This window comes from Anaeromyxobacter soli (assembly GCF_022808855.1).
In the GTDB taxonomy this organism is placed as follows: domain Bacteria; phylum Myxococcota; class Myxococcia; order Myxococcales; family Anaeromyxobacteraceae; genus Anaeromyxobacter; species Anaeromyxobacter soli.
Genome location: NZ_JAKZLF010000014.1, coordinates 57,672 through 105,462 on the forward strand (window position 1 = coordinate 57,672; position 47,791 = coordinate 105,462).

Annotated in this window: 43 protein-coding genes (1 of these 43 running past the window's edge); 35 read left to right on the forward strand and 8 right to left on the reverse strand. The window is 72.8% G+C overall.

All coding sequences use genetic code 11. From position 1 onward, the window contains the following. Positions 1 to 232: the 3' portion of a 16S rRNA (guanine(527)-N(7))-methyltransferase RsmG gene (gene rsmG / locus MLV88_RS11910; RefSeq protein ID WP_243337566.1), read on the forward strand. 416 nt of this gene lie to the left of the window's left edge; the window shows 232 of its 648 coding nt (coding positions 417-648); its start codon lies off the left edge, out of view; its stop codon occupies positions 230 to 232. 206 nt (positions 233 to 438) lie between these two features. Here rsmG and MLV88_RS11915 read toward each other — a convergent pair whose 3' ends face one another. Then, on the reverse strand, positions 439 to 735 hold the full coding sequence (locus MLV88_RS11915; RefSeq protein WP_242334149.1) for a GYD domain-containing protein: 297 nt from the start codon (positions 733 to 735) through the stop codon (positions 439 to 441). Between the two features lie 313 nt (positions 736 to 1,048). Beyond that, positions 1,049 to 1,576, reverse strand: a complete 528-nt coding sequence (locus MLV88_RS11920) for a hypothetical protein (protein ID WP_243337569.1) — start codon at positions 1,574 to 1,576, stop codon at positions 1,049 to 1,051. 1,535 nt (positions 1,577 to 3,111) lie between these two features. Here MLV88_RS11920 and MLV88_RS11925 point away from each other — a divergent pair. The 3 genes from MLV88_RS11925 to MLV88_RS11935 all read left to right on the forward strand — a co-directional run bounded on the left by MLV88_RS11925 (position 3,112) and on the right by MLV88_RS11935 (position 5,390). Beyond that, a complete protein-coding gene (locus MLV88_RS11925) occupies positions 3,112 to 3,891 on the forward strand; it encodes a ParA family protein (protein WP_242334152.1) in 780 nt (259 codons plus the stop codon). Next, entirely contained in the window at positions 3,888 to 4,790 is a 903-nt protein-coding gene (locus tag MLV88_RS11930; protein WP_243337571.1) for a ParB/RepB/Spo0J family partition protein, read from the forward strand. The genes MLV88_RS11925 and MLV88_RS11930 overlap by 4 nt, the downstream gene beginning before the upstream one ends. Positions 4,791 to 4,964: 174 nt before the next feature. Further along, complete coding sequence (locus MLV88_RS11935) at positions 4,965 to 5,390, forward strand: bactofilin family protein (RefSeq protein WP_242334236.1); 426 nt, start codon at positions 4,965 to 4,967, stop codon at positions 5,388 to 5,390. A 113-nt stretch (positions 5,391 to 5,503) separates the two neighbouring features. Here the strand turns inward: MLV88_RS11935 and MLV88_RS11940 are convergent, their stop codons facing one another. After that, positions 5,504 to 5,884: an Hsp20/alpha crystallin family protein gene (locus tag MLV88_RS11940; RefSeq protein WP_243337572.1), complete on the reverse strand. Its 381-nt coding sequence runs from the start codon at positions 5,882 to 5,884 to the stop codon at positions 5,504 to 5,506. 205 nt (positions 5,885 to 6,089) lie between these two features. On the opposite strand from MLV88_RS11940, the gene atpH reads away from it, so the two are divergent. From atpH to ychF, 15 genes are all read left to right on the forward strand, one after another. Then, complete coding sequence (atpH, locus tag MLV88_RS11945; protein WP_242355168.1) at positions 6,090 to 6,629, forward strand: ATP synthase F1 subunit delta; 540 nt, start codon at positions 6,090 to 6,092, stop codon at positions 6,627 to 6,629. A gap of 40 nt (positions 6,630 to 6,669) precedes the next feature. Next, on the forward strand, positions 6,670 to 8,205 hold the full coding sequence (gene atpA, locus MLV88_RS11950; protein ID WP_242334164.1) for a F0F1 ATP synthase subunit alpha: 1,536 nt from the start codon (positions 6,670 to 6,672) through the stop codon (positions 8,203 to 8,205). 21 nt (positions 8,206 to 8,226) lie between these two features. Further along, the gene (gene atpG, locus MLV88_RS11955; protein ID WP_242334167.1) at positions 8,227 to 9,102 is read left to right on the forward strand and encodes an ATP synthase F1 subunit gamma; all 876 of its coding nucleotides are present in this window, start codon (positions 8,227 to 8,229) and stop codon (positions 9,100 to 9,102) included. A gap of 17 nt (positions 9,103 to 9,119) precedes the next feature. Next, positions 9,120 to 10,568 (forward strand): F0F1 ATP synthase subunit beta, encoded by a 1,449-nt coding sequence (gene atpD, locus MLV88_RS11960; RefSeq protein WP_242334169.1) that lies wholly within the window; start codon positions 9,120 to 9,122, stop codon positions 10,566 to 10,568. A gap of 3 nt (positions 10,569 to 10,571) precedes the next feature. Next, a complete protein-coding gene (locus tag MLV88_RS11965; RefSeq protein ID WP_243337574.1) occupies positions 10,572 to 10,970 on the forward strand; it encodes a F0F1 ATP synthase subunit epsilon in 399 nt (132 codons plus the stop codon). Between the two features lie 295 nt (positions 10,971 to 11,265). Then, positions 11,266 to 13,974, forward strand: a complete 2,709-nt coding sequence (gene gyrA / locus MLV88_RS11970) for a DNA gyrase subunit A (RefSeq protein ID WP_255821338.1) — start codon at positions 11,266 to 11,268, stop codon at positions 13,972 to 13,974. Next, positions 13,971 to 14,810 carry a tetratricopeptide repeat protein gene (locus tag MLV88_RS11975; protein ID WP_242334175.1) on the forward strand — a complete coding sequence of 280 codons (840 nt, stop codon included), beginning with the start codon at positions 13,971 to 13,973 and terminating at the stop codon, positions 14,808 to 14,810. Before gyrA ends, MLV88_RS11975 begins: the two co-directional genes overlap by 4 nt. Positions 14,811 to 14,827: 17 nt before the next feature. Continuing rightward, positions 14,828 to 16,117, forward strand: coding sequence for a glutamate-1-semialdehyde 2,1-aminomutase (gene hemL, locus MLV88_RS11980; protein ID WP_242355170.1), 1,290 nt, complete (start codon positions 14,828 to 14,830; stop codon positions 16,115 to 16,117). Beyond that, a complete protein-coding gene (locus tag MLV88_RS11985; protein ID WP_242355172.1) occupies positions 16,118 to 17,248 on the forward strand; it encodes an aminotransferase class V-fold PLP-dependent enzyme in 1,131 nt (376 codons plus the stop codon). Positions 17,249 to 17,397: 149 nt separating this feature from the next. Then, positions 17,398 to 17,661 carry an AtpZ/AtpI family protein gene (locus MLV88_RS11990; protein ID WP_242355173.1) on the forward strand — a complete coding sequence of 88 codons (264 nt, stop codon included), beginning with the start codon at positions 17,398 to 17,400 and terminating at the stop codon, positions 17,659 to 17,661. Continuing rightward, on the forward strand, positions 17,658 to 18,026 hold the full coding sequence (locus tag MLV88_RS11995) for a hypothetical protein (RefSeq protein ID WP_242334187.1): 369 nt from the start codon (positions 17,658 to 17,660) through the stop codon (positions 18,024 to 18,026). The genes MLV88_RS11990 and MLV88_RS11995 overlap by 4 nt, the downstream gene beginning before the upstream one ends. Beyond that, positions 18,023 to 19,117 carry a F0F1 ATP synthase subunit A gene (gene atpB, locus MLV88_RS12000; protein ID WP_242334190.1) on the forward strand — a complete coding sequence of 365 codons (1,095 nt, stop codon included), beginning with the start codon at positions 18,023 to 18,025 and terminating at the stop codon, positions 19,115 to 19,117. Before MLV88_RS11995 ends, atpB begins: the two co-directional genes overlap by 4 nt. Before the next feature lie 73 nt (positions 19,118 to 19,190). Further along, complete coding sequence (gene atpE, locus MLV88_RS12005) at positions 19,191 to 19,421, forward strand: ATP synthase F0 subunit C (protein WP_242334192.1); 231 nt, start codon at positions 19,191 to 19,193, stop codon at positions 19,419 to 19,421. 53 nt (positions 19,422 to 19,474) lie between these two features. Continuing rightward, positions 19,475 to 20,008, forward strand: coding sequence for a F0F1 ATP synthase subunit B (gene atpF, locus MLV88_RS12010; RefSeq protein ID WP_242355175.1), 534 nt, complete (start codon positions 19,475 to 19,477; stop codon positions 20,006 to 20,008). 85 nt (positions 20,009 to 20,093) lie between these two features. Beyond that, positions 20,094 to 21,206: a redox-regulated ATPase YchF gene (ychF, locus tag MLV88_RS12015; RefSeq protein WP_242334198.1), complete on the forward strand. Its 1,113-nt coding sequence runs from the start codon at positions 20,094 to 20,096 to the stop codon at positions 21,204 to 21,206. Positions 21,207 to 21,415: 209 nt separating this feature from the next. On the opposite strand, the gene pdxA is transcribed toward ychF, so the two are convergent. The 5 genes from pdxA to MLV88_RS12040 all read right to left on the reverse strand — a co-directional run bounded on the left by pdxA (position 21,416) and on the right by MLV88_RS12040 (position 29,609). Next, a complete protein-coding gene (pdxA, locus tag MLV88_RS12020) occupies positions 21,416 to 22,540 on the reverse strand; it encodes a 4-hydroxythreonine-4-phosphate dehydrogenase PdxA (protein ID WP_243337576.1) in 1,125 nt (374 codons plus the stop codon). Then, positions 22,537 to 23,556 (reverse strand): peptidylprolyl isomerase, encoded by a 1,020-nt coding sequence (locus MLV88_RS12025; RefSeq protein WP_242355179.1) that lies wholly within the window; start codon positions 23,554 to 23,556, stop codon positions 22,537 to 22,539. The genes pdxA and MLV88_RS12025 overlap by 4 nt, the downstream gene beginning before the upstream one ends. Continuing rightward, complete coding sequence (locus tag MLV88_RS12030; RefSeq protein ID WP_242334207.1) at positions 23,553 to 24,506, reverse strand: peptidylprolyl isomerase; 954 nt, start codon at positions 24,504 to 24,506, stop codon at positions 23,553 to 23,555. The genes MLV88_RS12025 and MLV88_RS12030 overlap by 4 nt, the downstream gene beginning before the upstream one ends. Before the next feature lie 2 nt (positions 24,507 to 24,508). Continuing rightward, complete coding sequence (locus MLV88_RS12035) at positions 24,509 to 25,513, reverse strand: peptidylprolyl isomerase (protein WP_242334210.1); 1,005 nt, start codon at positions 25,511 to 25,513, stop codon at positions 24,509 to 24,511. Between the two features lie 268 nt (positions 25,514 to 25,781). Then, entirely contained in the window at positions 25,782 to 29,609 is a 3,828-nt protein-coding gene (locus MLV88_RS12040; RefSeq protein ID WP_243337578.1) for a transcription-repair coupling factor, read from the reverse strand. A gap of 436 nt (positions 29,610 to 30,045) precedes the next feature. Here MLV88_RS12040 and MLV88_RS12045 point away from each other — a divergent pair, with 436 nt between their 5' ends. The 16 genes from MLV88_RS12045 to MLV88_RS12120 all read left to right on the forward strand — a co-directional run. After that, a complete protein-coding gene (locus MLV88_RS12045; protein ID WP_243337579.1) occupies positions 30,046 to 30,645 on the forward strand; it encodes a tetratricopeptide repeat protein in 600 nt (199 codons plus the stop codon). Positions 30,646 to 30,655: 10 nt separating this feature from the next. Then, on the forward strand, positions 30,656 to 31,717 hold the full coding sequence (gene hrcA / locus MLV88_RS12050; RefSeq protein WP_242334218.1) for a heat-inducible transcriptional repressor HrcA: 1,062 nt from the start codon (positions 30,656 to 30,658) through the stop codon (positions 31,715 to 31,717). 158 nt (positions 31,718 to 31,875) lie between these two features. Beyond that, positions 31,876 to 32,547 carry a nucleotide exchange factor GrpE gene (locus tag MLV88_RS12055; protein ID WP_243337581.1) on the forward strand — a complete coding sequence of 224 codons (672 nt, stop codon included), beginning with the start codon at positions 31,876 to 31,878 and terminating at the stop codon, positions 32,545 to 32,547. 7 nt (positions 32,548 to 32,554) lie between these two features. Continuing rightward, positions 32,555 to 34,381, forward strand: a complete 1,827-nt coding sequence (dnaK, locus tag MLV88_RS12060) for a molecular chaperone DnaK (protein WP_242334224.1) — start codon at positions 32,555 to 32,557, stop codon at positions 34,379 to 34,381. Between the two features lie 158 nt (positions 34,382 to 34,539). Continuing rightward, on the forward strand, positions 34,540 to 35,670 hold the full coding sequence (gene dnaJ / locus MLV88_RS12065; protein ID WP_242334227.1) for a molecular chaperone DnaJ: 1,131 nt from the start codon (positions 34,540 to 34,542) through the stop codon (positions 35,668 to 35,670). Positions 35,671 to 35,878: 208 nt separating this feature from the next. After that, a complete protein-coding gene (locus tag MLV88_RS12070; protein ID WP_243337583.1) occupies positions 35,879 to 37,945 on the forward strand; it encodes a penicillin-binding protein activator in 2,067 nt (688 codons plus the stop codon). A gap of 117 nt (positions 37,946 to 38,062) precedes the next feature. After that, positions 38,063 to 39,031: a site-2 protease family protein gene (locus MLV88_RS12075; RefSeq protein ID WP_242356876.1), complete on the forward strand. Its 969-nt coding sequence runs from the start codon at positions 38,063 to 38,065 to the stop codon at positions 39,029 to 39,031. A gap of 145 nt (positions 39,032 to 39,176) precedes the next feature. Further along, positions 39,177 to 39,581 (forward strand): hypothetical protein, encoded by a 405-nt coding sequence (locus MLV88_RS12080; protein ID WP_243337585.1) that lies wholly within the window; start codon positions 39,177 to 39,179, stop codon positions 39,579 to 39,581. A 101-nt stretch (positions 39,582 to 39,682) separates the two neighbouring features. Then, on the forward strand, positions 39,683 to 41,623 hold the full coding sequence (locus MLV88_RS12085; RefSeq protein WP_243337587.1) for an ATP-dependent DNA helicase: 1,941 nt from the start codon (positions 39,683 to 39,685) through the stop codon (positions 41,621 to 41,623). Positions 41,624 to 41,760: 137 nt separating this feature from the next. After that, on the forward strand, positions 41,761 to 42,450 hold the full coding sequence (locus MLV88_RS12090) for a GTP-binding protein (RefSeq protein ID WP_242341523.1): 690 nt from the start codon (positions 41,761 to 41,763) through the stop codon (positions 42,448 to 42,450). Continuing rightward, on the forward strand, positions 42,447 to 43,841 hold the full coding sequence (locus MLV88_RS12095) for a sensor histidine kinase (RefSeq protein ID WP_243337589.1): 1,395 nt from the start codon (positions 42,447 to 42,449) through the stop codon (positions 43,839 to 43,841). Before MLV88_RS12090 ends, MLV88_RS12095 begins: the two co-directional genes overlap by 4 nt. After that, on the forward strand, positions 43,841 to 44,818 hold the full coding sequence (thiL, locus tag MLV88_RS12100; RefSeq protein WP_243337591.1) for a thiamine-phosphate kinase: 978 nt from the start codon (positions 43,841 to 43,843) through the stop codon (positions 44,816 to 44,818). The genes MLV88_RS12095 and thiL overlap by 1 nt, the downstream gene beginning before the upstream one ends. 59 nt (positions 44,819 to 44,877) lie before the next feature. Beyond that, positions 44,878 to 46,266, forward strand: a complete 1,389-nt coding sequence (locus tag MLV88_RS12105; RefSeq protein WP_242341542.1) for a methyl-accepting chemotaxis protein — start codon at positions 44,878 to 44,880, stop codon at positions 46,264 to 46,266. A 4-nt stretch (positions 46,267 to 46,270) separates the two neighbouring features. Further along, complete coding sequence (locus MLV88_RS12110) at positions 46,271 to 46,687, forward strand: chemotaxis protein CheW (RefSeq protein WP_242357049.1); 417 nt, start codon at positions 46,271 to 46,273, stop codon at positions 46,685 to 46,687. A gap of 43 nt (positions 46,688 to 46,730) precedes the next feature. Continuing rightward, positions 46,731 to 47,099, forward strand: a complete 369-nt coding sequence (locus tag MLV88_RS12115) for a response regulator (RefSeq protein ID WP_242341544.1) — start codon at positions 46,731 to 46,733, stop codon at positions 47,097 to 47,099. Positions 47,100 to 47,341: 242 nt separating this feature from the next. Beyond that, positions 47,342 to 47,791, forward strand: a 450-nt coding sequence (locus MLV88_RS12120; RefSeq protein ID WP_243337594.1) for an Hpt domain-containing protein, incomplete at its 3' end; no start/stop codon positions are given.

Here is a 47,791-nt window from a genome sequence, read left to right on the forward strand (position 1 = left end):
CGCCGAGGCGGTGGTCTCGCGCGCGCTCGCCGATCCCGAGCGCTGGGTGCCGCTCGGCGTCCGCTACCTCGCGCCGGGCGGGACGCTGTTCGCCATGCTCGGGCGCGACGCGGACGCGGCGGGGCTCGCCACCGTCGGCGAGGCGGCCGGCCTCACGCTCGTCGACGTCTCGCGCTTCGAGCTGCCGCTCTCGCGCTCCGCGCGCGCCATCGCGCGCTGGCGCGCGCAGTAGCGGCGCCGGCAAACACCCCGCGGGTCTCCTCCTCTTCGGCGGCGGCGCGGCGTGCCGCTCGGCCACCGCGCGCCGCTTCAGCCGCGGCGTCTCCTCCACGGCGGAGATCCCGGTGGTCGCAGGTGGCGCGCGCGGCGGGTCGCGCGCCGGGCCTGCGCGCAGGCGCGTGCGCCGCATCCGGCGGCGGGGTGCGCTCCCGCGTCGTCTCAGGGAAGCGAGCGGATGACCTTCCCGTACTCTTCCTCGGTGAAGAGGCGATGGGTCTCGGTGCGCACGTAGCCGCGCGAGCCGATGGCGAGGACCATGCGCGCGACCGCCGCGTCGTCCGGGGCCTCGAGGATGAACAGCGTGTCGTGGGCGCTGCCGAGGATCGCGTAGAACTCCCGCACCTCACCGCCCATGGCGCGGACCGTCTGTTTCGCCGCCTCGACGCGCGCCGGGCTGTCCTTGATCTGCTGGATGCCCTGCGCGGTGAAGCTGAACTGCATCAGATACGAGGCCATCGCACCCTCCGCTCTTCGCGGGCCCGAGCCCGCGAGCCGAAGCGTCCCGCGCGCGCGAGGTTCCGGCGCGTCGTCCGATGGGTCCCCTACGACGGGCGCTGCCTCCTCCGCGTCCGTGCGGACCCGCGATCAGCACGGCCGCAGGCGAGCAGCGCCGCGACGAGACACGCTCCGGCACGGAGCGGCGGGGTGAGGAGGAGCGCATGAGCGATCGCGCCGCCCCTCGCTCCAGGCGGTGGCGAGCGGGAGAAGGGGCGCGTCGCCGCCTGGCCGGTGGGAGGGGACCGGACGAGAGTCGCGGTCTTGCGATAGATTACGGATGGTAAAACATCACGATGAGTGATACGTCGCGACCCGCCGTCCGGGCTCCGCCTGGTCGCGACGGACGGGCACCGCTTCCCGCTCGCCGAGCGCGTCCCGACCAGGCTGGACCGCGAGCGTCCGCGCCCACGGCGAAGAAGATGGCGGGGTTCGTGGCGAGCTCGAACACGAAGCTGTTCGGCTTCACCACGAGGTAGACGGTCGCGCGCAGCCGGGCGCCGGTGGGGAGATTCCGGCGCGCTCGCTCTGCGGCCGCCTGGAGATCCGCCTGCTGCCATGCTGCGAAGCACCGCTGGAGCGCGGCCCGCCGGTCGAGCAGCGCATCGGACGTGACGAACGCGCGGAACTCGGCGTCGGTGAACGCTCGCTTCATCTCCGTCTCGCGCCGCTCGAGGCGGACGTAGGCGTCCGTCGCGTAGAGCCGCGCAAGGTCGGCGTCGGTCGGTGGCCGGCCCTCGGCGCGCCGGGCCAGGAGGTCGAGCACCGCGGACGCCTCGGTCGAGTCGACGCGGACGTCCACTCCGCTCGGGAGGAAGCGAGAGCGACGGCGTGAACAGTCGCGAGCATGGCTCTCCAGGAGTTCCGTTCACGAGTTGAACGCCGTCGGGCGTGAGTCACCACGGACCGCGATGTTCCACGTGGAACGCCGCCTCGCGGCGCCGCAGGCTCGCGCTCTCCTGACGGCTGGGTCCAAGCGGGTTCGCGCGCCGCCGCGCTTCGGCGGATCTCGGGCGGCGGCGCGGAAGCGCCCAGCGGCCGGCACTGACTCCTGGGCGGGCGGTCGGTAGCAACGTCCAGAAGACGTGAACGATGCACCAAGGGTCGTCGTCGACGCCGAGGCGCTCGGCGCGGTTCAGACGGGTGGCGGAAGCGCGAGGAGGGGCCCGACGCCCGGGGCACCTCAGGTCGGCCCCCACTCACGCGCCGCGAACGTCCTGCGTTCCACGTGGAACGCTGGTGGTGGGCGTGGTCGTGGCGGAGGGAATGCCGTCTACGCCGCAGGTCGCTCCCCCCATCCGACGCGCCGCGCGAGCGTTTGGCCGGGGTGCTGGCGCGCGTGGGGCTTGGAATGTTCCGAGGTCACGCACCATGGCGCGGCGGTCCGTTCGGAATGTGCGCAGGAGGACCGCGGGAGCGGCTCGGAGCGCCCTGGCGCAAGCGCGGGCTCATGGGCGGTCGTTCCCGGACGTGGACGATGCACGATGGGCGTCGTCGACACCTGTGCGGTCGGCGCAGCTCACGGGCGCCGAACCTCGCCCCACTCACGCGCAGCGAATCGGCGTCCTGCTGTTCCACGTGGAACGCTGGTGGAAGGCGTGGCGCTCGCGAGAGACGGGACTCGATCCACGCCGCGATTCGGTTCGACCGCGGCGCGCGAGGATGCCGGGAGTTCTGGCGCTGGGGGATCTGCGCTGAGGACCGGCCGCTCGACGGGCCTCGGGCCCTCGGCAGGGCACGCCCGAGCTTTCGCGTTCGCGGGTGGCATGCGCATCGTCCGCGCCCGAGGCGTCATGGAGGGCCGAGCGCGGCCTGACGGCGACGCATCACCATCCGCTCGCGGCTCGGCTGCCCGTAGCTCCTGCCTCCTCCCCCGCCGTCGCGGTGCAACCCCACCCTTCCGCCCACCTCCCCGTCCGAACCCTTCTTCGCGGGCCCGCCGAGGCCCCTCCGCGCCCGCAGACGGGGAACTCCGCCTCGCCTCGCCCGCCAGCGACGAGGACCACGGGAACGGTGCTGGACGAGGGTTACCCACTGGCCTCGCCCGCCCGCGGGAAGCGGTCTCCCGCTGGCGATGTTCCACGTGAAACGTCGTGCCCGGCCGAGCGGCTGCCGCTGCCCTCCCGGACCGACGTTCCACGTGGAACAGCACGAGAAGCGAGGGCGACGATGGGCGGAAAGCGGAGGCGCCGGAGGCGTTCGGACGCCGCGTCGTGTCAGATCGATCGGGCAAAGTGCGCGCCGGCGCGGCCAGGGGGTCGCGCGAAACAACCGAGAGGTCCCGAGTTGGCGAACACGACGGAAGGGGCGCGCGCCCCGCAGACGGATGCTCAGGCCATGGCCCGGATCCTCACCATCGCGAACCAGAAGGGCGGCGTCGGCAAGACCACGACGGCCGTGAACCTCGCCGCCTCGCTCGCCGCCGCAGAGCGGCGCACCCTCCTCGTGGACGTCGATCCCCAGGGGAACGCCGGCAGCGCCCTCGGCATCCGGCGTGACGAGTCGGAGTGCTCCATCTACGAGGTGCTCGTGGACGGCGTGCCGATGGCGAGTGCCGTTCGCAAGACGGAGCTCAAGTTCCTCGACCTCGTCCCGGCCTCCCGGCACCTCGTGGGCGCCGAGCTCGAGCTCGCGGAGCTGGAGTCGCGGGAGTCGCGCCTCAAGCGCGCGGTGGACGAGGTCGCGGGCTCGTACGAGTACGTGGTGATCGACTGCCCGCCGTCGCTCGGGCTCCTCACGCTCAACGGGCTCGTCGCGGCCCAGGGCGTCGTCATCCCTCTCCAGTGCGAGTACTACGCGCTCGAGGGGCTCGCCGACGTGCTGAAGACGATCGAGCTCGTCCGCTCGAGCGCGAACCCGGCGCTCACCGTGGACGGCATCGTCCTCACCATGTTCTCGCCCAACAACCTCTCCAACCAGGTGGCGGAGGAGATCCGCCGCACGTTCTCGGACCAGGTCTTCAAGACCGTCATCCCGCGCAACGTGCGGCTCTCCGAGGCGCCCAGCCACGGCAAGCCCATCCTGCTCTACGACGTGACCTCGAAGGGCTGCCAGAGCTACCTCGAGCTCGCGCGCGAGGTGACGGGGCGCTTCAGCCAGCTCGGAGGTGTCGCGTGAGCCTCGCCGACAAGCGCCGCCCCGCCCTCGGCCGCGGCATGGCCGCCCTGCTCTCGAACGCGCCGCCCCCGGCGAGCGTCGCGCCCGCCGCGGCGCCGGCCGGAGCGGCGGTGGCGCCCGGGCGCGGGCTCCTCGCGCTGCCCCTCGAGGCGATCGAGCGGAACCCGGACCAGCCGCGCAAGCGCTTCGACGAGGCGAAGCTCGAGGAGCTCGCCGCCTCCATCCGCGAGCACGGCGTGGTCGAGCCGATCCTCGTGCGCAAGGAGGGCGGCAAGTACCGCATCGTCGCGGGCGAGCGGCGCTGGCGCGCCTCGCAGCGCGCAGGGATCCGCGAGATCCCCGCCATCGTCCGCGAGACGAGCGACCGCGAGGCCTTCGAGATCGCGCTCATCGAGAACCTCCAGCGCGCCGACCTGAACGCGATCGAGGAGGCCGAGGCCTACGAGGTGCTCGCGAGCGATCACGGCCTCAAGCAGGACGAGATCGCGAAGCGCGTCGGCAAGGAGCGCTCCACCGTGGCGAACGCCCTGCGCCTCCTGAAGCTCCCCGAGGAGGTGCGCGACTCGGTCCGACAGGGTCAGCTCGACATGGGCCACGCCCGCGCGCTGCTCGCCATCGACGACGCCGAGGCCATCAAGCGGGCGGCCCAAAAGGCCATCCGCGAGGGGCTCTCCGTCCGGGCGACCGAGGCGCTCGTCCGCTCGCTCGGGCGGAAGGAAAGCGACCGTCCCTCCGGCGGTTCCGAGAGCCCGGCCGTCAAGGCGCTGGGCCAGCGCCTGCAGCGCCGGCTGGGGGCCAGGTGTAGGGTCGTGCCCAAGTCTGCAGTCGCGGGGCGCCTGGAGATTGAATACTCCTCCCTCGACGAGCTGGATGGAATACTCGGGAAGATTGGAGCGTAGTTCCCTGTACCGCCGCCCGAGGGGGCGGCAGCCCCGATGTTCGGGGAGCAACCACAGCGAGGACGGATGTCCTTCTGGACAAAGCTGCGGGAGGAGGCGACGTCGCCGGCGGTCGGCGCGGACGCACCCGGAGCGCCCACGCCCGCGAAGTCACTCAACGAGGAGCCGAGAAACATGGCCATGCTGAAGCGCGATGAGCTGTCGTCCGTCCCCACCCCCACCGGCGACCTCAACGCCCTGCTCGGGCGCGGGTCCGAGTTCGAGGGCAAGCTCACCTTCGAGGGCACCGTCCGCATCGACGGCAAGTTCACCGGGACGATCGTGACGAACGACGTGCTCGTCGTGGGCGAGGGCGCGAAGGTCAACGCCGAGATCACCTGCGGCACGATCATCGTGCACGGGGAGATCAACGGGAACGTTCGGGCCAAGAGCGCGATCGAGCTGCACCACCCGGCGCGCATGCGCGGCAACATCGAGTCGCCGTCCCTCATGATCGAGAAGGGCGTGATCTTCGAGGGCCAGACGAAGATGGAGGGCGTGGAGAAGGGCGGCGCGAAGCCGGCCACCGCTCCCGGCCCCGTCGCCGCCGTGAAGTCGTAGCGCTCCCGGACGCACTCCAGCCGTAGAGACGAAGAGAGCGGGCTCCGGGAGAACCGGGCCCGCTCTTCTCGTCTCGGCGCGCGCGGCCGCCGAGCCTTCGCCTCGCCGCGGCGCTACGCGCCGACCTTCACCTGGATGGCGCGGGGCTTCGTCTCGGCACGCTTCGGCAGGTGGACGGTGAGTAAACCGTTCCTCGCCTCGGCGCGGATCTTCTCGGCGTCGACCGTGGCCGGCAGCGAGAACGAGCGCGTGAACGTCCCGTAGGCCAGCTCGATGCGGTGGTAGCTGTCGCGCCGCGCCTCGTTCTCGAGCTTCCGCTCGCCCCTGAGCGTGAGGACTCCGTTCTCGAACCGGATGTCTACGTCCTTCGGGTCAACCCCCGCGAGGTCGAAGCGGAGCGCCAACTCGTCGTCGTCCTCGAAGATGTCGCAGGGCGGAGTCCAGCCGACAGACTCGCTGGTCTTGTAGGCGCGATCGTCGAAAAGTCGGTTCATCTCGTCCTGGAGACGAGCGAGGTCACGGAAGGGCTCCCATCTCGTCGGCATCGCCATGATTTTCATCCTCCTTTTGGCAACGCGAACGTAAAGCGAGGTCGCGGGCTGTCAAACGGGAGGGCTTCGACCGAGCCTAAGTCCAAGTACTGCCGGGAGATTCGTGCTTGACCGTCGCACCCACACCGTGCTACGGAGCGCGTCCCTTATGATCATGGGTTCCATTGCCCGGCGGTACGCGCGGGCGCTCTTCAGCCTGGCTGCGGAGATGGGTCGAGTAGAGCCCTGGAGCGAGAGCCTCCAGTCCCTCAAGGAGGCTGTCGAGGGCTCTGACGATCTCCGCGACGTTCTGTCCAACCCGGTGTACTCGCGCGAGCAGCGGCGGGCCATCGTGGAGAAGCTCGCGGCCGCGTTCAGGCTCGAAGCCGAGCCCGCGAACCTGCTCCTCCTCCTCGGCGACCGGAACCGCCTCGCCTACCTGGGCAACATCGTCGAGCACTTCCGGGCCCTCGCCGACGCGCACCTCGGCCGGGTCCGGGCCAAGGTGACGAGCGCGGTCCCCCTCGACGCCGCCGCCGCGAAGGCCATCGCCGACCGGCTCTCGCAGGCGACGAAGGCCACCGTCCTCCTCGATCGCGAGGTCGACCCCGCCCTGCTCGGCGGCGTCGTCGCGCAGGTCGGCAGCGTCGTCTACGACGGCTCGGTCCGCACCCAGCTCGAGGATCTGCGGCGCCAGCTGAAGCAGTAGCGATCTTTAACTGTCAGTTCATCCTCCGGAGAGCCTCACGATGGATATCCGCGCCGACGAGATCAGCCGCATCATCCGCGAGCAGATCAAGGACTACGGCAAGAAGGTCGACGTCGCCGAGACCGGCACCGTCCTCAGCCAGGCGGACGGCGTCGCCCGCATCTACGGCCTCGCCGGCGCCGCCGCCGGCGAGCTGCTCGAGTTCCCGGGCGGCGTCTCCGGCCTCGTCCTCAACCTCGAGGAGGACAACGTCGGCGCCGCCATCATGGGCGCCTACGAGCACATCCGCGAGGGCGACCCGGTGAAGCGCACCGGGAAGATCGCCGAGGTGCCGGTGGGCGAGGAGCTGCTCGGCCGCGTGGTCGACGGCCTCGGCAACCCCATCGACGGCCGCGGCCCGATCAACGCGAAGCAGACCCGCAAGATCGAGATCAAGGCCCCCGGCATCGTGAAGCGCAAGTCGGTGCACGAGCCGATGCAGACCGGCCTCAAGGCGATCGACGCCCTGGTCCCGGTCGGCCGCGGGCAGCGCGAGCTCATCCTCGGCGACCGCCAGACGGGCAAGACCGCGGTCGCGATCGACACGATCATCAACAACAAGGGGAACAACCTCCACTGCTTCTACGTGGCCATCGGCCAGAAGCAGTCGACGGTGGCCCGCGTCGTCGACACGCTCAAGAAGCACGGCGCGATGGAATACACGACGGTCGTCGCGGCGAACGCGTCCGACCCCGCCCCGATGCAGTACCTCGCGCCGTACACCGGCGTGACCATGGCGGAGTACTTCCGCGACTCCGGCCGCCACGCGCTCATCATCTACGACGACCTCTCGAAGCAGGCCGTGGCGTACCGCCAGCTCTCGCTGCTGCTGCGCCGCCCGCCGGGCCGCGAGGCGTACCCGGGCGACGTGTTCTACCTCCACAGCCGCCTGCTCGAGCGCGCCGCGAAGCTCTCCGACAAGGAGGGCGGCGGGTCGCTCACCGCGCTCCCCATCATCGAGACGCAGGCCGGCGACGTGTCGGCGTACATCCCGACGAACGTCATCTCCATCACCGACGGCCAGATCTTCCTCGAGTCGAACCTCTTCTATCAGGGCGTCCGGCCGGCCATTAACGTCGGCATCTCGGTGTCCCGCGTCGGCGGCTCCGCGCAGATCAAGGCGATGAAGCAGGTCGCCGGCTCGCTCAAGCTCGAGCTCGCCCAGTACCGCGAGCTCGCCGCGTTCGCCCAGTTCGGCTCCGACCTCGACAAGGCCACCCAGGAGACCCTCGCCCGCGGCGAGCGGCTCGTGGAGGTGCTGAAGCAGGGCCAGTACCTGCCGATGCCGGTCGAGAAGCAGGTCATCCAGATCTACGCGGCGACCATGCGCGACGAGAACGGCCAGGGCTGGATCCGCGCGGTGCCGGTCGAGCAGATCGGCCGCTACATGCAGGAGCTCATCGAGTTCCTCGACGGCCGCCACCCGGAGGTCGCCCGCGCCATCGCCGAGAAGAAGGCGCTCGACGACGGCATCAAGGCCCAGCTCGACGCGGCGCTCCGCGAGTTCCGCGGCGTGTTCCAGATCGAGGGCCAGTAGGCCCTCCGAGGACGAGCCCCCGTGCCCTCACTGCGCGACATCCGGAACCGCATCGGCTCGGTCAAGTCGACGCGGCAGATCACGAAGGCGATGAAGATGGTCTCGGCGGCCAAGCTGCGCCGGGCCCAGGACGCCATCCTGAAGACGCGCCCGTACGCGCAGCTCCTCGAGCAGACGCTCGCGCGGGTGGCGGCGCGCGCGGCCGCGGACGAGGTGGTGGCCCACCCGCTCCTCGCCCCGCGCGCCCAGCACACCGCCGAAGTGGTGGTCATCACGAGCGACCGCGGCCTCGCCGGCGGCTTCAACTCGAACATCGCCCGCTTCACGCAGCGCTTCCTCGTCGAGAACGGCGACCGGTTCGAGCGCATCCAGCTCGCCACCGTCGGCCGCAAGGGGCGCGACTTCTTCCGGGCGCGCAAGGTGGAGGTCCGCAAGGACTTCACCGGGGTGAACGCGGCCCTCACCTACGAGAAGGCCGAGGACCTCGCCCGCGAGTACACGGAGCGCTACCTCTCCGGCGAGGTGGACGCGGTCTTCCTCGCCTACAACGAGTTCAAGAGCGCCATCTCCCAGAAGCCGGTGGTGTTCCAGCTGTTGCCCATCGAGACGGCGCCCGGCGCCGACGCGAGCGGCGCCGCCATCGACTTCAAGTACGAGCCGTCGCGCGAGGGGCTCCTGCGCGACCTGCTCCCCCGCCACATCGCGATGCAGGTGTGGCGCGCGCTGCTCGAGTCCGCCGCCAGCGAGCACGGCGCGCGCATGAGCGCGATGGAGAGCGCGACCAAGAACGCCGAGGAGATGATCGCCTCGCTCACCCTTCAGTACAACCGCGCGCGCCAGGCCTACGTCACGAAGGAGCTGATGGAGATCGTGAGCGGCGCCGAGGCGCTCAAGTAGATTTGGGAAAGGAAGACATGACCACCCCGACGAACGTTCAGAGCGGCAGGATCACCCAGGTCATCGGCCCGGTCGTGGACGTGGAGTTCCCGCCCGGAGCGCTGCCGGACATCTACACCGCGCTCTCGGTGACGAACCCCGCGCTCGACGCGCGCGCCGACAACCTCGTCATCGAGGTCGCCCAGCACCTCGGCGAGAACACCGCCCGCTGCATCGCGATGGACTCGACCGAAGGCCTCGTGCGCGGCATGGGCGTGCGCACCACCGGCGCCCCCATCTCCGTGCCGGTCGGCAAGGAGGTGCTCGGCCGCATCCTCAACGTCGTCGGCGAGCCGGTCGACGAGCGTGGGCCCGTGGCGTCGGTGCGCAAGTTCCCCATCCACCGCCCGGCGCCGACCCTCGTCGAGCAGAACGTGAAGATCGAGGCGTTCGAGACCGGCATCAAGGTCATCGACCTCCTCGCCCCGTACCTCCGCGGCGGCAAGATCGGCCTCTTCGGCGGCGCCGGCGTCGGCAAGACCGTGCTCCTCATGGAGCTCGTGAACAACGTCGCGAAGAAGCGCGGCGGGTTCTCGGTGTTCGCCGGCGTGGGCGAGCGCACCCGCGAGGGGAACGACCTCTACCACGAGATGATCGAGTCGGGCGTCATCAACAAGGACGACCTCTCGAAGAGCCAGTGCGTGCTCGTGTACGGGCAGATGAACGAGCCGCCCGGCGCGCGCGCCCGGGTGGCGCTCTCGGCGCTCGCCATCGCGGAGTACTTCCGCGACGAAGAGAACCGGGACATGCTGCTCTTCATCGACAACATCTTCCGCTTCACGCAGGCGGGCTCCGAGGTGTCGGCGCTCCTCGGCCGCATCCCCTCGGCCGTCGGTTACCAGCCGACGCTCTCCACCGAGATGGGCGAGCTCCAGGAGCGCATCACCTCCACGAAGAACGGCGCCATCACCTCGGTGCAGGCCATCTACGTCCCCGCCGACGACCTCACCGACCCGGCCCCGGCGACCGCGTTCGCCCACCTCGACGCGACGACGGTGCTCAGCCGCAAGCTGACCGAGATCGGCATCTACCCGGCCGTCGATCCGCTCGACTCGACCTCGCGAATCCTCGACCCGCTCGTCGTCGGCCAGGAGCACTACCAGGTCGCCCGCGTCGTCCAGGAGACGCTGCAGCGCTACAAGGACCTCCAGGACATCATCGCCATCCTCGGCATGGACGAGCTCTCCGAGGACGACAAGCTCACCGTGGCGCGCGCCCGCAAGGTCCAGCGCTTCCTCTCGCAGCCGTTCCACGTCGCCGAGCAGTTCACCGGCAACCCGGGCAAGTACGTCGAGCTCGCCGACACGATCCGCGGCTTCAAGGAGATCGTGGACGGCAAGCACGACGACCTGCCGGAGCAGGCGTTCTACATGGTGGGCGGCATCGACGAGGCGGTCGAGAAGGCGAAGAAGCTGGCCGCGGGGTAACCGATGGCGCTCACCCTCGACATCGTCACGCCGGAGCGGCGCGTCTTCTCGGTCACCGTCGACGAGGTCCGCGCGCCGGGCGTCGCGGGCGGCTTCGGCATCCGCCTGAACCACGAGCCCTTCATGACGGCGCTGGAGCCCGGTCGGCTCACGTACGTCGAGGGGGGCCGGGAGCACCACTACGCGGTGGGCGGCGGCTTCCTGCAGGTCGCCGACAACCGGGTCATCGTGCTCGCCGACACCGCCGAGGCGGCCGCCGACATCGACGTCGAGCGGGCGAAGCGCGCCTTCGACGACGCGCAGGATCGGCTGCTCCGCCTCACCGAGCAGGACGGCCACTACGGCGAGGAGTCGGCGCGCGTGCGCCGGGCCGCGGCGCGGCTCTCGGTGGCCGGGCGCTAGGCGTCTCGCTCCACTCGTGGACCCAGGGCGGGGAGGCGCACGGCGCGCCTCCCCGCTCTCTTTTTTCGGGCCGGCGCGGGCGTCCGGGCGGGACGGATCGTGAAGGACGAGCGCGGCGCTCGGGGGCGCGCGGAGGGGTCCGCCGCGCGGGCCCGGCGGACGCCCCGAAGGCCCGCCCCGGGACGGGCAAAAGCGTTGAATCTCCGAGGGAAACCGGCTAAAACACCCCCTTCTCCCAGGTGCCCGCGCGCTCGAACCCCCTCGCGCGCCTATGGCCCGGGAGGGAAGAGCTCCGATGGCCGAAGAGAACCTCCCGCCGAGCCCGCCCGCCGCCGCCCCCGGGGCGCCGCCGCCCGGAGACGGGCAGCGCGCCCAGGTCGCGATCGAAGACGAGATGCGCAAGTCGTATCTCGACTACTCGATGTCGGTCATCATCGGCCGCGCGCTGCCGGACGTGCGCGACGGCCTGAAGCCCGTGCACCGCCGCGTGATGTACGCGATGCACACCGAGGGGCTGCACCACAACAAGCGCTACTCGAAGTGCGCCGGCGTCGTCGGCGAGGTGCTGAAGAAGTACCACCCCCACGGCGACTCCTCGGTCTACGACGCCCTCGTCCGGCTCGCCCAGGACTGGAACCTCCGCTACCCGCTCATCGACGGCCAGGGCAACTTCGGCTCGGTCGACGGCGATCCCGCCGCGGCCTACCGGTACACCGAGTCCCGCCTCGAGCGGCTCGCCGACTTCCTCCTCGCCGACATCGACAAGGAGACGGTCGACTGGGGGCCGAACTTCGACGACTCGACCGTCGAGCCGCTCGTCCTCCCCACCCGCTTCCCCAACCTGCTCGTCAACGGCTCGGCCGGCATCGCGGTCGGCATGGCGACGAACATCCCGCCCCACAACATGGGCGAGGTGCTCGACGCGGTGGCGCACCTCATCTCGAACCCCAAGGCGTCCGTCCCGGAGCTCATGCGCTTCATCCCCGGGCCGGACTTCCCGACCGCCGGGATCATCCAGGGGCGCGACGGCATCCGCGCCGCCTACGAGAAGGGGCGCGGCACCATCCAGGTGCGGGCGCGCGCGTCGGTCGAGGTCCACCCCAAGACCGAGCGCGAGGCGATCGTCGTCACCGAGATCCCCTACCAGGTGAACAAGGCGAAGCTCGTCGAGCACATCGCCGAGCTCGTGCGCGACAAGCGCCTCGAGGGGATCAGCGACCTCCGCGACGAGTCCAGCCGCGAGGGCATGCGCATCGTCATCGAGCTGAAGCGTGACGCGGTCGCGCAGGTGGTGCTGAACAACCTGTACGCCCACACGCAGATGCAGACCGGCTTCGGCGTGACGCTCCTCGCCATCGACGGCGGCCAGCCGCGCATCCTCAACCTGAAGGAGCTGCTCGAGCGCTTCGTCGCCCACCGCCGCGACGTGGTCACCCGCCGCACGCGCTTCGAGCTGCGCAAGGCGCGCGAGCGCGAGCACATCCTGCTCGGCCTGCAGATCGCGCTCGACCACCTCGACGAGATCATCGAGCTCATCCGCAAGGCGCCCGACCGCGACGCGGCCCGCGACGGGCTCATGACCGGCTTCGCCCTCTCGGAGCTCCAGGCGAAGGCCATCCTCGAGATGCAGCTGCAGCGCCTCACCGGCCTCGAGCGCCAGAAGATCCTGGACGAGCTCGCCGAGGTGCAGAAGCTCATCGGCCGCCTGAAGGAGATCCTCGCCTCCGAGGCCGTCCTCATGGAGGTCATCGTCTCGGAGCTGAAGGAGGTGCGGCAGCTCTTCGCCGACGAGCGGCGCACCGAGATCCTGGGCGAGGCGACCGACTACTCCACGGAGGACCTCATCGCCGAGGAGGAGATGGTCGTCACCGTCTCCCACGCCGGCTACGTGAAGCGGAACCCGGTGTCGCTCTATCGCGCCCAGCGGCGCGGCGGGCGCGGCAAGACCGGCGCGGCCACGCGGGACGAGGACTTCCTCGAGGCGATCTTCGTCGCCTCGACGCACAGCTACCTGCTCGTCTTCTCGGACAAGGGCAAGGTCTACTGGCTCAAGGTCCACGAGATCCCGCCGGCCGGGCGCGCCGCGCGCGGCAAGCCCATCGTGAACCTCGTGCAGCTCTCGCCGGGCGAGAAGGTCGCCGCGATTTTGCCGGTGCGGCGGCTCCCGGAGCCCGCCGGCGCCGAGGATGCGGCCGAGATCGCCGCCGAGCCGGGCGAGGCCGAGGCCGCGGAGCCCGCCGAGAAGGCGAACGGCGCGGTCGCCGCCGAGCCCGGACAGTTCGTGTTCATGGCCACGCGCCGGGGGCTCATCAAGAAGACCCGCCTCGAGCAGTTCGCGAGGCCGCGCGCGGCCGGCATCATCGCGCTCGGCATCGAGGAGGGCGACGAGCTCATCGCCGCGCGGCTCATCGACGGCAAGAGCCACGTGCTCCTCTCGACCGCGCAGGGGATGGCCATCCGCTTCGAGGAGTCCGACGTGCGGGCCATGGGGCGGACCGCCTACGGCGTGAAGGGCATCACCCTCGAGGCGGAGGACGCGGTCGTCTCGGCCGAGTCGATCCCGGCGGCGCCGCCGGAGGGCGAGCCCGCGCCGACCATCCTCACCGTCACGCAGAACGGCTACGGCAAGCGCACCGAGCTCGCCGAGTACCGCATCCAGAGCCGCGGCGGGAAGGGCATCATCACCATCAAGACCACCGAGCGGAACGGCCCGGTGGTCGCCGCGGCGCTCGTGTCCGACGCCGAGGAGGTGATGCTCATCACGAACGGCGGCATGCTCATCCGCATGCCCTCGCGCGGGATCAGCCTCATCGGGCGGAACACCCAGGGCGTCCGCCTCATCACCCTCGAGTCCAAGTCCGAGCAGGTGGTGGGCCTCGCGCGCGTCGCCGAGACCACGCCCGAGGCGGCGGCGGCCGGGGTCGCCGAGGCGGCGGAGGGCGAGGAGCCGCCCGAGGGCGGGCCGGAGGACCAGGGCGGCGGGGAGCCGGAGGCAGGCGCGTGAGGCGGCGGTCGGGCCCCTTCGCCGCCGCGCTCGCGGCGGCGCTCGCGCTCGCCTGCGCCTCGCCGGCGAAGCGGCTCGAGGAGGCGAACGGGAAGCGCCACGCGGGCGACCCGAAGGGCGCGCTCCAGGGCTACAAGGCGGTGCTCGCCGAGCTCGGCGACGCGACGCTCTCGCCCGACGAGGCGGCGGTGCGCTGCAAGGCGCTGCGCTTCGCGGGGGACGTCTCGTACCTCGAGCTCGGCGACTACACCGGCGCGATCTCCTACTACCGGCGCATCGTGGCGCTCTACCCGGGCGGCAAGGAGGCGCGCGAGGCGCGCGTCCAGATCGGCGACATCTACCGCGAGCGCTTCCGCGACCCGCTCGCCGCGATCGCCCAGTACGCGGACGTCGCCGCCTCGAGCGCGCCGGAGGCGCCGCGCTACCAGCTCGAGGTCGCCCGCGCCTACCTCGAGCTCAAGAACTGGTCGCAGGCGCGCACCGAGGCCCGCATCCTGCGGGAGAAGTGGCCCGATCACGAGCTCGCCGACGAGGCGCAGCTCCTCACCGCCCAGGCGTGGTCGCTCGAGAAGCGCGACGACGAGGCGCTCTCCGCCTTCCAGGCGCTCATCGACAGCAAGCCGCGCCCGGAGCTCGCGGCCCGCGCGCTCGAGGGGCAGGCCCTCATCCACGCGCAGGCGGGGCGCTTCGACCGCGCGCTCGAGCTGTACGCGCTCGCGCTGCCCATCCACCCGAACCCGGACGCGATCCGGACCAACATCGAGGCGGTCACCGAGCGCCGCGAGCGGGCGAAGCCCGCGACGCTGCCGGGCGATCGCGCCGCCGCCTTCCGCTAGTCACCGAGAGGAAAGCCATGAAGACCGAGCTGTCGGAGAAGCTGTTCGCGAAGGCGCAGACCCTGTTCCCCGGCGGCGTGAACTCGCCGGTGCGCGCGTTCCGCGGCGTGGGCGGGACGCCCCGGTTCATCGCGCGCGGCAGGGGCAGCCACCTCGTCGACGTCGACGGCAACGACTACGTCGACTACGTGCTCTCCTGGGGTCCGATGATCGTCGGGCACGCCCACCCGGAGGTGATGCGCGAGGTGCAGGACGCCATGAAGGAGGGCGCCTCGTTCGGCGCCCCCTCGCCGCGCGAGATCACCCTCGCGGAGCTCGTGCGCGAGCGGATGCCCTGGATCGAGAAGATGCGCTTCTGCTCCTCGGGCACCGAGGCCACCACCGCCGCCATTCGCGTGGCGCGCGGCTTCACGGGGCGCGACGACATCCTCAAGTTCGAGGGCTGCTACCACGGCGCGGGCGATCCGCTCCTCGTGAAGGCGGGCTCCGGCGTCGAGACGCTCGGGCTGCCCGACTCCCCGGGCGTGCCGGCGGACCTCGCGAAGCACACGCTCACGCTGCCGTACAACGACCTCGCCGCCGCCGAGCGGCTCTTCGCCGAGCGGGGCGACCGCCTCGCCGGCGTCATCATCGAGCCGGTGGTCGGCAACATGGGCGTGCTCGTCCCCAGGGCGGGCTACCTCGAGGGCCTGCTCACCCTGTGCCGCAAGCACGGCGCGCTCCTCATCGTGGACGAGGTGATGACCGGCTTCCGCGTGTCGTCGGGCGGCGCCTGCGGGCTCTTCGGCCTCCGGCCGGACCTCGTCACCTTCGGCAAGGTCATCGGGGGCGGGCTGCCGGTGGGCGCCTTCGGCGGGCGCGCCGACGTCATGGATCGGGTCGCGCCGGCGGGGCCCATCTACCAGGCGGGCACGCTCTCCGGGAACCCCATGGCGATGGCGGCCGGGACCGCCACCCTGCGGCTCATGACCCCCGCCGCCTACGAGAAGCTCGAGAACCTCGCCGCGAAGCTCGCGGACGGGCTCCGCGCCCGCGCCGCCGCCGCCAAGGTGCCGGTGCAGGTGAACCGGGTCGGCTCCATGCTCACGGTGTTCTTCTCGGAGAAGCCGGTGTTCGACGCCGCGAGCGCGCGGCTCTCCTCGACGAAGCGCTTCGGCGCCTTCTTCCACCGCATGCTGGAGGGCGGCGCCTACCTCCCGCCCTCGCAGTTCGAGGCGGCGTTCCTCTCGACCGCGCACTCCGAAGGCGACGTCGAGCACACGCTCCTCGCGGCCGAGGCGGCGTTCGCCGAGGCCGCGAAGGTCTAGATGCCCGGCTGGGCGGAGCGCTTCGCGCCATTCGAGGGCGTCGCCTACCTCGACGCCGCGAGCCAGGGCCCCATCCCGCTCGCGGCGTCGCGCGCCGGGCGCGAGGCGCTCGCCCTCAAGGAGCGGCCCTGGCGCATCTCGGCGGCCACCTACGTCTCGGCCGTCTCCGAGGCGCGGGCCCTCGCGGCGCGCCTCCTCGGCGCGCGCGAGGAGGCGGTGGCGCTCGTCACCGGGGCGGGTCAGGTGGTGAACGCCGTCGCGCGCGGGCTCGACCTCGGCGAGGGCGACGAGGTGGTGCTCGCGCGGCACGAGTTCCCCTCGAACGACCTGCCCTGGCGCTGGCTCGCCCGCCGCGGCGTCGCGATCCGCGTCGTCGAGCCGGATCATCCGACGGGCGCGGTCTCGGCGGAGCGGCTCGCCGAGGGGGTCGGTCCGCGGACCCGCGTCGTCGCGTTCGCCCACGTCTCGTACCTCCACGGCGGGCGGCTCGAGCCCGGGCCGGTGGTCGAGGCGGCGCGGCGCTTCGGGGCGATCACGGTGGTGGACGGGAGCCAGGCGGCGGGCGCGCTGCCGTTCGACTTCGGCGGCTCCGGCGTCGACGTCTACGCCGCCTCCGCCTACAAGCACCTGCTCGGCCCGTATGGCTGCGGGCTCGGGCTCTTCTCGGCGCAGGTGCTCGACCGGCTCGCGGTGGGGGATCTGAACTGGTGGGCGGTGAAGGGCGCGGAGGACTACGGCAACCTGCCCGCCGACATCGAGCTTCGGCCCGGCGCGCAGCGCTACGACGCGCACGAGACGGCGGCGTTCTTCAACCTGCTCCCGCTCGCCGAGTCGCTGCGCCTCCTCCTCGAGGCGACGCCCGCCGCGGTCCAGGCGCACGCCCGTGCGCTCGGCGACCGCCTCCTCGCGCGCCTGCCGCAAAGCTTCGTCCCGGCGAGCCCCCTCGAGCCGGCCGCGCGGAGCCACCTCCTCTGCCTGCGCGCCCAGTCCTCCGCCGCCACCCTCGCCGCGTACGAGCGGCTCCGCGCGGCCAAGATCTGGGCGTCGCTGCGCGGCGACCGGATCCGAGTGTCGCCGCACCTTTACAGCACCGAGGAGGACGTCGACCGGCTGCTCGCCGCGCTCGCCTGAGCAGATCGGGGTGGGAGCGCTCCCGGCGGGGTGCGAGACCATTGACGTGTGCGCCACGCCCCTGCTATACGGGCGTGCCTTTCCGCCCGCGGAAGCATTGGGGAATCCCGCTTCTCCGGGGTTGCGGAGAGGCCGGCAGCGGAGGGTCTTTGGCGGATCCCGAGGATCGAAATCGCGGGTCCAACGAGGACAAGGGGCTCTCCGGGCTCGCGGAGGGGTACCGGAAGGCCGCGCCGTACATGGCGGCCTCCTCGAGCCTCGTCGGCGCGGTCGGCGTGTTCACGTTCCTCGGCTACCTCGCCGACCGGAAGCTCGGGAACGAGGTCCCCTGGCTCACGATGCTGGGGGCGGTGCTCGGCATGACGGGCGGCTTCATCAGCTTCTTCAGGCAGGTCCTCAAGGGAAAGAAGTGAAGCATCAGGTCATCACCGTCGCCCTCTCGCTCGCCTTCGTCGGCCTCGCGCTCGCCGCGGGGCAGTACCGGCGCGCGGCGCTCGTGGGCGCGACGGCCTGCAGCTTCACCGCCCTCCTGTCGATGCTCGTGCTCGCCCGCTCGGTGAAGAACGCCGAGAAGCCCCTCAAGCCGGCGCTGCTCGTCATGACCGTCGCGTTCCTCGCCCGCATCCTCCTCGTCGCGCTCGGCACCGTGTTCGTGGCGCGCGCCGGCGAGAACGTCTTCGCCTTCGTCGTCGCCTTCTTCGTGCCGTACTTCGCCTTCAGCGCCGTCGAGGGCGTCTACCTCCACTCGCTTCGCCGCTTCACGGGAAGGGCCGCATGACCGCCATCCTGACCCTCGCGCTCACGCTTTCCCTCGCTCAGGCGCCCGCCGCGCATGAGGCGCCGGCGCACGAGACGCCCGAGGTCGCCGCGCCCGCCGCCGAGGGCGGCCACGGCGAGGCGGGCGGGCACGGCGGCGGCCTCTCCGAGTCGCTCATGCACCACGTGACCGACGGTCACACGCTCGAGTACCCGGGCTACTGCGAGGGCGGCTTCGCCTGGAACTGCGAGGTCGACCTCGACCACGTGTTCGGCACGCACCGCGATCACGCCACCGGCAAGGCGTCGGGCCCGCTCGTCTTCGGCTCGCTCGACATGACGCCGACGAAGCACGCGGTGATGATGTGGATCGCCTCGCTCGTGCTCATCGTCGCCTTCGTCTCGGCGGTGCGCAGGAAGGGGCTCGTCCCCCGCGGCCTCTACAACTTCCTCGAGATGCTCGTGCAGTTCGTGCGGAACGAGATCGCCCGCAAGAACATCGGCGAGCACGACGGCGACCGCTTCGTCCCGTACCTCGTCACCGCCTTCTTCTTCATCCTCTTCGTCAACCTGTTCGGCCTCTTGCCCTGGTCCGCCACCGCGACCGGCAACCTGTCCGTCACGGTCGCCCTGGCCCTGTTCACCTTCGTCATCACGCAGTACGCGGCCATCAAGGCGATGGGGCTCGGCGGCTGGCTGAAGCACCTGACGGGCGGCGTCGCCCCGTGGCTGTGGCCCATCATGATCCCGGTCGAGATCCTGGGCCTCTTCACGAAGCCCTTCGCTCTCACCGTCCGTCTCTTCGCCAACATGGTGGCGGGCCACATCGTCATCTTCTCGCTCATCGGCCTCATCTTCGCCCTCGGCCACTGGGGCGTGGCGTTCGGCTCGGTGCCGATGGCGCTCGGCATCTACCTGCTCGAGCTCTTCGTCGCGTTCGTGCAGGCCTACATCTTCACCATGCTCTCGTCGCTCTTCATCGGTCAGGGCCTCGCGCACCACGGCCACGACGAGGAGCACGGCGAGCACGGCCACGCCGAGCCGGGCATGGGCTCGGTCGATCACGGCAACCACGCTTCTCACGTGGCGGGGGCGTCCCCCGGCCATGGGTAGTCGAGCGCTCCACGCGCCACGGGAATCACGCGGCCCGGTAATCCCGCACCTCTGAAAGACAAGGCAGACGACCATGACCTCCACCGCCCTCGCGTTCCTCTCCGCCGGCTTCGGCGCCGGCCTCGCCGTCCTCGGCGCCGGCCTCGGCATCGGCAAGCTCGCCGCCGCCGCCATGGAGGGCTCCGCCCGCCAGCCGACCGTCGCCGGCGACATCCGCACCTCGATGATCATCGCCGCCGCCCTCATCGAGGGCGTGACGCTCTTCGCGATCGTCGTCTGCGTGCTCCTCGCCATCAAGGCGTAGGGGCACATCCGGCTCGTCGAACCTTCACCTCCTCTTCACCCACGGAGTCGCGCATGGCCTCCCTCGCGTCCCTGCCCCTCGCAGCCGGAGGGCTCACGGACCTGAACCCCGGCCTCACCCTCTGGGCGGCCATCACGTTCCTGTTCCTGCTCGTGGTCCTCTCCAAGTTCGCGTGGGGGCCCATCGTCAAGATGCTCGACGAGCGGGAGCGGACCATCCGCGAGGCGATCGAGGCGGCCAAGAAGGAGCGCGCCGAGGCGGAGCGGATGCTCGCCGAGCAGAAGGCCTCGCTCGCCCACGCGCAGCGCGAGGCCGCCGAGCTCGCGCGGCGCAACCAGCAGGAGGTCGAGGTGCTCCGCCAGGAGCTGACCGCCCGCGCCCGCAAGGAGGCGGACGAGCTCGTCTCCTCCGCCCGCAGGCAGATCGACGAGGAGAAGACCAAGGCGATGTCGGAGCTCCGCGCGCAGGTCGCGGACCTCGCCATCGACGCGGCCTCTCGCCTCGTGAAGGCGAACCTCGACGACGCCTCGCAGCGGAAGCTCGTCGAGGACTACATCGCGCAGCTCCCGGCGAACCGCGCCGCCTAGCGCGGCCGGACCGGTCTAGACGCTCCGGCGGGCCCCGCGTCCGCCGGAGCGTTTCCATTTTCCGCGGGCTAGATTCAAGGGTCGCATGGGTCTCTCGATCGGCATCGTCGGCCTCCCCAACGTGGGGAAGTCCACCCTCTTCAACGCGCTCCTCGGCGCGGCGCAGGCCGCGGCCGCGAACTACCCGTTCTGCACCATCGAGCCGAACGTGGGGGTCGTGCCGGTGCCCGATCGGCGGCTCGAGCGGCTGGCGGCGCTCTTCAAGCCGAAGAAGACCACCCCCACCACCCTCGAGTTCGTGGACATCGCCGGCCTCGTGGCCGGCGCCTCCAAGGGCGAGGGGCTCGGCAACCAGTTCCTCGGCAACATCCGCCAGGTCGACGCGATCGCCCACGTGCTGCGCTGCTTCGAGGACCCCGACGTCGTGCACGTCGCGGGCAAGGTCGATCCGCGCGGCGACCGGGAGGTCGTCGAGACCGAGCTCATGCTGAAGGACCTCGAGTCGGTCGAGAAGCGGCGCGAGCGGGCCATGAAGAACGCCAAGGCGCCGGGGAAGCCCGGGGAGCTCGCCAAGGCGGAGCTCGCCGCGCTCGACCGCGCCAAGGCCGGCCTCGAGGCGGGCACCCCCGTCCGCGCGCAGAAGCTCTCCGAGGACGACCGCGCGCTGCTCGCCGACCTCTTCCTCCTCACCTCGAAGCCGGTGCTCTACATCGCCAACGTGGACGAGTCGCAGCTCGGCAAGGAGGCGACCGATCCGAGCATCCTGGCCGTGAAGGCGCTCGCCGACGCCGAGGGCGCGCCCATGGTCGAGATCTCCGGCAAGGTCGAGTCCGAGCTCGCCGCGCTCGCCCCCGGCGAGCGGGAGGAGTACCTCGCCTCGCTCGGCCTGGAGGAGCCCGGCCTCGACCGGCTCGTCCACGCGGGCTACCGGCTGCTCGGCCTCATCACCTACTTCACGGCCGGCGAGGACGAGTGCCGCGCCTGGACCGTGAAGGCGGGCTCGCGCGCCCCCCAGGCGGCGGGCGTCATCCACTCCGACTTCGAGAAGGGCTTCATCAAGGCGGAGGTGATCCGCATCGAGGATCTGCTCGAGCTGAAGAGCGAGTCCGCCGCGCGCGAGAAGGGCAAGCTGCGCATCGAGGGCAAGGAGTACGTCGTCCAGGACGGCGACGTGATGCACTTTAGGTTTAATGTCTAACGGGGGCTGCGCCCCCGCCCCGCCGACGGCTGGCCGCCGTCGTCGGGGCCCCACCCCTGCTCGGCGGGGCCCGTGAACCTGCGCGCCCGCGTTCGCGGGTGCGCGCAGGTTCCCCGCCGGAGGGGCTTCGCCCCTCCCGCGCTTCGCGCGGGGCCCTCCCGCGGTGAGTGCGATCGATGACTTGCCCGGGCGCGCGCGGGTGACCGCGCTCAGCCCCGGCCGCGGGTCGGGCGGGCCTGCGCCCTGACCCCCCCGATGCGCGCGGCGAGGCGGAGCGCGGCGATCATCGAGGCCGGGTTCGCCACCCCGCTGCCGGCGATGTCGTAGGCGACCCCGTGATCCGGGCTCGTGCGCACGATGGGGAGCCCGAGCGTCACGTTCACCGCCGGGTCCCCGCCCACCGCGTCGAGGAGCTTCACGGGGATGAGCCCCTGGTCGTGGTAGAGGGCGACCACCGCGTCGAACTCGCCGAGCGCGGCGCGGAAGAACACCGAGTCCGCGGGGAACGGGCCGCGCGCGCGGGCGCCGGCGCTCGCCGCGCGGGCGAGCGCGGCGGGGAGGAGCGTCTTCTCCTCGTCGCCGAACGCGCCCTCCTCGCCGGCGTGCGGGTTGAGCGCGGCGAGGGCGAGGCGCGGGCGCGCGAGGCCCAGGTCCTCGCGCAGCGCCCGGTGGGTGATGACGAGCGTCTCGGCGATGCGCTCGACGGTGAGCGCGCGCCTGAGCTTCGCGAAGGCGACGTGGTTCGTGACGAGCGCGATCTTGAGCTTCTCGCCGGCGAGCATCATCACCGAGCGGCGCACCCCGCAGCGGGCCTCGAGCCACTCGGTGTGGCCCACGAAGCCGGGCAGCGCGCGGGCGACCTGGGCCTTCGACACCGGGGCGGTGGTGAGCGCGTCGGCGTCGCCGCGCCGCACGGCGTCGAAGGCGGCCTCCAGGGCGGCGAGCTGGGCCTCGCCGGCGCGGGGATCGGGGCGGCCGGGGCGCACCGCGCCCGCGGGGAGCCGGGTGACCGTGACGAGCGCGCCCTCCGGCGGGAGCGGCGCGCCGGGGACGACGAGCGGGAGTCCGCTCGAGGCGAGCTCGCGGGCGAGCACGCGCGCGTCGCCGAAGACGTAGGGCACGAGGGCGCCCCGCAGCGCCGCGAGCGCCTTGGCGGTCACCTCGGCGCCCACGCCCGAGGGGTCGCCGAGGCTCACGGCGATGCGCGGCAGCGCGGGGAGCCGGGCGCGCTCCGGCCGCGCGCTCGCGGCGGCGCGGCGCCTCGGCGCCCGGGGCGAGGAGGCGATGGGTCGCGGCGCGACGGCGACCGCGTGCCGGCGCGCGCGGACGCTCACTTCTGCAGCTCGGGCAGCTTGGTCTCGACGAGCGCGTCGCGCCGCAGCTCGGCGATGAGCTGCTGGCGGTAGGTGCCCGCCTGCTGGTCGACGAGGTGGGCGCGGATCTCCTCCTTCGCGTCCTCGAACGACTTCGTCCCCGACGCCCGGCGCTCCTCGACCTTGAAGACGTGCAGGCCCGGGCCGGCGCGCACGGGCGGCGACAGCTCGCCCGGCTTGAGGGCGAACGCCGCGTCCTCGAGGGCCTTCTCGATGGTGCCGCGGCGGAGCCAGCCGAGGTCGCCGCCCTCGGCGGCGGAGGGGCCCTTCGACACCTCGCGCGCCACCGCCGAGAAGTCCTCGCCGGTCTTGAGCCGCTGCAGGATGCGGGTCATCTGCTCCTGCACCTTCTCCTGCTGCGCCTTCGTGGCGCCGTCCGGCAGGGGCAGGAAGATGTGGCGGACCTTCACCTCGTCCTCGCCGCCGAACTCCTGCGGGTGCGACTGGTAGTAGTTGCGCAGGTCGTCGTCCGAGACCTTCACCTTGGAGCGCACCTCGTACTGGAGGACGAGGAAGGCGTCGTACTCGCGCTTCACGTTGGCGCGGAAGGCGGCCCGGTCGAGCCCCTGCTCCTTGAGCGCGCGCTCGAGCGCCGCGTCGTCGAAGTCGTTGCGCTTCTTGATGTCCGCGACCGCCTCGTCGATCTGCTGCTCGGTCGCCTCGAGCTGCAGCTCCGCCGCCTTCGCCTGGAGGAGCCGCTCGGCGATCACGTCGTCGAGGGCGCGCTTCAGCGCGGCGGCCTGGGCCTGGTCGCGCTCGGGCCCGGGGCTGAGCTGCTCCGCCTTGAGCAGCGCGGGGCCGGCGCGGTCGGCGAGCTCGGAGAGCGTCACCACCTCGCCGTTCACGAGCGCGGCGACGCGGTCGACGACCTGGTGAGGGGCGGCCGCCGGGGGAGGCGTCGCGGGCGCCGCAGGAGCCGCGGGGGCGGCAGGGGCGGCGGCGAGGAGGACGAGCAGGGGGAGGGCGGCAGGGGTCACGGATTCACTCCGGCGAGGGCCTTCTCGTCGATCTCGATGCGGGCGCGCTCGCGCAAGGCCTTGAGATAATCGTCCTGGGCCCGCGCGCGCTTCTCGCGGGTGAGCTTCTCGGCGATTTCGGGCCGCGCCTGGTCGAGCGAGCGCCGGGCCGCGGCGCGCCGGTCGATCACCTTGAAGACGTGGAAGCCGTACGGTGAGGGGGTGACGTCGCTCACCTTGTTGAGGGGCAGGGAGAAGGTGACGTCGAAGACCTCGGGGAACCCCGCGCCGCGCCCGATGAAGCCGAGGTCGCCGCCGGCCTTGCCCTCCGGGGCGATCGACGACTTGCGCGCGACCTCCGCGAAGGTCTGCGGGTTCCTGCGGAGGCGGTCGCGGATCGCGAGCGCCTCCTCCTTGGTCGACACCACGACCTGGAGCACGTGCACCCGCTCCGGCTCCTCGAACTCCGCCGCGTGGTCCGCGTAGTAGCGCTGGATCTCCCCGTCGGCGACCTGCACCTGCGGGAACACCTGCTCCTCGAAGAGCCGCTCGATGGTGAGCTGGTCCTTGAGCCGCCCCTTGAGGTCCGCCTGGCCGAGGCGCTGCTGGGCGAGGAGGTCGTCGAAGTTCGAGCCGGGGTACTCGGCGCGCACCCGCAGGAACGCGCGCTCGACCTGGTCCTGGCCCACCACGATGGACCGGGCGCGCGCCTCCTGGAGGAGGAGCGCCCGATCCACGAGCTCGTCGAGGAGGCCGCGGCGGAGCGTGTCGCCCCCGCCGTCGGCCTGGGCCTCGCCGGCGCGCGTCTCGCGCAGCTCGCGCGCGAGGACGTCGGCGCCGATGGGCTCGCCGTTCACGAGCGCCACGGCGCGCGGCGCGGGCGGCGCGTCCTTCTTCCCGCCGCCGCACCGGCCGCAGCCCCCGGCGAGCACGCCGAGGACCGCGAGCGGGATGAGGAGCCTCGCGCGCACGCCTACTTCGCCGGCGGGGCGGGGGTCGCGCTCGGCATCGGGCCGTGGGGCATGACCCCCGTCATCCCGGTGCCGGGCATCCCGGGCATGGCGCCCGGCGCGGCGGCGCTGACCTCCACCGCCTCGAGGGCCTTCTCGTCGACGGAGATCTTCGCCTCGTCCTTGAGGCGCTTCAGCCACTCGTCGAACTCCTTCGTCTTCTTCTCGCGGTAGAGCTTGTTCTGGATCTGCGCCTTCACCTGGTCGAAGGAGCGGTTCAGCTCCTCCTGCTGGGCGGTGAGCTTGAGGAGGTAGAAGCCCTTCGGCGTCTCGACGACGCCGGAGGTCTGCCCGGCGGAGAGCGCGAAGGCGGCGTCGGCGAGCTCCTTCGAGTAGGCCGCCGTGAGCTCCTCGTGCGACTTGTACTGCAGGTCGCCGCCGGCGTTCTTCGTGGCGGCGTCCTCGGAGTACTGCGAGACCGCCTGCGTGAAGGCGAGCGGGTTCTTCTGCTCGTCGGCCTTGATCTTGGCGAGCGCGGCCTTCGCGGCGGCGAGCTTCTTCGCGCGCTCGGGCGAGCCGGCCGGCGCCTCGAACACCACCGCGGCGACGCGCACGCGCTTCGGGCGGAAGTAGTCCGTCTTGTGCTCGTCGTAGTACTTCTGGAGCTCGGGCTCGGGGACCTCCTTCGCGCGCTCGAGGTCCTGGAAGTTCTTCTGGACGAGCTTCTGGACCATGATCTTCTTCAGGGTCAGCTGCACGTCGGGATCCGTCGCGAGGCCCTGCTTCTCGGCCTCACGCGCGAGCACCTCGAAGCGGATGAGGTTGTCGAGGAACTCCTTCTTCCGCTCGAGCGTCGAGTAGCGCGCGCGGATGAACGGCGACTGCTCGTCGAGGCGGGCCTTGAACTCGTCGGCGGTGATGGTGACCCCGTTGCCCTTCGCGATCACGGGGCCCGACTTCTTGTCCTTCGGCGACTGGCAGGCGGCGGCGAGCGCGCAGAGGCCGATGACGAGGGAACGGCGCAGCATGCGGGTGCTCCTTCGGGAAGACGTGCGGTAAAGGCCGGTCAGCCAACGCAGGACCACGCCCCGTTCTTCCCCGCCGGGGGTTCGGGCGCTGGCTTGGAGCGGCTGAAAAGAGCACGGAACGAGGGGGGGATCAAGGACGAGGTCCCCCCGTCGGGTGGCCCGCCGTCCCTCGCGCGCCAGGTCGCGCCCCCGGCTCCCAAAGCCCTGTCCCGGCGCCCGCTCGAGGGGCGCGATCCGACGCGAAGCGCGGCCAGGCGCCGCGGCCGGTTCACTCGGGCCGCGCGCAGCGGGCGAGGCCGGCGAGGAGCTGGCGGGCGGCGCCGAGCAGCTCGCGCCCGGTCGAGAGCTCCATGGCCGGCGACGGCACGAGCCCGACCGCCGCCGTCCGGACGGCCACCGGCGCAGGGCGCGGGGCCGCCTTGCCCTTCACGATCCTGGCAGGCTTGCCGGGCGGGGCCTTCGCCGGCGGAGGCTTCGCGCCGGGGAGCGCCGAGACGAGCTTCATGTCCGGGGTGAGGCGCAGCGCGCCGCCCGAGGCCGCCACGTGCTTCGCGAGCAGGAACGGGTCGAGCGCGGCCGTCTCGCCGAGGGTGAGGACGAGCCGGCCGGGGCCGGCCTCGATGGCGCGGATGCGCAGCGCGCGCAGCCGCACCTTCACCGCCATCACGTCGCAGAGCGCGTCGAGCTCCTCCGGCGGATCGCCGCAGCGGTCGATGATCTCCGCCCGCACCTCGTCGAGCTCCTCGTCGGTCGTCGCCTGGGCCAGCCGCTTGTAGAAGTAGAGCCGCTGGTGGACGTCCGGCATGTACGGGTCGGGGATGAAGGCCGGGACCGGGAGCTGCACGTCGGGATCGATGTCCTCGCGCGGCGGCTCGCCCTTGAGCTCGCGCACGGCCTCGTCGAGGAGCTCGGAGTAGAGCTCGAAGCCGACCGCCTCGATCTGGCCGGACTGGTCCTTGCCGAGCAGGTTCCCCGCCCCGCGGATCTCGAGGTCGTGGCTCGCGATCTTGAAGCCGGCGCCGAGCTCGCTGAAGCGCTGCAGGACCTCGAGCCGCTTCTGGGCGTCCTTCGTCACGGGGCGCCGCGCGGGCACGAGCAGGTACGCGTAGGCGCGCTCGCGGCTGCGGCCGACGCGGCCGCGGATCTGGTAGAGCTGCGCGAGGCCGAAGTGGTCGGCGCGGTTCACGATGATGGTGTTCGCGCTCGGGATGTCGAGGCCGCTCTCGATGATCGACGTCGCGAGGAGCACGTCGAGCTCCTTGCGGACGAAGCGGCTCATCACCTCCTCGAGCTTGCCCTCGCCCATCTGCCCGTGGGCGACGCCCACCCGCGCCTCGGGCGCGATCTCGGCGAGGAACTTCTGCATCGCCGCGATCGAGCGGACGCGGTTGTGGACGAAGTACACCTGCCCGCCGCGCTTCAGCTCGGTCTCGATCGCCTCCTTGACCACCTGCGGGTCGAACTTCATGACGAAGGTGCGGATGGCGCGCCGATCCTCCGGCGGCGTGGCGATGATGGAGAGGTCCCGCACGCCGGCGAGGCTCATGTGCAGCGTGCGCGGGATGGGCGTCGCGGTGAGCGTCAAGACGTCCACGAGCTTGCGGAGCTTCTTCAGGCGCTCCTTGTGCGCGACGCCGAAGCGCTGCTCCTCGTCCACCACCACGAGGCCGAGCTCCTTGAAGGAGACGTCCGCGGCGAGGAGCCGGTGGGTGCCGACGACGATGTCGACCTTCCCCTGGGCGGCGTCCTTCAGGATCCGCTTCACCTCCTCGGAGGTCTTCATCCGGGAGACCGCCTCGATGCGCACCGGGTAGCCCTTGAAGCGCTCCCGGAAGGTCCGCTCGTGCTGCGAGGCGAGCACGGTGGTCGGGACGAGCACCGCCACCTGCTTCTTCGAGAGCACCGCGAGCATGGCGGCGCGCATCGCCACCTCGGTCTTGCCGTAGCCGACGTCGCCGCAGACGAGCCGGTCCATGGGAACTGGAGGGGCGGATGAGGCTCCCCCCGCTCGCTCCGGGGCAGCCTCAGCCGACTGCCCCTTCGCTCGCAGACGGGAACCCTTCGTCATGTCGGTGATCACGTCGGCGATCGCCTTCGCCTGGTCGGGCGTCTCCTCCCAGGGGAACTCCGCCTCGAACTCGCGGAAGATCCCGTCCGGCTGGGCGAACTGGAAGCCCGGGTGCGCCGCGCGGGCGGCGTAGATGTCGAGCAGCTCCGCCGCCATCTTGAGGAGCTGCTCCTTCACCCGCGCCTTGCGGAGCGCGAAGGACTGCCCGCCGAGCCGGTCGAGCCGGACCGTCTCCGGCGAGGCGCCGGTGAACTTCTGCACCTGGCGCAGCTTCGCGACCGGCAGGTAGAGCCGGTCGGCGCCGTCGTAGGCGAGGACGAGGAAGTCGCCCTCCACCCCGCGGATCTGCATCTTGGTGAGGCCGAGGTAGCGGGCGATGCCGTGCTCGACGTGGACGACGAGGTCGCCGTCGTTGAGCTCGCGGAAGGCCGCCGCGAAGGCGTTCTCCTCCTTGGTGCGCCGCGCCTTCTTGCGCACCCGCCGGCCGAAGATCTCCTCGTCGGCGACGACGGCGAGCCCCGCCTCGCCGTCCACGAAGCCCTGCGAGATCTCGCCCTGGAACACGTGGGCGTGGATGGCGGGGTCGAAGATCGCGCGCGGATCGCCGGGAGGGCCCTCGTGCGCGCGCAATGCCTGGCGCCGATCCTCGAGGAGCCGGCGGAGCCGGTCCGCGGTGGAGGGCGAGCCGCAGGCGACCACGGCCGCGATGCCCCGCCGGCGCCACTCGTCGAGGCGGCGGGTGAGCGGGGCGAGCGCGCCCTCGTCGCCGTGGGCGGCCTCGATCTCCCCGCGGATGGCGTGGGTGTCCGAGAGCGAGAAGCGGACGGGCTCCGCCGTCCCGAGCCACACCCCGTGGCGGCGCACCACCGGCCGCGCCGCGAGCGCGGCGAGCGCCTCGGCGGCGGGGAGGAAGTGCGCCTCTGGCGGGAGGGCCAGCTCCTCGCGGCGCAGCGCGGCCTCGTGCTCGCGGGCGAGCTCCGCGTCGAGCTCCTGCAGCGCCTCCTCCACGCCGGCCGCGTCGTCCACGTAGGCGAGGGTGCCCGGGGGTAGGTAGTCGAGGAGCGTGCCGAGCCCCCCGGCGTGGAAGCCGGGGAGGAGCGCCTCCATGCCGAAGAACGGGGTGCCGGCGTCGATCGCGTCGAGCACCTCGCGCACCCGCGAGGTGGGGCGGTTCACGCGCTCGGCCGCCTCGCGCACCGCCGCCTTGGCCGCCTCCTTCCCCTCGTCGGAGAAGAGCGCCTCGCGCGCCGGGGAGAGGAGCACCTCCGCCACGTCGCCCTCGCTGCGCTGGGTCTGCGGGTCGAAGGCGCGGCAGCTCTCGATCTCGTCGCCGAAGAACTCGAGCCGCACGGGCGCCGCGTCGGCCGGGCTCCACAGGTCGACGATGCCGCCGCGGACGGCGAACGTGCCGGGATCCTCGACGAGGGGCGTGCGGGTGAAGCCGAGCAGCACGAGCTTCGCGGCGAGCGCCTCGCGCTCGATCGAGACGCCCTTGCCGAGGAGGTCCGCCCCCGCCTCGAACACGCGCCGCGGCACCATGCGCCGCGCGAGCGCGCGCGCCGAGACCACCACCGCTCGGATCGGCGCGAAAGCGAGCGCAGGGGCAGCCGGCTGAGGCTGCCCCGGAGCGAGCGGGGGTCTGGGGGGCGCGGCTTCATCGAGCCCCCCAGCACCAAAGAGATGCAGACGCGCGAGCGCGGAGAGCCGCTCCATCTCCACGCCGCGGTCCGGCGACAGGTCGTCGTAGGGCAGCACCGCGTCGGACGGGACGCGCACGACGGCGTCCCGCCCGAGGAAGAAGGCGAGGTCGCGCGCGAGCCCGTCCGCGTCCTCCTCATCGGGTGCGACCGCGAGGACCGCGCGCGCCCGCGCGGGGCCCGGCGCGAGGAGCTCCCGCACGAGGTATCCGCGGGCGGCGCCGGCGACGCCCACCACGTCGGCGCGCCGGTGGGTCTCGAGGGCACGGCGGACGCGGGCGCGCGCGTCGGTCGGGGCAGTCTCGTCTGAGGAAGGCTTCGTCGTGATCACGGCGATCGGCTCGGGGGCGGCATCTTACTTGCGACGCCGCCTGGGGGCGCGCGCGTTTCATGCCCGCTCGGGACGCGGTCGAAAAGAAGAGGCGCCGGGCTCAACGGACGACCTTCGCCGTGCTCGCGCCGCCGCAGTCGCTCGCCCCCGTGGGGAGCGTTCGCGACTTCGGGGGAGCGTTCACGCCGATCCTCGCCGTGCCCGACGCCTCGCCCTGATCCTAACTCCCCCCATCCCGCCGCGCCCGCTGCGCCACCTGCTTCCTTGATCGGCCTCTGGGGCACCGCTACACTCGGACCAGCCCTGGAACGCCGTAGAGGCACCCGTGCGGCCACCGATCTCCCGCTCCTCCATCGCTGCGGCCCTCGCGTCGCTCGCCCTCGCTGCGTGCGGCGGGGCGGAGCCTCGCCCGGCCGCTCGCGAGGACGCGGCGCCCATGCTCGCCACGCTCGCGAGCCCGCCGGGCGCCGGCTCGGAGCGTGTCCGGGCGGGCGACCTCGCGGGCGCCCGGGCGTCCTTCGAGGCGTCGCTCGCCCAGGATCCCGATCGCCTGGCCGCGCTCAACGACCTCGCGGTGAGCTACCTGCTCGAGGGGCACGCCGACGCGGCGCGCCGGCTGCTCGACGAGGTGGTCGCGAGCGGCAGGCCCCGGGAGCAGCAGGCGGCGCTCGTGAACCTCGGCGAGCTCTACGCCGCCGAGGGGTACGTCTCCGCCGCCGAGGCCTACCTCGAGACCGCGCGCGCCATCGATCCGGCGCGGCCCGAGCCCTGGTACGCGCTCGCGCTGCTCGCCGACGGACGCGGCGAGCAGGACGCCACGCGCGCCGCCCTCGCCGAGGCGCTGCGGCTCGACGACGGGGGTGCGGCGCGGGCAGCGTTCGCTTACGTCTACCCCGAGGAGCGCGTTCACCTCGAGGCGCTCGTCGCCCAGGCGTCGGGCGATCGAGCGCTCGCGGGCGCGCGCTGGCGGGAGCTCTCCGGGAGCCGCTTCGCGGCCCTCGCCGCGTCGGCGGAGAGGCACCTCGCCGGCGAGTAGGCGGAGACCGATGCCGGGGCCCACAGGCGAGCTGGACAAACGCGAGCGCGAGATCCTCCGCGCGCTGGTCCAGGACTACATCCAGACCGGCGAGCCGGTCGCGAGCCAGCCGCTCCTCGCACGCCACGAGCTCGACTGCTCTCCCGCCACGGTGCGGTCGGTGATGGGCGATCTCGAGGAGCTCGGCTTCCTCGAGAAGCCGCACGCCTCCTCCGGGCGGATCCCCACCGAGCGCGGCTACCGGCTCTACGTCGACTCGCTCCTCAAGATGCGCCCGCCCTCGGCGCAGGACCGCGACCGGATCGAGCGGCTCGCCCACGCCGCGAACGACGTGGGCCAGCTCCTCGAGAGCACCGCCGACCTGCTCCACTCGCTCTCGCACCACGCCGGCGTGGTCACGACGCCGCGGCCCCGGGTCGATCCCGTCCGCCAGGTGGAGTTCGTGCGGCTGCGCGAGAACCGGGTGCTCGCCGTGTTCGTCTCCGAGGCGGGGATCGTCACGAACAAGCTCGTGCAGCTCGAGTTCCCCATGGCGGCGGCGGACCTCGAGCGCGCCGCGCACTACCTGAACGAGAAGATCCAGGCGCTCGCGGCCGCGGCGGAGACGCTCCCGGCGGTGCGCGAGCAGATCCTCTCCGACATGCGCGCCGACCAGAGCGCGCTGCACGACCTCCTCCAGAAGGCGCTCTCGCTCGCCGAGCAGTCCTTCGCGCCGAACGAGGAGCGGGTGCTCGTCGACGGCGAGGAGAGCTTCCTCGACGCGCCGGAGTTCGCGAACGTGCGCAAGGCGCGGGCGCTGCTCAAGGCGTTCGCCGAGAAGGACCGCATCCTGCGGGTGCTCGACCGCGTGCTCACCTCGCAGGAGGTGCAGATCTTCATCGGCGCGGAGAGCGAGTTCGCGGCGGTGCCGGACGTCTCGGTCATCGCGGCGCCGTACGGGCGCGGCGATCACGTGCTCGGCACGCTCGCGGTGGTGGGCCCCACGCGCATGAACTACGCGCGCGTCATACCGCTCGTGGATCTCACCGCGCGCCACATCTCGCGCGCCCTCGCGGCCCTGTCGGACGGGTAGCGGGAGCGGCGTACACGGGCCGCGGGCCGGGCGCGCTCCGTCGCCGCGCGATCCTTGTTCCGCCCGTCGGGCCCGTGCCATGATGGCCGCGAGCGCGCGCGCGCGGCGCGAGGCGTGCCGCGGCGTCGCTCGCCCCTTCGAACCCCTGATCGCGAGCGATGGCCGACACCCACGACAAAGGTGCCTTCCGGGCGGACATCCCCCTCGACGCGGTCGAGGAGGCGCTCCGCTCCGTCGAGCGGATCTCGGGCGGCGAGCCCCAGGCCGAGGCGGCGCCGCTCGAGGTGGAGAGCGCGCCCGCCGCCGCCGAGCCGGGCGAGGTCGAGCGGCTCCGGGCCGAGCTCGAGCTCTCCCAGGCGAAGGGGCGGGAGGTGCTCGACAAGCTCCGGGCCGAGCACGAGAAGCTGCTCCGCGCCGCCGCCGACCTCGAGAACTACAAGAAGCGCGCGGCGCGGGAGCGCGACGAGGTGCAGCGCTTCGGGATCGAGCGGGTGGTGAAGGACGTGCTGCCCGTGCTCGACGGGCTCGACCGCGCGCTCGCCGCGGCCACGGAGGACGACGCGCTCGCCAAGGGCGTGCGGCTCGTGCGGACGAGCTTCGAGCAGGCGCTCGCGAGGCACGGCGTGAGCGCCTTCAGCGCCATGGGCGAGCGCTTCGATCCGGCCGTGCACGAGGCGCTGCTGCAGGTGCCCACCGACGCCGCGCCGCCGGGGACGGTGGTCCTCGAGCACGCGCGCGGCTTCAAGCTCCACGACCGGCTCGTCCGGCCGGCCATGGTGGGCGTGGCGATCGCCGCGCCGCCCCCGGCCGCGGGTCCGAAGGAAGGGTGATCGATCGATGGGGAAGGTGATCGGCATCGACCTCGGCACGACGAACTCCTGCGTCGCGGTGATGGAGGGCGGCGACGCCGTCGTCATCCCGAACAGCGAGGGCTCGCGCACGACGCCGTCGATGGTCGCGTTCACGGAGGGCGGCGAGCGGCTCGTCGGCCAGATCGCGAAGCGGCAGGCCATCACCAACCCCGAGTCGACGGTGTACGTCGTGAAGCGGCTCATCGGCCGCAAGTTCCAGGATCCCGAGGTGGCGCGCTCGGCGGGGCTCGTGCCGTACCGGATCGTGGCGGCCGGCAACGGCGACGCCTGGGTGGAGGCGAGCGGCAGGTCCTTCTCGCCCGCCGAGATCTCCGCGATGGTCCTCGCGAAGATGAAGCAGACCGCGGAGGACTACCTCGGCGAGGCGGTCACCGAGGCGATCGTCACCTGCCCGGCCTACTTCAACGACGCCCAGCGCCAGGCCACGAAGGACGGCGGCCGCATCGCGGGCCTCGACGTGCTCCGCATCATCAACGAGCCCACCGCCGCCGCCCTCGCCTACGGCATCGACAAGCAGAAGGCGGGCGCCACCGAGCGGGTGGCGGTGTACGACCTCGGCGGCGGCACCTTCGACATCACCGTCCTCGAGCTCAACCTCGGCGTGTTCGAGGTGAAGGCGACGAACGGCGACACCTTCCTCGGCGGCGAGGACTTCGACCAGCGGCTCATCGACTGGCTCTCGCGGCGCTTCCGCGAGCAGACCGGCATCGACCTCACGCGCGACCGGATGGCGCTGCAGCGCCTCAAGGAGGCCGCGGAGCGGGCGAAGCACGAGCTCTCGAGCGCGACCGAGACGGAGGTGAACCTCCCGTTCATCACCGCCGACGCGAGCGGCCCGAAGCACCTCGCCGAGACCCTCGACCGCGCCACGCTCGAGGAGCTGTGCGGCGATCTCATCGAGCGGACGCTCGAGCCGTGCCGCACCGCCCTCAAGGACGCGGGCGTCACCGTCCAGCAGATCGACACGGTCATCCTGGTCGGCGGCATGACCCGCATGCCGAAGGTGCAGGAGGTCGTGAAGCGCTTCTTCGGCAAGGAGCCGCACAAGGGCGTGAACCCGGACGAGGTCGTCGCGGTCGGGGCGGCGATCCAGGGCGGCGTCCTCAAGGGCGAGGTGAAGGACGTCCTCCTCCTCGACGTGACGCCGCTCTCGCTCGGCGTCGAGACCGCCGGCGGCGTGTTCACGAAGATCATCGACAAGAACACCACCGTCCCCTGCAAGAAGTCGCAGGTGTTCTCCACCGCGGTCGACAACCAGCCCCTCGTCTCCGTCCACGTGCTGCAGGGCGAGCGCGGCATGGCCGCCGACGACAAGACCCTCGCGCGCTTCGAGCTCGTGGGCATCCCGCCCGCGCCCCGCGGCGTGCCGCAGATCGAGGTCACCTTCGACATCGACGCGAACGGGATCGTGCACGTCTCGGCGAAGGACCTCGGCACCGGCAAGCAGCAGCAGATCCGCATCACCGGCTCCTCCGGCCTCAGCGAGGAGGAGATCCAGCGGATGATCCGCGACGCCGAGGCGAACCGCGCGGACGACGTGGTGAAGAAGGAGCTCGCGGACCTAAAGAACAACGCCGAGGGGCTCATCTACACGACCGAGAAGAGCCTCGAGGAGTACGCGAGCGCCCTCGCCGAGGGCGACCTCGCCGAGATCCGCGCCGACCTCGACGCGCTCAAGGCGACGCTCGAGGGCGGCGACGCCGCCGCCGTGAAGGAGGCGCTCGGCCGGCTCGAGGGCAGCGCCTACCGCATCGCGGACGCGATCTACGCGCAGCAGGGGGGCGGCAGCTAGCCGCTCCGCCGAGCGTCGCCCGGAGCCCCCGGGACGCGAGGCGGCGCGCCCCGTAGCGCGCCGGCGGGCGAGATCGGCCGGGCCGAATTGTCAGCCCCGCCGCGTGCGTTATATTGCCGCCGGCGCGGGCGGTCCGCTGCGGAAGGGCGCGAAAACACGTGGATAAGCGAGACTACTACGATGTCCTCGGCGTCGAGCGCGCCGCGGACGAGCAGGCGATCAAGACCGCGTACCGGAGGCTCGCCCACAAGCTCCACCCGGACAAGAACCCGGGCGACAAGCACGCCGAGGAGCAGTTCAAGGAGGCGTCCGAGGCCTACTCGGTCCTCTCGGATCCCGACAAGCGGGCCCGCTACGACCGGTTCGGGCACACGAACGGCGGCATGCCCGGCGCGGAGGGGTTCCCCTTCGGCGGCGGCGCCAGCATCAACGACATCTTCGGCGACATCTTCGGGGAGATGTTCGGCGGGGGCGCGGGCGGGCGGCGGCAGCGCCAGCGCACCCGGGGCTCGGACCTCCGCTACCACCTCGAGATCGGCTTCGAGGAGGCCGCGTTCGGCACGGTCGCCCGCATCACCATCCCGCGCCCGAAGGCATGCGAGACCTGCCACGGCTCCGGCGCGAAGCCGGGCACCGGCCCGAAGACCTGCCCGACCTGCGGCGGCGCCGGCGAGATCCGGCTCACCCAGGGCTTCTTCTCGATCGCCCGCACCTGCCACCACTGCCAGGGCTCGGGCCGCGTCATCGTGGACAAGTGCCCGGCCTGCGCCGGGCAGGGCGCGCTGCGCGAGGAGGCGACCGTCGAGGTGAAGGTCCCGCCCGGCGTGGACACCGGCACGCGCCTCAAGCTCTCCGGCGAGGGCGAGCCCGCGCCGGTCGCGGGCGGCAGCCCCGGCGATCTCTACGTCGTGCTGCAGGTGCGCGATCACCCGATCTTCTCGCGCGAGGACACCGAGGTCCTCTGCGAGATGCCGATCTCCTTCACGCAGGCGGCGCTCGGCGCGACCATCGACGTCCCCACCCTCGACGGGCCGGCGAAGCTCAAGGTCCCGGCCGGCACGCAGAGCGGGAAGGTGTTCCGCCTGAAGGGGAAGGGGATCCCCGCCCTGTCCGGCGGCGGGCGCGGCGACGAGCACGTGCGGCTCCTCGTCGAGACCCCGACCCACCTCACCAAGGAGCAGCGCGAGCTGCTCGAGCGCTTCGCCGCGATCTCGGGCGAGGACACGCACCCCCAGGCGCGCAGCTTCTGGCAGAAGGTCGGCGATCTCCTGCGCGACGCGAAGGGGTAACTTTCCAAGGCGCACGAGCCCGGAGCCGAGGCGGGTACCCGCAGCGACGCGCGCCTAGGCGCTCCTCCGACGGGAGCCGCGCCCAGCGGCGCCTGGCAGTGCGCCGCAGGCGCAAGGAGCGAGGACGCCCGCCGCAGGCCCGGGATCGTGCGCCGAGCCGGGGGAATCTGTTCCCACCCTGCGGGTTCCGCAGTAGATCGGGGTTCCCATGCGCTTCGTCGCCCGGAAGGTGCTCGCTTTCCTGTTCCTCGCCCTCGCTGCCTGCCCGAAGCGGGTGGTGGTGAACGGGCAGGAGATGTCGGTCGAGGACGCGGACACGCTCGCGCGCCGCGACCTCGAGGGCGTGCGCGCCGAGGGGAAGGGGCTGCCGCCCGCCGAGGCCGCCGCGCGGCTCGAGGCGTTCGCGGCGCGCTACCGCGGCGTGCCGGCCGGGGGCGACGCCCTGCACGAGGCCGCCGAGCTGCGGCGCGCGGCGGGCGAGCCGGCGCGCGCGGCCGAGGATCTCCGCACCCTGCTCGGCGAGCACCCGCTCCACCCGCGCGCGGTCCAGGCGAAGTACCTGCTCGCCCTCTCCGACATCGAGCTCGGCCGGACCCGCGACGGGCTCGCGAGCCTGGCCACCCTCTACGAGAAGCTCCCCGCCGAGGCGCAGCCCGGCGCGGCCGCCCGCGCCGCCGAGGCGGCGCTCGCCGCCGGCGCCGAGGCCGACGCGGTCCGCTGGCTCGCGACGCTCGCCGCCGGCCAGGAGGGCGAGGCGCGGGCGAAGACGCTCGCGCGCGCCACCGCGGCGGTGGACGCCCTGGGGCTCGAGGACGCCGAGGGGCTGCGCCGCGCGCTGCCGCCGGACTCGCCGCTCCAGGAGCCGCTCGCGATGAAGGTCGCGCGCGTCCACCTCCACCTGCGCGACTACGCGGGCGCGGAGGCGACGGCGCGCGAGGTGTTCCTGCGCTGGCCGCACGGTCCCTACGCGGACGACGCGAAGCGGCTCGTGGATCGGATCTCGCGCCTCACCTACGTCCGCCCGAACGTGCTCGGCGTCGCGGTCCCGCTCTCCGGCAACTTCAAGCGCTGGGGCGAGGCCATCCTGCAGGGCGTCTCGCTCGCGCTCGAGGGCTCGGGCGTGAAGGTGGCGGTGCGCGACACGCGCGGCGAGCCGGACGGCGCCGCCGCGGCGCTCGAGGCGCTCGTGCTCGAGGAGGGCGCCATCGCGGTCCTGGGCGGCGTCACGAACGCCGAGGGAGAGCGCGCCGCCGCCGCCGCCGAGGAGCTGCAGATCCCGTTCGTCTCGCTCTCGAAGCAGGAGGGGATCACCGCCGCCGGGCCCTTCGTCTTCCAGAGCATGCTCACCGCGCGCGAGCAGGCGGACGCGCTCGTCGGCCTCGCCATGGGCAAGCGCGGCATGCGCCGCTTCGCGATCCTCTACCCGTCCATGAGCTACGGCGTGGAGCTCGCGAACGCGTTCTGGGACGACCTCGAGGCGCGCGGCGGCGAGGTGCGCGCGGCCGAGACCTACGCCCCGGACCGGACCACCTTCACGCCGCTCGTGAAGAGCATGGTGGGCAAGCTCTACCTCGAGGAGCGCGGCGACTGGCAGGAGCAGTCCCGCGACATCGCCCAGAAGGAGAAGGATCCGTTCCGGCGCCGCAAGGCGCTCGAGAAGGCGCGCGAGAAGCTCCCCCCCGTCACCGACTTCGACGCCATCTTCATCCCCGACTTCGCGAAGAACGTGAAGCTCATCGCGCCCGCGCTGGCGGTGGAGGACGTCCTCACCCAGACCTGCGAGCCCGAGGCGCTCGAGAAGCTGAAGAAGCTCACCGGCCGCCCCGACCTCCGGCCGGTGCAGCTGTTCGGCGCGAACGGCTGGGGCGGCGACCCGGGCCTGTTCGACCAGTCGCCCGGCGGCGCGGGCCGGCACGTGCGCTGCGCCATCTACGTGGACGGGTTCTTCGCCGGCTCGGCGCGCCCGGGCACGAAGCGCTTCGTCGAGGCGTTCGAGCGGAAGTTCCCCGGCCAGACGCCCACCATCCTCGAGGCGTCCGCCTACGACGCGGCGGGGATGGCGCGGCAGGTGATCGAGCACGACCGCGCCCAGACGCGCGCCGCGCTGCGCGACGGCCTCGCGGCGGTGCGCGGCTTCAAGGGCGCCACCGGCGAGCTCACGATGGGCGCCGATCGGACGCCCGAGCGCGAGCTGTTCTTCCTCACCGTGGACTCGAACGGCGTCCGGGAGATGAAGCCGGAGGAGCTCGCCGGGCCCGGCGCCGGCGGGATGTAGCTCGATGGGGGCCGCCCCGGGGCGGACGCCTGCCCGGCAGAGCTCGTCGGGGTTCCGCCCCGGCCAGCCGGAGCGAGCCGTTTCGGAATCGCCGTCGGCCCGTTAGCTTGTCCCGGGATGGACGACGTCCTCGTGCGGCCGCGGCCGCGAGCCCGCTTCCCCGCCGCGAACGTCGCGCTCTTCCTCGCGACCCTCGCCACCACCGGTTGGGCCGGGCTGCTGTTCTCGCCCGCCGCGGCGGACGTGCGCACCCTCGGCGAGCTGCTCGCACGCGTCCGCGAGGCGCCGGGCGTCCTCCTCGAGGGGCTCCCCTTCGCGCTCTCGCTCGTCGGGATCCTCTTCACCCACGAGATGGGCCACTACGTGCTCGCGCGGCGCGCGCGGGTGGACACGACCCTTCCGTACTTCATCCCGGTGCCCTTCGGCGTCGGCACGCTCGGGGCCGTGATCCGCATGCGCTCGCCCATCCCGTCCCGGCGCGCGCTCCTCGACATCGGCGCCTCCGGCCCGCTCGCCGGCCTCGTCGTGGCGCTCCCGCTGCTCGTGTGGGGGCTCGCTCACTCGGAGATCCGGGAAGTGTCCGCGGCGACCTCGCCGGCTTCCCCCTTCGGGGCGTTCCTCTCCTGGCTCGCGGGCCGACCCTCGCCGGAGGGCGCGGGCGAGGTGATCCACTTCGGCCACAGCCTGCTCACCCTCGCGGCGCAGCGACTCGTCGTGGGCCCGCTCGCGCCCGGCACCGACGTGGTCATGCACCCCGTCGCCGTGGCGGCCTCGCTCGGCCTGCTCGTCACCGCGCTGAACCTCGTGCCCGCCGGGCAGCTCGACGGCGGCCACGTGCTCTACGCGCTCTTCGGCCGCCGGCGCGCGCACGCCCTCGCGCGCCTCACGAGCGCGGCGCTGCTCCTCGCCGGGATCTTCGCCTCCTGGAGCTGGCTCCTCTGGTGGTTCCTCACCCGCTTCGTGGTGGGGCTCGGCCACCCGGCCGCGATCGTGGAAGAGCCGCTCGGGCCGGGCCGCAGGGCCATCGCGATCTTCTCGCTGATCCTGTTCTTCGCGACGTTCGTGCCGGTGCCGGTGGCATTTTGAACGGGGGGCTGCAGTGGTTCACGGGGGCTGGCGCCCCCGCCCCGCCGACGGCTCGATGCAAGCGCTCGCTTCGCTCGGGCACCGGCTTCGGGGTCTCGCGGCGCCATTCGGTCCCGGGGCGTCATCGGCTAGACTCGGCGCTCCCATGACGTCGCCCGACGAGACCCTCCGCGCTCCCGCGCCGGAGCCGGAGGCCGACCCCGGCGAGGCCGAGGCCTGGGCGCGCGTCGTCGCCGCATGGGAGGACGAGGCGGCGCACGACGCGTACCTCGCGCGCTTCCAGGATCTCCCAGGGCTCGGCCTCGCCGGCCGCCGCTATCGCGACGCGGCGGCCGCGCGTCCGGACGATCCGGTCGCGGCGCGCATGCGCGACGAGGTGATCCGCCGGGCCACGGTGCAGGGCTTCGCGCTCCTGCCGCGGAGCGCGCCCCCCAAGGACCGCTCCGTGGCGCTCCGGCGCCTCCTCGTCGCCGTCGCGGCCGCGCTCCTCGTCGCCGCCGCCTACTTCGCCTTCCACCTCCTCGCCGCACCGCCCGGAGCCCCATCCTGATCCCCGCACCCGCCGCCCTCACCGTCGAGGACGTCCTCGGCCCGGACGGCCGCATCGCCCGCGCGCTCCCCGGCTACGAGCACCGCGAGGACCAGCTCGAGATGGCGCGCGCCGTGGAGCGCGCGCTGCGCGAGCGGCGCTACCTCGTCGCCGAGGCCGGCACCGGCACCGGCAAGACCCTCGCCTACCTCGTCCCCGCGGCGCTCTCCGGGCGGCGGGTCATCGTCTCGACCGCCACGAAGACCCTGCAGGAGCAGATCTGGGGGAAGGACATCCCGCTCCTGCGCGAGCGGTGCGGCCTCGACTTCGCCGCCGCCTACCTGAAGGGCCGCTCGAACTACTACTGCCTCGCGCGGGGCGCGGAGTTCGCGCGCGCGCCGACCTTCGCCGCGCGCGAGGAGGCGGCGCTCTGGCCGGTCATCGAGGCCTGGTCGCGGGCGACCGAGACCGGCGACCGCAGCGAGCTCGACCTGCCCGACCAGCTCCACACCTGGAAGGACCTGTCGGCGACGGCCGAGACCTGCACCGGCCGCGAGTGCGAGCGCTACGAGGACTGCTTCGTCACGCGGGCGCGCGCGCTCGCCGGCCAGTCCGACGTGCTCCTCGTGAACCACCACCTGTTCTTCGCGGATCTCGCCATGCGCACGAGCCGCGCGGGCGTGGAGATCCTCCCGGACTACGACGTCGTGATCTTCGACGAGGCGCACGCCCTCGAGGAGGTCGCCACCGAGTACTTCGGGCTCCAGGTCTCCTCGTACCGGGTGGACGAGCTCGGCCGCGACGCGCTGCGCGCGGTGGGCGACCGCCCCGACCTCGCGTCGATGATGCGCGACGCGACCGGCGAGCTGCGCCGCGCCGGCGAGCGGTTCTTCCAGGCGGTCGCCGACGGGCTGCGGACGGGCGGCGGCGGCGCCGGGCCGCAGCGCGGCTTCGGCGCGCGCGGCGCCCCCCGGGGTCGCACCCCCCGCCGCGGCCAGGAGGAGGAGAGCGTGCGCGCGCCGCTCGTCGAGGAGCTCCTCGCGCCGTGCGAGCGCGACCAGGCGCGCCTCGACGCCGCCCTCGAGGCGCTGCGCGAGCTCCTCGCCGAGGCCGAGGCGCCCCAGCTCGCCCAGATCGCGCGGCGCGCCGGCGAGCTGCGGGTGGAGCTCGCGGCGGTCACGGCGATGAAGGAGCCCTCGCGCGTGTACTTCGCCGAGGTGCGCGGGCGGGGCGTGTTCCTGCGCGCGGCGCCCATCGACGTCGCCGAGGAGCTGCAGGCCCGGCTCTACCGGCGCACGGACACCGTGGTCTTCACGAGCGCCACCCTCGCCGCGCAGGGGCGCTTCGACTACTTCCGCCGCCAGGTCGGCCTCGCGCCCGAGTTCGACGTGGACGAGGCGCGCTACCCCGGCCCGTTCGACTTCCCGCGCCAGGCGGCCATCGTCTCGCCGGCCGCGGTCCCCGAGCCCAACGCGCCGGGGTTCCTCGAGGCCGCCGCCGGCGCGATCCGCGCGCTCACCGCCGTGACGGACGGGCGCGCGTTCGTGCTCTGCACCTCGAACCGCAACATGGTGGCGCTGCACTCGGCGCTCCGCGATCTCCCCTACCAGGTCCTCCTCCAGGGGGAGCGCCCCAAGGCGCGCCTGCTCGAGGCGTTCCGCGCCGAGCCGTCGGTGCTCTTCGCCACCGCGAGCTTCTGGGAGGGGGTGGACGTCCCGGGCGACGCCCTGTCGCTCGTGGTCATCGACCGGCTCCCGTTCGCGCCGCCGGGAGATCCGGTGGTGGCGGCCCGGCTGCGCGCGCTCGAGGCGGAGGGGCGGGACGGCTTCTCCGAGCTCTCGGTCCCCGCGGCGGCGCTCGCGCTGCGGCAGGGCTTCGGCCGGCTCGTGCGGACCCGGGACGACCGGGGCCTCGTCGCGATCCTCGACCGGCGCCTCGTCACGAAGGGCTACGGGCGCGCGTTCCTCGCCACCTTGCCGAAGAGCCCGCTCCTCCGGAGCGTGGAGGAGGCGCGCGCCTGGTGGCAGCGTGGCGGGGTCGCCCCGGCGCCGCACCGGGCGTGACGCGAGCCGCGGTGTGCGTCGAGGGAGCACCGACTCCCCGTCCGAGCGGGCGTCCGTTCACCGGGCGGGGACATCGGGGATCGCGCGCTGATCGGTTAGAGTAGGTACCCGGGCGAAATGTCGCCCCACCCGACCGCATGGCCCAGTTCAACGCCGACACGCGCGAGATCGCCGTCAAGGTCGTCTACTACGGCCCGGCGCTGTCCGGGAAGACGACCAACCTCCAGGCGCTCTTCCAGAAGATCGATCCGAAGATCCGCGGGCGTCTCATGACGCTCGACACCAAGGACGACCGGACGCTCTTCTTCGACATGATGCCCGTGTTCTTCCGCACCCGGGCGGGCGTGAAGGTGAAGCTGAAGCTGTACACGGTGCCGGGCCAGGTGATGCACGAGTCCACCCGGCGCATCGTGCTGCAGGGCACCGACGCGGTGGCGTTCGTCGCCGACTCGCGCCGCAGCGAGGCCGCGCCGACGCTCGCCTACTGGAACAACATGCTGAAGAACCTGGAGGCGAACGGGCTCGACTACAGGTCCCTGCCCATCGTCATCCAGATGAACAAGCGCGACCTCGAGGACGCGCGCGGCGACGGCGAGCTCGGCGATCTGCTCCGCGTGATCCAGCCGCGCATCGTGCCGGCGGTGGCGATCCGCGGCGAGGGCGTCCTCGAGACCCTGCACGCGCTGCTCCAGCTCACCTACCGCACCCTCGACAAGCGCTTCGGCCTCGAGTCCACCTGGCAGGTGTCGGAGCGCGAGTTCCTCGGCCAGATCTTCTCGCACGTGGACGTGCGCGGCTCACGGCTCGCGGAGGCGCCGGCGCGATGACGCTGCCGCCGTCCTTCCTGCAGCAGCGGCTGCCGCTCGGGGATCTGCTCGATCTCCGGGCGTTCGGCGACGTGTGCCACTCGTTCTCCGAGCTGTACCGCGTCGGCATCAAGGTGTTCGACGAGGCGGGCAACAAGCTCGTGGACGTGCGGGTGGGGAACGCCGACTTCTGCGGCTACATCTGGTCGAAGGCCGCCGGCCGCGAGGGCTGCATCGCCACGGTGGCCAAGGCGAAGGGCGAGCCGCTCCCCGAGGAGCCCGTCCCGGTCCTCGTGCAGTGCTTCTCCGGCTGCCGCTACGTGGTGCAGCCGATCCTCTACGAGGGCGACCTCCTCGGCCGGGTGGTGTTCGGCCCGTTCGTCCCGGACGACCTCGTCGAGCTGCCCGCCTCGCTGCGCGGCATCGCGCCCGACTTCGACGCCGAGCTCGCGAAGGGCTACCAGCAGAAGATCCGGCGCGTCTCCGTCGCCACCGCCGAGAAGATCCTGAAGCACTTCATGGATCTCCTCGACGTGATGGTCTTCACCGGCCACAAGAGCCTCATCGCGGCGAAGCTCCACATCGAGGCGGTGCAGGAGAGCTACCGCGAGCTGCAGGACAAGAACCGCGAGCTCGAGGACAGCTACGCGAAGCTGAAGGAGCTCGATCGCCTCAAGTCGAACTTCCTCGCCACCATGAGCCACGAGCTGCGCACCCCGCTCACGAGCGTCATCGGCTACTCGGAGATGATGCTCGAGGGGCTCGGCGGCCCGCTCACCGCCGAGCAGCGCGAGTACCTCGGCATCATCATGGAGAAGGGGGAGAACCTGCTGCAGCTCATCACCTCGATCCTGGACATCTCCAAGATCGAGGCCGGGCGCGTGCGGCTCGTGCTCTCCGACGTGGACGCCACCCAGATCATGCGCGACGCCGTCGCGACCGTGCTGCCCCTCGCGCGCAAGAAGGGGCTCAAGATCGCCTGCGAGGCGGGCGCCATGCCCCGCATCCAGGCCGACCGCGACAAGCTCCGCCAGTGCCTCGTGAACCTCTGCTCGAACGCGGTGAAGTTCACGCCCGCGGGCGGCGCGATCCGGGTCTACGCCGAGGCGCTCGCGGGGGACCGGCTCGCCATCCACGTCGCGGACAGCGGCATCGGCATCGCCGAGGAGCACCTCGGCAAGGTCTTCGACGTCTTCTACCAGGTGGACGGCTCGTCCACGCGCGAGTACGGCGGCGCCGGCCTGGGCCTCGCCATCGTGAAGAGCTTCGTGGAGGCGCACGGCGGCGAGGTGGCGCTGCGCTCCACCGCCGGCGTGGGCACCACCTTCTCGCTCGTGCTGCCGCTCCGCCCGAGCGTCGCGCCCGCCTACACCCCCATCGTCCCGCTCGCCGCCGTCGGGCGCGCCTCCTGATGCCCCCGCGCCCGCCGCCCGGCGAGTTCGAGCTCATCCGCCGCTTCACGCACGCGCTGCCGCTCCGCGGCGAGGGCGTGCGGGTCGGCCCCGGCGACGACGCGGCGGTGCTCGCCCCGCCGCGCGGTGAGGAGCTCGTCGTCACCGCGGACGCGGTGGTGGCGGGCGTCCACTTCGACCGCGCCTTCTCGCCGGAGGACGTCGGATGGAAGGCGCTCGCGGTGAACCTCTCCGACCTCGCCGCCATGGGCGCGCGGCCGCTCTGGGCCCTCGTGTGCCTGGGCGTGCCACCCGGGGTGCGCCCCGCCGAGCTCGTGCGCCTCGGCCGCGGCCTCGGCGCCTGCGCGCGGCGCTACCGCGTCGCGGTGGCCGGGGGGAACGTCACGCGCGCCTCCGAGCTGTCCGTCACCGTCACCGTCATCGGCGCCGTCCCCGAGGGGCGCGCCCTGCTCCGCACCGGCGCGCGCGCGGGCGACCTCGTCGCCGTCACCGGCACCCTCGGCGACGCCGCGCTCGGGCGGGCTCCCGGCGCCCCGGCCGCGCTCGTCCGCCGCCAGCGCCGGCCCACCCCGCGCCTCGCCGCGGGGCGCGCCCTCGCCGGCGTCGCCCGCGCCGCCATCGACGTCTCCGACGGGCTCGTGCAGGACCTCGCCCACCTGTGCGAGGCCTCGCGGGTGGGGGCCCGCATCGGCGTCGCCGATCTGCCGCTCTCCGCCGCCGCGGAGCGGCTCGCCCACCGCTCCGGCGCGGCCCGCGACGCGGCGCTCTCCGGCGGCGAGGACTACGAGCTCGTGGTCGCCCTCGCGCCCTCCCTCCTCCCCGCGGCGCGCGCGGCGGCGGCGAAGGCCCGCACCCCCCTCACCGTCATCGGCCGCTTCGTGCGGGGACGCGGCGTGCGCGTCGTCGGCCCCACCGGCGCGGCGGTCGAGGTCGAGCGGCGCGGTCACGACCACCTCCGCGCACCCACCGCTCTTTGACTTGCCGCAGGGCGCGTCTAGGATCGCCCCGCCGTCCCACGCCTTGGAGAGGGGCACCCTTGCCGCGAGCGAGCCGAGACGAGCGACTGTCCACCCGCCCGAGCGCGCGCTGGCAGGACGCGCCGCACCTCGTCGCCCTGCGCGGGCGCGCGGCCGAGGCGGCGCCCAGGGCGACGCCGCCGCTCGCCGGCGTGCCGGTCTCGCTCGAGAAGAAGATCCTCTTCAGCTACCTCGTCGTGGGCGCGGTGCTGCTCTTCGCGGTGCCGGAGATCCGCGAGCGCGTGCAGAGCCCGCTCGTGGCGGGCCTCGCGGTGCTCGCCCTCACCCTGCTCCTCGGCATCGTGCTCACCCTCGCCGTGGCGCGGGTGTCGCGCCTCGCCCGCCTGCGCGGGAGCGCCGTCGAGATCAGCCGCGGCGACCTCTCCAAGGCGGTGGTGTCGGAGGAGCAGCGCACCGCCCACGACGAGATCGACGAGCTGACCTACGCCATCCGCACCATGCAGGAGAACCTGCGCGATCTCGTGTCGCGCATCCAGCGGACGGCGCAGTCGGTGGCCGACTCGGCGAACGAGCTGCAGCAGAGCGCGGAGGAGGTGAACGCCTCGACGGACGAGGTCGCCTCCTCCATGGAGAAGATCGCGGTCGGCGCCGGCCAGCAGTCGGAGCTCGTGGAGCGGACCTCCAAGGTGATCGGGGAGATCGCCGCGTCCATCGAGGCGACGGCGCGCAGCGCGGAGGAGGCGGCGCGCGCCTCGGCGGAGACGAGCCAGTCGGCCGCCGCCGGCGGCGACGCCGCCCGGCTCGCCGGCGAGAAGGTGAAGAAGGTGTTCGCCCGCATCGAGGCCGCGAGCGAGCAGGTGTTCGCCTTCGGCGAGCGCACGAAGGAGATCTCCAAGATCGTGGAGGCGATCACCCAGGTCGCGAACCAGACGAACCTGCTCGCCCTGAACGCCACCATCGAGGCGGCCCGCGCCGGCGAGTACGGCCGCGGCTTCGCGGTGGTCGCCGAGGAGGTCCGCAAGCTCGCCGAGTCCGCCGGGCGCTCCGCGGAGCAGATCTCCTCGCTCGCCACCGACATCTCCGGCCGCGCGGGCAAGGTGGTCGAGACCATGAAGGAGTCGGTCTCCGAGCTCGGCGAGGGGCGCGAGGACCTGAACGCCATCATCCGCACCCTGGCCGACATCGCCAAGATCGCCGCCACCGGGGCGGACAAGGTGGGCGTCATCTCCCAGGCCGCCCGCGACCAGCTCCAGGGCTCGGCCGACATGGTCCAGGCGATGGACCACATCTCGGACGTCGCCTCCTCGAACGCGAGCCAGACCGAGCAGGTGCGCAAGGTCACCGCCGAGCAGACCGCGGCGGTCGCGCAGATGGCCGGCGCGGCGCAGGAGCTCACGAACCTCTCGCTCGAGCTCCAGGCGGTCGTCTCGCGGTTCCGGCTCGGCTAGGCGCGTGCGGCACGTCCTCTTCCGCCTCGGCAGGGAGCGGTTCGCGCTGCCGCTCGAGGCGGTGCGCGAGGTGGTGCTGCCCCAGCCGCCCTTCGCCCGCGTGCCGCGCGCGTCCGAGGCGGTGCGCGGGGTGATGAACCTGCGCGGGCGGGTGATCGCGGTGGTGGACCTCGCCCCCCTCGTCGGCCTGGCGGCGCAGGCGCTCGAGCCGTCCGCGGGGCAGGTGATCGTCCTCGACCACGCCCGGCGCGCGCTCGGGCTCCTCATCGGCGGCGTGCTCGGCGTGGAGCCGCTCACGCCGGAGGGCCGCGGCGGCGAGGGGCTCGTGCGCGGCGTCGCGACCTCGCGCGCGGGCGCCGTGACGGTGCTCGGGGCGGACGCCGTCGCGAGCGAAGCGGTCCGGCTGTTCGGCGGTAGGTGATGTGATAGGTTCCGAAGGACACCTTCGGGGGAGAGGTAGGCCGATGGCGAAGCGAGTCCTGATCGTCGACGACGCGATCTTCATGCGGAACATGATCAAGGACATCTTCTCGGGCTCCGGCTTCGAGGTCGTCGGCGAGGCCGCGAACGGGCTCGAGGCGGTCGAGAAGTACCGGGAGCTGAAGCCCGACCTCACCACCATGGACATCGTGATGCCGTTCAAGAGCGGCATCGAGGCGACGCGCGACATCGTCAAGCAGGACCACAAGGCGGTGATCGTGATGTGCAGCGCGCTCGGCCAGGAGTCGCTGGTGATGGAGGCCATCGAGGCCGGCGCGAGCGACTTCATCGTGAAGCCGTTCAAGGCGGAGGACGTCCTCTCCGTCGTGAAGAAGGTCCTGGGCGAGGCCTGAACGAGCGATCATGGTCCCGAAACGCTCAGCGAGCGAAGCGAGCCCGCCGGGGCGACGCCGCGGAAGCGGCGAAGCCGCGCGCGGCGGCGCCCGGGGCCCCGCGCCCCGGGGGGGGGCCCCCACGACCATCGCACGGCGGGGCGGGGGCGCAGCCCCCGTTCGAACCTGGCTGAACGACAGCGCGACGCGCGTCACCGAAGGTGAACGCGCATCGCGAACTGTCGTTTAGCGCCCGGGGAGCCGTGGCGCTCGATCTCCAGAAGTACCTGGGTCTGTTCGCGAGCGAGGCGGGGGAGCACCTCGCCGCGTTCGGGCGCGAGCTCGTCCGCCTCGAGCGGGCGCCGCCCTCCGCCGCGCGCAACGAGATCGTGGACGCGCTCTTCCGCCACGCGCACAGCGTGAAGGGGATGAGCGCCTCGATGCAGCTCGACGGCATCGCCTCGCTGGCGCACCGCCTGGAGGACCTCGTCGCGCTGTTCCGCGCCGCCCCCGCCCGGCTCGACGCCGCCGCGGTCGATCTCCTCCTCGCCGCGGGCGACGCCCTGCAGGGGATGGTGCAGGAGGCGGCGAAGGGCGGCTCGCCGGCCGAGGAGCCCGTCCTCTCCGCCCGGCTCGCCGAGGCGGCGGCGCGCTATCGCGGCGCGCCCGGCCCGCCGCCGGCGGCGACCGCGCCGGTCGAGCCGCCCGCCCCC

Bases quoted from the DNA above. Each gene is read 5' to 3' on its own strand.
- atpF (WP_242355175.1), top strand. From the start codon at position 19,475: ATGGCCTCCCTCGCGTCCCTGCCCCTCGCAGCCGGAGGGCTCACGGAC.
- atpE (WP_242334192.1), top strand. From the start codon at position 19,191: ATGACCTCCACCGCCCTCGCGTTCCTCTCCGCCGGCTTCGGCGCCGGC.
- dnaK (WP_242334224.1), top strand. From the start codon at position 32,555: ATGGGGAAGGTGATCGGCATCGACCTCGGCACGACGAACTCCTGCGTC.
- MLV88_RS11925 (WP_242334152.1), top strand. From the start codon at position 3,112: ATGGCCCGGATCCTCACCATCGCGAACCAGAAGGGCGGCGTCGGCAAG.
- MLV88_RS12085 (WP_243337587.1), top strand. From the start codon at position 39,683: ATGGCGCGCGCCGTGGAGCGCGCGCTGCGCGAGCGGCGCTACCTCGTC.
- hrcA (WP_242334218.1), top strand. From the start codon at position 30,656: ATGCCGGGGCCCACAGGCGAGCTGGACAAACGCGAGCGCGAGATCCTC.
- atpB (WP_242334190.1), top strand. From the start codon at position 18,023: ATGACCGCCATCCTGACCCTCGCGCTCACGCTTTCCCTCGCTCAGGCG.
- MLV88_RS12045 (WP_243337579.1), top strand. From the start codon at position 30,046: ATGCTCGCCACGCTCGCGAGCCCGCCGGGCGCCGGCTCGGAGCGTGTC.
- thiL (WP_243337591.1), top strand. From the start codon at position 43,841: ATGCCCCCGCGCCCGCCGCCCGGCGAGTTCGAGCTCATCCGCCGCTTC.
- ychF (WP_242334198.1), top strand. From the start codon at position 20,094: ATGGGTCTCTCGATCGGCATCGTCGGCCTCCCCAACGTGGGGAAGTCC.
- MLV88_RS11915 (WP_242334149.1), bottom strand. From the start codon at position 735: ATGGCCTCGTATCTGATGCAGTTCAGCTTCACCGCGCAGGGCATCCAG.
- MLV88_RS12055 (WP_243337581.1), top strand. From the start codon at position 31,876: ATGGCCGACACCCACGACAAAGGTGCCTTCCGGGCGGACATCCCCCTC.
- MLV88_RS12115 (WP_242341544.1), top strand. From the start codon at position 46,731: ATGGCGAAGCGAGTCCTGATCGTCGACGACGCGATCTTCATGCGGAAC.
- MLV88_RS12095 (WP_243337589.1), top strand. From the start codon at position 42,447: ATGACGCTGCCGCCGTCCTTCCTGCAGCAGCGGCTGCCGCTCGGGGAT.
- MLV88_RS12090 (WP_242341523.1), top strand. From the start codon at position 41,761: ATGGCCCAGTTCAACGCCGACACGCGCGAGATCGCCGTCAAGGTCGTC.
- MLV88_RS12070 (WP_243337583.1), top strand. From the start codon at position 35,879: ATGCGCTTCGTCGCCCGGAAGGTGCTCGCTTTCCTGTTCCTCGCCCTC.
- atpH (WP_242355168.1), top strand. From the start codon at position 6,090: ATGATCATGGGTTCCATTGCCCGGCGGTACGCGCGGGCGCTCTTCAGC.
- MLV88_RS11985 (WP_242355172.1), top strand. From the start codon at position 16,118: ATGCCCGGCTGGGCGGAGCGCTTCGCGCCATTCGAGGGCGTCGCCTAC.
- gyrA (WP_255821338.1), top strand. From the start codon at position 11,266: ATGGCCGAAGAGAACCTCCCGCCGAGCCCGCCCGCCGCCGCCCCCGGG.
- MLV88_RS11940 (WP_243337572.1), bottom strand. From the start codon at position 5,884: ATGAACCGACTTTTCGACGATCGCGCCTACAAGACCAGCGAGTCTGTC.
- hemL (WP_242355170.1), top strand. From the start codon at position 14,828: ATGAAGACCGAGCTGTCGGAGAAGCTGTTCGCGAAGGCGCAGACCCTG.
- atpA (WP_242334164.1), top strand. From the start codon at position 6,670: ATGGATATCCGCGCCGACGAGATCAGCCGCATCATCCGCGAGCAGATC.
- atpD (WP_242334169.1), top strand. From the start codon at position 9,120: ATGACCACCCCGACGAACGTTCAGAGCGGCAGGATCACCCAGGTCATC.
- MLV88_RS12075 (WP_242356876.1), top strand. From the start codon at position 38,063: ATGGACGACGTCCTCGTGCGGCCGCGGCCGCGAGCCCGCTTCCCCGCC.
- MLV88_RS12035 (WP_242334210.1), bottom strand. From the start codon at position 25,513: ATGCTGCGCCGTTCCCTCGTCATCGGCCTCTGCGCGCTCGCCGCCGCC.
- MLV88_RS11965 (WP_243337574.1), top strand. From the start codon at position 10,572: ATGGCGCTCACCCTCGACATCGTCACGCCGGAGCGGCGCGTCTTCTCG.
- MLV88_RS11935 (WP_242334236.1), top strand. From the start codon at position 4,965: ATGGCCATGCTGAAGCGCGATGAGCTGTCGTCCGTCCCCACCCCCACC.
- MLV88_RS12080 (WP_243337585.1), top strand. From the start codon at position 39,177: ATGACGTCGCCCGACGAGACCCTCCGCGCTCCCGCGCCGGAGCCGGAG.